The 57671-nt window shown below is 65.6% G+C and carries 52 protein-coding genes and 1 pseudogene (2 of these 53 running past the window's edge); 30 read left to right on the forward strand and 23 right to left on the reverse strand.

The genetic code is table 11. The features are described 5' to 3' along the window. The 7 genes from IB257_RS21100 to IB257_RS21130 form a co-directional block, all read right to left on the reverse strand. A protein-coding gene (locus IB257_RS21100) for a molecular chaperone (protein ID WP_225589053.1) crosses the window boundary here: on the reverse strand, positions 1–93 show its 5' portion. 639 nt of this gene lie to the left of the window's left edge; the window shows 93 of its 732 coding nt (coding positions 1–93); it begins with the start codon at positions 91–93; the stop codon falls past the left edge of the window. Between the two features lie 13 nt (positions 94–106). Then, a complete protein-coding gene (locus IB257_RS21105) occupies positions 107–667 on the reverse strand; it encodes a fimbrial protein (RefSeq protein WP_192492755.1) in 561 nt (186 codons plus the stop codon). Between the two features lie 338 nt (positions 668–1005). After that, positions 1006–1806, reverse strand: a complete 801-nt coding sequence (locus tag IB257_RS21110) for a winged helix-turn-helix domain-containing protein (RefSeq protein WP_175160813.1) — start codon at positions 1804–1806, stop codon at positions 1006–1008. Positions 1807–1841: 35 nt separating this feature from the next. Continuing rightward, a complete protein-coding gene (locus IB257_RS21115) occupies positions 1842–2855 on the reverse strand; it encodes a fimbrial protein (RefSeq protein ID WP_181953350.1) in 1014 nt (337 codons plus the stop codon). A gap of 41 nt (positions 2856–2896) precedes the next feature. Continuing rightward, positions 2897–5401 carry a fimbria/pilus outer membrane usher protein gene (locus IB257_RS21120; RefSeq protein ID WP_192492756.1) on the reverse strand — a complete coding sequence of 835 codons (2505 nt, stop codon included), beginning with the start codon at positions 5399–5401 and terminating at the stop codon, positions 2897–2899. A 17-nt stretch (positions 5402–5418) separates the two neighbouring features. Then, positions 5419–6231, reverse strand: a complete 813-nt coding sequence (locus tag IB257_RS21125) for a molecular chaperone (RefSeq protein WP_175182038.1) — start codon at positions 6229–6231, stop codon at positions 5419–5421. 82 nt (positions 6232–6313) lie between these two features. Next, positions 6314–6844, reverse strand: a complete 531-nt coding sequence (locus IB257_RS21130) for a fimbrial protein (protein WP_054457685.1) — start codon at positions 6842–6844, stop codon at positions 6314–6316. Between the two features lie 305 nt (positions 6845–7149). On the opposite strand from IB257_RS21130, the gene IB257_RS21135 reads away from it, so the two are divergent. From IB257_RS21135 to IB257_RS21165, 7 genes are all read left to right on the forward strand, one after another. Continuing rightward, positions 7150–9231: an ATP-binding protein gene (locus tag IB257_RS21135; RefSeq protein WP_192492757.1), complete on the forward strand. Its 2082-nt coding sequence runs from the start codon at positions 7150–7152 to the stop codon at positions 9229–9231. 77 nt (positions 9232–9308) lie between these two features. Beyond that, positions 9309–10934: an ATP-binding protein gene (locus IB257_RS21140; RefSeq protein ID WP_225589072.1), complete on the forward strand. Its 1626-nt coding sequence runs from the start codon at positions 9309–9311 to the stop codon at positions 10932–10934. Positions 10935–10945: 11 nt separating this feature from the next. Next, entirely contained in the window at positions 10946–11575 is a 630-nt protein-coding gene (locus IB257_RS21145) for a response regulator transcription factor (protein ID WP_054457682.1), read from the forward strand. 48 nt (positions 11576–11623) lie between these two features. Then, entirely contained in the window at positions 11624–11998 is a 375-nt protein-coding gene (locus IB257_RS21150; RefSeq protein ID WP_175182035.1) for an Hpt domain-containing protein, read from the forward strand. A gap of 81 nt (positions 11999–12079) precedes the next feature. Continuing rightward, on the forward strand, positions 12080–12865 hold the full coding sequence (locus tag IB257_RS21155) for an EAL domain-containing protein (protein WP_054457680.1): 786 nt from the start codon (positions 12080–12082) through the stop codon (positions 12863–12865). 106 nt (positions 12866–12971) lie between these two features. Beyond that, positions 12972–13664, forward strand: coding sequence for a response regulator transcription factor (locus IB257_RS21160; protein ID WP_054457679.1), 693 nt, complete (start codon positions 12972–12974; stop codon positions 13662–13664). Then, positions 13661–15523 carry a 7TM diverse intracellular signaling domain-containing protein gene (locus tag IB257_RS21165; protein ID WP_192492759.1) on the forward strand — a complete coding sequence of 621 codons (1863 nt, stop codon included), beginning with the start codon at positions 13661–13663 and terminating at the stop codon, positions 15521–15523. The genes IB257_RS21160 and IB257_RS21165 overlap by 4 nt, the downstream gene beginning before the upstream one ends. 7 nt (positions 15524–15530) lie before the next feature. Here the strand turns inward: IB257_RS21165 and IB257_RS21170 are convergent, their stop codons facing one another. After that, a complete protein-coding gene (locus IB257_RS21170) occupies positions 15531–15920 on the reverse strand; it encodes a hypothetical protein (RefSeq protein WP_192492760.1) in 390 nt (129 codons plus the stop codon). A gap of 195 nt (positions 15921–16115) precedes the next feature. Between IB257_RS21170 and IB257_RS21175 the strand changes: the two genes are divergently transcribed. From IB257_RS21175 to IB257_RS21185, 3 genes are all read left to right on the forward strand, one after another. Further along, positions 16116–16598, forward strand: a complete 483-nt coding sequence (locus tag IB257_RS21175; RefSeq protein WP_054457676.1) for a hypothetical protein — start codon at positions 16116–16118, stop codon at positions 16596–16598. 49 nt (positions 16599–16647) lie between these two features. Further along, complete coding sequence (locus tag IB257_RS21180) at positions 16648–17094, forward strand: hypothetical protein (protein WP_192492761.1); 447 nt, start codon at positions 16648–16650, stop codon at positions 17092–17094. A gap of 412 nt (positions 17095–17506) precedes the next feature. After that, the gene (locus IB257_RS21185) at positions 17507–19675 is read left to right on the forward strand and encodes a TonB-dependent siderophore receptor (protein WP_225589054.1); all 2169 of its coding nucleotides are present in this window, start codon (positions 17507–17509) and stop codon (positions 19673–19675) included. Positions 19676–19726: 51 nt separating this feature from the next. On the opposite strand, the gene IB257_RS21190 is transcribed toward IB257_RS21185, so the two are convergent. From IB257_RS21190 to IB257_RS21210, 5 genes are read right to left on the reverse strand one after another with little or no spacing between them, the layout of a single operon-like run. Next, positions 19727–20755, reverse strand: a complete 1029-nt coding sequence (locus IB257_RS21190) for a tripartite tricarboxylate transporter substrate binding protein (RefSeq protein ID WP_125470501.1) — start codon at positions 20753–20755, stop codon at positions 19727–19729. 60 nt (positions 20756–20815) lie between these two features. Then, positions 20816–21589: an SDR family NAD(P)-dependent oxidoreductase gene (locus tag IB257_RS21195; protein WP_192492762.1), complete on the reverse strand. Its 774-nt coding sequence runs from the start codon at positions 21587–21589 to the stop codon at positions 20816–20818. Then, positions 21586–22305: an SDR family NAD(P)-dependent oxidoreductase gene (locus tag IB257_RS21200; protein ID WP_119450230.1), complete on the reverse strand. Its 720-nt coding sequence runs from the start codon at positions 22303–22305 to the stop codon at positions 21586–21588. Before IB257_RS21200 ends, IB257_RS21195 begins: the two co-directional genes overlap by 4 nt. A 10-nt stretch (positions 22306–22315) precedes the next feature. Beyond that, complete coding sequence (locus IB257_RS21205) at positions 22316–23212, reverse strand: oxaloacetate decarboxylase (protein ID WP_054457671.1); 897 nt, start codon at positions 23210–23212, stop codon at positions 22316–22318. 21 nt (positions 23213–23233) lie between these two features. Further along, complete coding sequence (locus tag IB257_RS21210; protein WP_054457670.1) at positions 23234–23956, reverse strand: GntR family transcriptional regulator; 723 nt, start codon at positions 23954–23956, stop codon at positions 23234–23236. A 298-nt stretch (positions 23957–24254) separates the two neighbouring features. Here IB257_RS21210 and acnA point away from each other — a divergent pair, with 298 nt between their 5' ends. Genes acnA through IB257_RS21230 form a run of 4 tightly spaced genes read left to right on the forward strand, consistent with a single transcriptional unit; the run spans position 24255 to position 30110 of the window. After that, entirely contained in the window at positions 24255–26954 is a 2700-nt protein-coding gene (gene acnA, locus IB257_RS21215; RefSeq protein ID WP_225589055.1) for an aconitate hydratase AcnA, read from the forward strand. Positions 26955–26983: 29 nt separating this feature from the next. Further along, the gene (locus tag IB257_RS21220; RefSeq protein ID WP_192492764.1) at positions 26984–28345 is read left to right on the forward strand and encodes a dihydroorotase family protein; all 1362 of its coding nucleotides are present in this window, start codon (positions 26984–26986) and stop codon (positions 28343–28345) included. A 33-nt stretch (positions 28346–28378) separates the two neighbouring features. Beyond that, entirely contained in the window at positions 28379–29107 is a 729-nt protein-coding gene (locus tag IB257_RS21225; protein WP_054457667.1) for an isochorismatase family protein, read from the forward strand. 7 nt (positions 29108–29114) lie between these two features. Next, positions 29115–30110 carry a GTP-binding protein gene (locus IB257_RS21230; RefSeq protein ID WP_192492765.1) on the forward strand — a complete coding sequence of 332 codons (996 nt, stop codon included), beginning with the start codon at positions 29115–29117 and terminating at the stop codon, positions 30108–30110. Between the two features lie 25 nt (positions 30111–30135). Here the strand turns inward: IB257_RS21230 and IB257_RS21235 are convergent, their stop codons facing one another. From IB257_RS21235 to IB257_RS21270, 8 genes are all read right to left on the reverse strand, one after another. Next, entirely contained in the window at positions 30136–30939 is an 804-nt protein-coding gene (locus IB257_RS21235) for an N-acyl homoserine lactonase family protein (RefSeq protein ID WP_192492766.1), read from the reverse strand. Further along, complete coding sequence (locus tag IB257_RS21240; RefSeq protein ID WP_192492767.1) at positions 30936–32168, reverse strand: alpha/beta fold hydrolase; 1233 nt, start codon at positions 32166–32168, stop codon at positions 30936–30938. The genes IB257_RS21235 and IB257_RS21240 overlap by 4 nt, the downstream gene beginning before the upstream one ends. Next, positions 32113–32856, reverse strand: a complete 744-nt coding sequence (locus IB257_RS21245) for a GntR family transcriptional regulator (RefSeq protein ID WP_119450237.1) — start codon at positions 32854–32856, stop codon at positions 32113–32115. The genes IB257_RS21240 and IB257_RS21245 overlap by 56 nt, the downstream gene beginning before the upstream one ends. A gap of 117 nt (positions 32857–32973) precedes the next feature. Beyond that, positions 32974–33687: an ABC transporter ATP-binding protein gene (locus tag IB257_RS21250; protein ID WP_119450238.1), complete on the reverse strand. Its 714-nt coding sequence runs from the start codon at positions 33685–33687 to the stop codon at positions 32974–32976. Continuing rightward, positions 33684–34424: an ABC transporter ATP-binding protein gene (locus IB257_RS21255; protein WP_119450239.1), complete on the reverse strand. Its 741-nt coding sequence runs from the start codon at positions 34422–34424 to the stop codon at positions 33684–33686. Before IB257_RS21255 ends, IB257_RS21250 begins: the two co-directional genes overlap by 4 nt. Further along, on the reverse strand, positions 34417–35391 hold the full coding sequence (locus IB257_RS21260) for a branched-chain amino acid ABC transporter permease (protein WP_119450240.1): 975 nt from the start codon (positions 35389–35391) through the stop codon (positions 34417–34419). Before IB257_RS21260 ends, IB257_RS21255 begins: the two co-directional genes overlap by 8 nt. Next, positions 35391–36251, reverse strand: coding sequence for a branched-chain amino acid ABC transporter permease (locus tag IB257_RS21265; protein WP_119450241.1), 861 nt, complete (start codon positions 36249–36251; stop codon positions 35391–35393). The genes IB257_RS21260 and IB257_RS21265 overlap by 1 nt, the downstream gene beginning before the upstream one ends. Before the next feature lie 19 nt (positions 36252–36270). Beyond that, positions 36271–37488 (reverse strand): ABC transporter substrate-binding protein, encoded by a 1218-nt coding sequence (locus IB257_RS21270; RefSeq protein WP_119450242.1) that lies wholly within the window; start codon positions 37486–37488, stop codon positions 36271–36273. A gap of 204 nt (positions 37489–37692) precedes the next feature. Here IB257_RS21270 and IB257_RS21275 point away from each other — a divergent pair, with 204 nt between their 5' ends. The 7 genes and pseudogenes from IB257_RS21275 to otnK all read left to right on the forward strand — a co-directional run bounded on the left by IB257_RS21275 (position 37693) and on the right by otnK (position 43830). Further along, positions 37693–38106, forward strand: coding sequence for a carboxymuconolactone decarboxylase family protein (locus IB257_RS21275; RefSeq protein WP_119450243.1), 414 nt, complete (start codon positions 37693–37695; stop codon positions 38104–38106). Further along, positions 38103–39020 (forward strand): NAD(P)-dependent oxidoreductase, encoded by a 918-nt coding sequence (locus IB257_RS21280; protein WP_054457662.1) that lies wholly within the window; start codon positions 38103–38105, stop codon positions 39018–39020. Before IB257_RS21275 ends, IB257_RS21280 begins: the two co-directional genes overlap by 4 nt. Positions 39021–39198: 178 nt before the next feature. Further along, positions 39199–39837, forward strand: coding sequence for an aldolase (locus tag IB257_RS21285; RefSeq protein WP_175160850.1), 639 nt, complete (start codon positions 39199–39201; stop codon positions 39835–39837). A 14-nt stretch (positions 39838–39851) separates the two neighbouring features. Then, entirely contained in the window at positions 39852–40652 is an 801-nt protein-coding gene (gene otnI, locus IB257_RS21290) for a 2-oxo-tetronate isomerase (RefSeq protein ID WP_192492768.1), read from the forward strand. Next, positions 40649–41623, forward strand: coding sequence for a D-erythronate dehydrogenase (gene denD / locus IB257_RS21295; RefSeq protein WP_054457659.1), 975 nt, complete (start codon positions 40649–40651; stop codon positions 41621–41623). The genes otnI and denD overlap by 4 nt, the downstream gene beginning before the upstream one ends. Before the next feature lie 36 nt (positions 41624–41659). After that, positions 41660–42577: pseudogene (gene ltnD / locus IB257_RS21300) on the forward strand (L-threonate dehydrogenase); the annotation flags it as partial. Further along, complete coding sequence (otnK, locus tag IB257_RS21305) at positions 42574–43830, forward strand: 3-oxo-tetronate kinase (protein WP_192492769.1); 1257 nt, start codon at positions 42574–42576, stop codon at positions 43828–43830. The pseudogene ltnD and the gene otnK, both read left to right, overlap by 4 nt. A 36-nt stretch (positions 43831–43866) precedes the next feature. Here the strand turns inward: otnK and IB257_RS21310 are convergent, their stop codons facing one another. Further along, positions 43867–44574 carry a FadR/GntR family transcriptional regulator gene (locus IB257_RS21310; RefSeq protein ID WP_054457656.1) on the reverse strand — a complete coding sequence of 236 codons (708 nt, stop codon included), beginning with the start codon at positions 44572–44574 and terminating at the stop codon, positions 43867–43869. 242 nt (positions 44575–44816) lie between these two features. Here IB257_RS21310 and IB257_RS21315 point away from each other — a divergent pair, with 242 nt between their 5' ends. The 7 genes from IB257_RS21315 (at position 44817) to IB257_RS21345 (ending at position 54014) form a co-directional block, all read left to right on the forward strand. After that, complete coding sequence (locus IB257_RS21315; protein ID WP_370126687.1) at positions 44817–46841, forward strand: TonB-dependent receptor domain-containing protein; 2025 nt, start codon at positions 44817–44819, stop codon at positions 46839–46841. Between the two features lie 171 nt (positions 46842–47012). Continuing rightward, the gene (locus IB257_RS21320) at positions 47013–47786 is read left to right on the forward strand and encodes an SDR family NAD(P)-dependent oxidoreductase (RefSeq protein ID WP_082401235.1); all 774 of its coding nucleotides are present in this window, start codon (positions 47013–47015) and stop codon (positions 47784–47786) included. Between the two features lie 39 nt (positions 47787–47825). Continuing rightward, positions 47826–50036 carry a thiamine pyrophosphate-dependent enzyme gene (locus IB257_RS21325; RefSeq protein ID WP_192492771.1) on the forward strand — a complete coding sequence of 737 codons (2211 nt, stop codon included), beginning with the start codon at positions 47826–47828 and terminating at the stop codon, positions 50034–50036. Then, a complete protein-coding gene (locus IB257_RS21330) occupies positions 50020–50742 on the forward strand; it encodes an SDR family NAD(P)-dependent oxidoreductase (protein ID WP_054457654.1) in 723 nt (240 codons plus the stop codon). The genes IB257_RS21325 and IB257_RS21330 overlap by 17 nt, the downstream gene beginning before the upstream one ends. 6 nt (positions 50743–50748) lie before the next feature. Continuing rightward, a complete protein-coding gene (locus tag IB257_RS21335; RefSeq protein WP_054457653.1) occupies positions 50749–51450 on the forward strand; it encodes a GntR family transcriptional regulator in 702 nt (233 codons plus the stop codon). A gap of 12 nt (positions 51451–51462) precedes the next feature. Continuing rightward, positions 51463–52695 carry a dihydrolipoamide acetyltransferase family protein gene (locus IB257_RS21340; RefSeq protein WP_175160864.1) on the forward strand — a complete coding sequence of 411 codons (1233 nt, stop codon included), beginning with the start codon at positions 51463–51465 and terminating at the stop codon, positions 52693–52695. A gap of 122 nt (positions 52696–52817) precedes the next feature. Next, positions 52818–54014 carry an ABC transporter substrate-binding protein gene (locus tag IB257_RS21345; RefSeq protein WP_054457651.1) on the forward strand — a complete coding sequence of 399 codons (1197 nt, stop codon included), beginning with the start codon at positions 52818–52820 and terminating at the stop codon, positions 54012–54014. Positions 54015–54040: 26 nt separating this feature from the next. Here IB257_RS21345 and IB257_RS21350 read toward each other — a convergent pair whose 3' ends face one another. After that, positions 54041–54931 carry a LysR substrate-binding domain-containing protein gene (locus IB257_RS21350; protein ID WP_054457650.1) on the reverse strand — a complete coding sequence of 297 codons (891 nt, stop codon included), beginning with the start codon at positions 54929–54931 and terminating at the stop codon, positions 54041–54043. Positions 54932–55123: 192 nt separating this feature from the next. Here IB257_RS21350 and IB257_RS21355 point away from each other — a divergent pair, with 192 nt between their 5' ends. Both IB257_RS21355 and IB257_RS21360 read left to right on the forward strand, forming a co-directional pair. Next, positions 55124–56593: an NAD-dependent succinate-semialdehyde dehydrogenase gene (locus IB257_RS21355; protein WP_175182025.1), complete on the forward strand. Its 1470-nt coding sequence runs from the start codon at positions 55124–55126 to the stop codon at positions 56591–56593. Positions 56594–56610: 17 nt separating this feature from the next. Next, positions 56611–57671: the 5' portion of a GMC family oxidoreductase gene (locus IB257_RS21360; RefSeq protein ID WP_192492772.1), read on the forward strand. Its footprint extends 571 nt past the window's final position; only the first 1061 of its 1632 coding nucleotides appear in the window; its start codon is at positions 56611–56613; the stop codon falls past the right edge of the window.

A 57671-nucleotide genomic window follows, 5' to 3' on the forward strand; every position in this document is an offset into this window, starting at 1 on the left:
CACCAGTCCGGCCCGGACCGGTGTAGCCCAGGAACACAGGGTCATGGCGCAGACGGCAGCCAGGGATGAAACGATGCGCGCTATCGACGCCATGACCGGCCCGCGCTTAGTTGTAGGACAGCAGATACTTGATGCTCGACGCGCCGGAGCCAGCGCCCGCCGCGCCGCCGACCTCGACATACTTGGCGGCGTACTTCAGTTCCGCCGTCCCCGGATTGCCCGTGATCGTGGCGACCTGCGGCGTGGCTTCCGAACCGCCAATGGGAATGATGCCGGTGTTGCCGGTCGCGTTGTTGCGGATCTGGATCTCGACGTTGGGCGCGCGGTCGGCATCCAGCAGCGCCAGGTTGCCCGCTGGCGTGGCGTTGGTCGGGTCGAACATGATGCGGACCTTCCGGCCGTCGGTGCAGCCTGCTCCGCCCGCGAGATTCAGCTGGAACTCGGCTTCGACGGCATTGCCCAGGCCGACTTCCTCCGGCGTGGGCGTGCCCAGCTGCACTGTCTGCGTGTTGCCCAGGCCCGGGGTGTTGCCGTTGATGTCGCAACCGGGAGCGCGGATAACGCCCATGAAGTTGATGACGCCGTCAACCGCGTGGGCGGGCACCGGCGCGAGCACGGAGACCAGGGCTCCGGAGGCCAGGAGAGAGGCGACGAGACTGCGTTTCATGTTGTATTTCCTTTGAAGCTAGGCTTGCCCGCGGCGATCGAGACCGTCCCGGGCGCGGGTCGGACCGGGACGGTCCTTGCGCATCCGGAAGGCAGCGATCTTTTTGGGGATTCATGTAAGGCCCGACGCCGCGAATGCGGCGATATCCAGGCGGCTCGTACCCGTCGGTTGTGCGCTCGAATCTGCGCGGGCCGGCGAGTACGGATACTTTATGGCGCGGGGGCGGGAAATTTAGTCGGAAGACATCGATTTCCGCATCTGAGAAATACGAATTTGCGCAGGGTCGCGTTGATCGGGAGCCAACCGCCGCCATTGCAGCGTCGCGATTGGCGTCGCCGCTAGTTGGCGTTGTTCAGCGGATGGACGAAGGTGTAGCCCTGTCCATAGCTCGTGCGCAGCGGCAGCTCGATTCCCGCCATGCGCGCCCGTCGGCGTAGCCGCCCGACCACGCTGGAGACGATGGCGCGTTGCAGGTGGATGGGGCGGCTTGCCGCATCCGGCCACACTTCGCGGTGCAGATCCGCAATGCTGCAGTACTGGAAGTCATGCCCGCGCAGGCACGACAGCAGCGCAAATTCCTTGTTGCTCAACGCGATCTTGCCGGCGCTGTCAGGCGCGCGCAGCGTTTTCTCCGCTTCGATCAGGGCCCATTCCCGGACCGGCGTGACGCGGACTGTCGCGACTGTGCCGGTCAAGGCGCGCCGCTGCCGCGCCAGGGCGTCGGCGGCGGGGGCGGCTTCGCGCTGCAGGCGAGTACGCAATGCCGAGGACAGGCGTTCCAGGCTGCTCAGCGCCGCCAGCAGTTCGTCGATGCCCGCGTTCGAGGCCAGGCAGGCGTCGGCGCCGGCGCATATCAGTTCGGCCCGCGCATTGGAGGAATCGTTGGCGGTGATCATGACCACCAGTCCGGTGACGTAGGGGCCGCGCCGCGCGCCCAGCATGGCGGCCAGCCATTCCACGCTGCCGTGCATGACGACGTAGTGCAATCCGGGTTCGGCCAGCTGTTCCTGCAAGCGGAGCGCGGATTGGGTCAGGCACACCATCTGGGCACGGTCGCCCAGCCCTTGGACTAGCGTCGCCGCTGGCTCTATGGCTTCGACGCAGACATGGACGGTGTGGTTGAATGCGGGCTTTTTCATGATCGATGGCCTGTGGTTCGTGGAAGCTGGGAAGATCATTTGTATTCAAGCGTGAAGGTGGCGGTGCCGTTCGCCGCGCCGGCCGTCACCTGGTTTGCGGTCTGGTAGTAGCGGACGTGGAACGGCACGTCATAGACGCCGTCCTTGGACATGCCGACCAAGGCGCTGTCGCCGTACTTGACCGGCTGACGGTCCTTGTCCAGGAGCTGGATGCCGACGCCGGTGGCGGAATTGGCGTCGGGGCTCAAGGCGATCACGCCGGGCGCGCCTGACGCGTGGGGTTTTGCGTCCATGCGCAGGTAGACAGCGTTCAGTTCGGGTTTGGCCTCGCGGCAGTTCAGCTTGATGTTGAAGCGTTGTTCGGCTGCTGTGCTGCCGACCGAGCTGAACAGGTTCTTCCAGACCTTTCCCAGCTGTACGGGCGGAGTGGGAGCGGCGGTGCACGACGGAGTGACAATGGCCGTGGTCCTGCCGGTGAGTATCACTTTCAGGGAGTCCCCTGGCGCGTCCTGCGCGTACAGCGTGGCGTAAGTCCCTTCCTCCAGGGCTCCGTTGCCGGTGTCGGAGCTGATCTTGAAGAGCTGAACGTGAATCCAGCCCTTGTTGCCGATAGTCGTCTCCGTGCCTGTGCCGGAGAGGGACCAGGTCGTCGGGAAATAGAAGGTTCCGACGTGATCGCCCGGTCGCATTCCGATGCGTATGCCGATACCGGGAATGTTGGTGCGATAGATGTGGGTATCGTCTACGACCGTACCTTTGTGCAGGGACGCTAGCGCCTTTCCCCCTCCATCCTTGCAGACGAGAAGCGCGTTGCCTTTGTGGCTGATGGGAAATCGTCTATCCGCGATCGGCACTACCCTGCTCGGTCCCTTTTCCGGCGGGACGACGATATTGCCCAAGGAGATGTTGATCACATTCCGGGCGATGCCTTCTCCCAGGGCGCACGCTGCCAGGCTTTGCGGCGCATATGCACCCAGCATCAACGCCATGCACGACAGTGCCAGCATGCCGGCAGCGCATCTTTTTTTCTTGATCCGAGAGTCTTTCATTTGTTTTTCATTCCTCAAGCTTGCAATCGCCAAGCCAGGCATCACAGGCACATGTAGGCGACTTCGCGTATGGGAGCGGGGCGGTCCTCTTGCGGCAGGGTGTAGGACACACCACAGCTGTCGGCTGCGCCGCGGCCCCAGACGATGCGCATCGTTCCGGACTGCTGCGCGCCGGTCACGAAGGCTTGGCCGTCCGGCCCGACGATGCCGATTTCCTGGCCCGCCTCGTTGTCGATGCGCGCGCCGAACGGCACCACGCTGTTGTCCTTGCGGGTCAGCGTCAGCATCAGGCGATAGCCAACCACCGTCTCAAACCCGGCACGTATCACCGCGCCGCGAGTGGGGACCAGATTCACCGCCGCGTTCTTGACTTCGACGGTGTCGCCCAGGTCTGCGGTGAGCATGGCCAGACGGTTGGAACGGTACGGGCTCAGACTCGGCACGATGGCGTAGCCGCTGGCATCGGTGCTGACGCCCGGATGCGATTCGAAGCGCACGTTCTCTGCCGACGGAGCGTGCACCAGCGCCACGGTTTCACCCAGAGGCTGGCCGAACGTCACGCCGCCGGCATGGACGACGATGCCGCCTGACAGGCCCGCGTTGATCTGGTTGTAGTTGCGTCCCTGCGACGCGCCCAGGTCGAGGCGGCCGATCCTGGACAAGTAGTAGGCGTTGCCGGAGCTGTTGACGCCGTTCTGGTTGGAGGTCGCCGCAGTCAGGTTGTAGCTGAGCCGGTTGTCTTCGAACGCGGAGCCGGAAACGGTGGCCGCGTGGCTGGTCTCGCCATTGTTGCCGGTGGTCAGGGAGTAGTGGGCGCTGCTGCCCGAGGCACCCAGCGGAATCGACATCGACAGCATGACCCGGCGGTCATTCGAACCGCTGCGGCCGGTGTTCATGTCGACGAAGACGTTGTAGCTGACCTGTCTGTAGGAACCGGAGTATCCGACCTGGATCAGCCGCTCTTTTTGATTCGTCTGCCAGTACGACTGTTGGCGCGCCGAGGCGTAGACCGAACCCCAAGAGCCCAGCGACTGGCTTACCTCGAATCGCAGTTCGTTGCGGCGGCTGGGCATCTTGTAGCCCGGCTCGAAATCGTCGACGCCGGTCGCTTCCCGGAAGGTCCGGTAGCCGCTGGTGGAATAGCGATAGCCGGCGACGCGGAAGTTGGTGCCGATTTCGTCGAGGGATTTGGCATACAGGAAGCGCACGGACTGGCCCTGCGTTTTCAATCGCTCGGTGGAGGTGCGCGCGTGCGACAGGTCCAACGAAATCGCGCCGAAACTGCGCAGATTCTTGCCTACGCCCACGAGGGCGGATTGATAGATGCTGGCCGCGGTGATGCCGCCATACAACGAGAATTCCTGGCCCAGGCCGCGCGCGATCGTGCCTTGCACAAAGGTGGGTTCACGCTCGTCGGAGCCGGAGGCGCTGCGATAGCGTCCGGCGGTGGCGCTGTAGCGCCAGGTGCCTTCGCGCAACAGCGTTGGCACGGAAGCATAGGCCTGCACGTAACGGGTCTGGCGCCCGTCCGACTCCGTAATGGTGACTTCCAGGTCGCCGCCGGAGGACGACGGGTACAGGTCGTCCAGCACGAACGCGCCGGGCGCGACATAGGCGTTGTAGACGATGTAGCCGTTCTGCCTGACAGTGACGAGCGCATTGGTCTGGGCGATGCCGCGTATGGTCGGCGCGTAGCCCTGCATGCTGTCCGGCAGCATGGAGTCGTCCGAAGAGACCTGCACGCCGCGGAACGGCACGCTATCGAAAAAGTTGCCCGGCGTGTTGCCGTCGCCAAGCAGCAATTGGCCGTTGATCGAGCGCAGGTCGCGCTGCAGATTGGTTTCCAGCGACTGCCATTCACCGCGACCGTTGGTGCCGCGGTTGTAGTTGGAGGCGTGGCGCAGGCGCCAGTCGCCGAAGTTCAAGCCGCCGCGCAATCCGGCGTAGGCCGCGTAGGGCGATTCGGCGCCGCGGTTGGAGGAGTTGCCTCCGCCCTGGCGCGACATATTGAGCTGATAGTCCAGCAGGGCCGAGGTGATGCCCTTGTCCCAGCGCGACGGGTCGACTGAATCTCGCGCCGCGCGCTTGAGCGCGGCCTGCGGAATGCTCAGATACAGCCGTTGCTTGCCGCCATCGAAATTCACGGCGGCGTCTTGCACCAGCGCGGGCAGGTCCACGCAGGCGCCGTCCGCGCCCGCGGATTCGGGCAGCGCGGCCATGTTGACGCCCCAGTTCTCCAATTGGCCGCGGGTCAGGCAGACCGAGGGCTGCTTGAGGCCCTCCTGGACTTCGACGATGATTCGGCTCGCGCCCATGGACTGATCGTTGACGAACACGTCGGCCAGGTACTCGCCCGGCAGCACGCTATTGCCGAAACTGAAGATGGACAAGTCTGCCTGCGGCTGGTCTCCGCCCGTACCCAGGAATTCCTGATTGAAGACCGTGCCCGCCGGCTCGGCGGCCTGAGCGGAAAAGGAAGCCAGGCCCAGCAACAGCGATGCCAATGCCGCGAAAGGGGGCATGCGACCCTGCGATACGCCATTCATTGCATGAGCTCCGGGCATTAACGGCTTGCGGCAGGCGCGACGGGCTCGGCCTTGACGTGGACCGGAACTTGGGCGCTGGGTACGCGGACTCTTTCCTCGGGGGTCTCGGCGCCGTAGTCGTTGATGGTCGTGAACACGACGTCCACGTCCCTGGGCGCGGACATCCCGGACAAGGGGTACTCCAGGGTGCCGCCGGGCGACACCATGCCGCCGTTGATCTCCTGCTGGCCGCCATTGACGTTCAGCGTGGCGAAGGTGACGTGATAGGCGGACGGATTTGCGATCTTGAGCACAGCGCCTCTGCCGCCGGCGGCGACCGCCCACTGCAACTGTTGACGCTGTTCGCCGGGTTTGCCCGCCAGGCCCGACGGCCGATAGAACAGTTTGATGCGGGTGCGCACCGCGATCTGCAGTACGTTTTCGTCCTGGCTCTTTTCCGGAATTTCCTTGACGTTGAGCCAGAACACCGATTCGCGGTCGAGAGGCAGATTGCCGGCCAGGCGCAGTATGCGCAACACGTTTTCCTGGCCTGGGTCCAGCCGCGACAGCGGCGGGCTTGCCACGAACGGCGCCTTGGCAGCGCCTTCGCCTGCATCGATCCAGGCCTGCACGACGTAAGGGGACACGCCAGTGTTCTTGACGGGAATGGAGGACTCGCGGTCCTTCTCGTTGAAAATGACGCGGGTGCCGCCGACCAGCACGCCGGCTGCCGCATTGGCGTGGGCCAGCGTGGCCGCCAGGGCGAAAATCATGAAGGGCCGCGCCTTGTGCACGAACCGTTGCGCGATGTCTTTCAGCATGGGGATCTCGATGTTGTGCTCGCAAGCCATCGGGTTCTCGTGGAACCGCCTGCTGCGAGTAGGCTTGCGGCCAGCCCCGCTTTTGAGGGGCTGGCGGTCCGGCAAAGCGGCGTTACTTGTAGTTCACCGTGAACTGCGCGGTGGCGTTGGCGGGGCCGACGGTGACGGTGTTGGCGGTCGACACATAAACGGCGCCGAACTTCAGATTGTTGGTGCCGGCGCGCAGCGTGTATTCGGGGGACTCCGCTCCCAGCTTGATTTTTTTCTGGGTGGAATCGCGCAGCTCGACGGCCACGCCGGTGGCGCTGCCCAGTTCGCCGATACCGATCGCCAGCGTGTCCGTGTTGATCGTGTCTGCGGTGCCGGTGAACGTCACGCTGGCGCCCTTGGCCGTGGCGCTGCAATTGGCCAGCTGGAGTTCGAATTGCGCGGGCGTCGAGTACTTGCCCACGGCGCCGTCCAGGGTGGTCCGGGACACTTTCCCAAGCGGGACGACCAGATTGGTTGCCTGGGGCGAGACATCGCACGGGGCATCGACGATTTCGCCAATGAAGTTAATGCGGCCGTCCTCAGCCAGGGCGGTTTGGGAAACTGCGGCTGCCGTGGCGAGCAGGGCAAACTTGATAATGATGTTCTTGTTCATGGAAGTGAATATCCTGAGTCGATTAATAATCAAAAGCGCCGCCTGGGGATTACTGAAAGCAGAGGGCGACCGACTTGCGAAATGCTTTATTTCGGTTTTCAGGAATCAACTTCCGTGCGATTCAGTTGTTATCAAAATTCAATTCGAACAATTGATAAAAGGACGCAGCCGGATAATTCATTCGCCTGCTCCTCCGAATCCCGTATTCCACATTTCGTCGGCAACTGAAAATTAATAGAATCGGAATTCTGAATTTGTAGGAATTCTCCCTTCTTGTTGTATGAAATTTCATATGAAAACGACAATTGGCGATTCTTTCCAATAATTGCCAACCTTGGCGAAATGAGGCGGTTTTATTGGTCCTATTTGGTATTTTTTGGGCCGTGATTTGGAAGCAACGTTACGCGGAATTTATGGGGCCGGCGACGCGTGCGGAGGGGTGGCGCGATGCCTTCTGCGATAAAATCGCCGTTGCGCAGCGCATATCAAATTCAGCCATAGGCACGACCATCGACAATCTCCAGATGAAGCCTGAAGTTTTTGCTAGCGCTATACGACGCGGCAATGCCGTTCGAATCAGGATGGCAATTGGGGCGGCCGCGATTCTTGTTGTCGTGCTATGTGCGCTGAGCGCGCCGACCATCGCCGCCTCGCTGCAGCAACAGCTTGCATCTGCTGCGATCCTCTCCTGGGCCTTGAACGGCGTCTTGTTTCTGGCCGTGCTATGGGTCCTGCTGGCACTGAAAGGCACGGCGAATAAAAGCCACGATCTGCTGGCGCATTTGAGGCAAGCCGCGCGCTTGATCGCCGCGGCGCCTGTGGACATGGTTATTCGGGAAAAATCGCTGCGTCTGGTCGGGCTCAGCGATGGCATGCGGCGCTTTTCGGACATCGTCATCAGGAACGGATGGGCCAGGCCCGAGCACATCGATCTGGGATTCCTCTCCGGCGCAGAGAAGGATCAGATTCAGGTGCCGCCCGAAGTTGCCGTCATCGTGCGCGAGTTCCAGGCTGCGGTGGCTACCGGCGAACCGCGCTCTTATGACTACAGCCAGGAGCTGCCAGGAGCCGCCGGAATCCGGGCGGCAATCCAGGCCCAGATTTTTCCTCTGTTTGGCGCTGAAGATCAGGTCATAGGCGTTTTCGCCAAGGGCATGTACTTCCTGGGCCATAGCCAGTCGTTGGAGGATTCGGCAAGCGCACGTGGCCGGGCAGAACGCATCAATGACATGAAAACGCGGTTCCTGGCGGCGGTCAGCCGCGATGTGCGCAATCCCTTGAACGCCATGGCGGGCCTGTTGGAAATGGCGTCGCTTGACGCGGCGATGCCGCGGCAGTCGAAAGAAATGTTGGCGACCGTTCGCTTGTCTACGCGGTCCCTGCTCCAGTTGATTCCGTCCATCGTCGATACGCGCAGAATGGAGACCGGCGATCTGGCATGCGCGCGCGTATCCCATTCGCTGCGCAGGGTGGTAGCCGACGTGGTTGCGCTGTTCGCTCCCAGCGCCTACGAAAAGGGCATAAGCCTGACGCTGGAGGTGGCTCCCGGGGTCGCCGCCAGCCACATGGCGGACGCTCAGGGGTTGAATCAGTTGCTCAACAATTTCCTGTCCAACGCCATCCGATTCACGGAACGGGGCGGCGTCCGGATACATCTGGACGCCACCCCGGTGGAAGATGGCCGGCAATGGGTCTCGCTGTCGGTCATCGATACCGGCAGCGGCATTGATCCGCACATACAGCAGAAGCTGTCGGCCTCCCGCTACGAAGCCGGGCTGAGCGCCTCGCCCGATGGCGCCGGGCTGGGCTTGCACTACTGTCGGCAGATCGTGCATCGCGTTGGCGGAACCATCCGCATCTCCAGCGTCGTGGGCGAGGGTACGCACGTCCATGTCCGCGTGCCGCTGATGCTCGGATCCGGCGAGCGGCGCGACCCGTCGCAAGAGACCGTGCTCGGAATGGCTCAGCGACCCGCCACCGGGTTGCGGACGCTTGTGGTTGAAAGCCAGGCCGCCAACCGCCTGCTGTTGAAAGGCCAATTGGAATTCCTCGGCCATGCCGTCCAGACGGCGGAGGATGGCGCGCAGGGCTTGGCGCTTGCCAGAGCAGGCAGGTTCGACCTGGTGGTCTGCGATGGCATGATGCCGGACATGGACGGGGCAGAGTTCACCCGGGCGCTGCGTGCCGGCGCGGGCGAGTGCGCCACCATTCCCGTGCTCGGATACACGGCCGACGCGCGCCGGGAAGACCATGAGGCGGGTTTGCAGGCTGGCATGAACGCGGTGCTGGTCAAGCCTGCGGATCTGCGCGCGCTGGAAGCCGCGGTCGCTTCCTGCCTGCCGGCGGCCTGCGTCGCGAACGGACGTGCACGGGATGGAGCGCCATAGTGGTCCATCGCGAGGCAGACTCCATACTCACGCTTTCCGTATTCCTGAATCTGGCGCTGGCTGCGGCGCTGGTCTTGATGCTGGTCTGGCTCGCGGTGCGCATGCGCAGCGCCAGGTCACCGCGCGGCGAACTGGCCCGGCTGGCGCGCCTGGCGGATACGCTACCCGCCGGGATTTTCATCCGCGATCGGGATTTGAATCTGGTGACGCGCAATGACGCGCTCAGGGAGTACGCCGCTACATGCCGCAGCGAGGGCTGGAGCCGCCCTCTGCATGTTCCGCTGGAGTCCCTGTCCGCGCCGGACTCGGGCAGCGAACCGCCGCCCAACCTGAACGAGATAATCGACGATTATCGTCAAGTGCTGGCCGGCGGTGAAACCCTGGTCCGCGAACATCCGTTCGAGCATGATCCTACGTGTGGGGTAGCCGCTTGGGCCGCGCCGTTGCGCGGAGAGGACGGCGCCATCATCGGGTTGATCGGGGGCAGCGCACGCTTTCGTGGCTTTCCCGACATGCTGCGGGACGTGTCGACAACTCGGCTCAATATGGAAAGGGCCAACCTGATGAAATCAACGTATCTTGCGTTCATCAGCCATGAACTCCGCACCCCCCTGAACGCGATTATCGGCATGCTTGAACTGATGCTGGCGCGCGGGGGACTCGTCAGCGAGACGTATGAAAGACTTGCCGTGTCGCGCCAGTCGGCTCAATCGCTGTTGTCCCTGATCAGCGGCCTGATCGACATATCCAAGCTGGAAACCGGTCACTTTCAACTGCGACGGCAGAACGTCGATCTGCGCGCGCTGGCGGCCGACACGCTGGCATCATTTCGGGGCGCTGCCCAAGAAAAAGGCCTGCAGTTGACCCTGGACATCGGCCGCGACATTGCCGAGCGTCATTTCTCGGATCCCGTTCGCCTGAAGCAACTGCTGGATAAGCTGTTGTCCAATGCGGTCCGCTTCACGGGGCATGGCCGTATCGATGTCGCGCTGACCGCCGGGGCCGCCACGGAAGAGGTGCAGTGGATCACGCTGTGCGTCGCGGACACCGGCCCCGGGATTGCCGAGGATATCCAGGCCAGACTGGCTGCCCCGCACTTTGAACACGTGGTCGGGGAGCAAGGCGTCACCATCGGACTGGGGCTGTCCATCTGCAACGAACTGACGCGCTTGATGGGGGGCTCCATGGAAATTTTCAGTACGGCCGGGCAGGGCGCCAGAATATCGGTGCGCTTGCCTTTGGCGCTGCCGCCTTCGGAAAATGCCGCCGTGGCAGCGGCTCCTGCGCCAACGGTGGCCGACGCCGGCGGCCTGCGCATACTCGTCATCGACGACCATGAGGCCAACCGGCTGCTGCTCAAGCATCAGTTGCGGATGTTGAAGCATTCCGCGCAATTCGCGCAGAACGGCGCGGCGGGTCTGGCCTTGGCCGAACGGATGGAGTTTGATCTGATCATCTGCGATTGCGTCATGCCCGTCATGGACGGCAATGCATTTACTGCTGCCTTGAGAGCCGGCGGCGGCGTGAATGCGGCCACGCCCGTGCTGGGCTATACCGCAAGCGAACTTGAACTCGATCTGGCGTCCGGCGCGCGAGCCAGCATGAACGCCGTGCTGATCAAGCCGGTAGACCTGCAGACGCTGCAGTCGTTCATCCTCGCGCATGCCAGGCGGCCGCTGGCCAGCGTGCCCAAGATCCACTGAAGGGAGGCCGCATGTCGACTGTCTTGATTGTTGATGACCATCCCGCGTTTCGGTTGGTTCTGAGAACGCAGATTGCGCTTTTGCCCAGCGCCAGCCGGATACTGGAGGCGGACAACGGGGTCGATACGCTGGCGCTGGCCCGCAGCGAGCGCCCTGATCTCATCGTGCTGGACCTGGACATGCCGAAAATGGGCGGCCTGGAAGCCATATCCAGAATCCTTGCCATCAATCCGGACTTGCGGATACTGGTGGTGTCGGCGCATGATCCGTCGGTCTTCGCGTCGCGCGTGGCCGAACTCGGCGCCTGCGGCTACGCCAGCAAGCGGCTGGAGATCAAGGAACTGATCCGTTGCATCGAGTCCGTGCTGGCTGGCTACCGCGTGTTTCCGAATTCGGCCAAGACGGCAGGCCAGGTGGATGTGGCGGACGCCTACCAGAAGAAACTTGAACTGCTGTCCAACAAGGAAATGGTCGTCACGCAGATGCTGGCCCAAGGATTGAGCAACAAGGAAATCGGTGACGCGCTATTCATCAGCAATAAGACGGTCAGCACGCACAAGACCAGGATAATGACCAAATTGCAGATCGGTTCCCTGGTTGAATTAGTCGATTTCGCCAGAAAATCGAAAATATCGATGTGAATTTCTCATAGGGCATATTTCCGCGTGCAGAACCCAGCGGCTTCGGCCATGCATCCCGAGCAGGAAAACTCGCAGATCCAGGCGGTGGCGGTGCTGCGCGATGAACTGCTTTCCAAGGTAGGCAACGACCTGGACATTGCCGCCGAGCTGGCGCATAGCCTGCACGTCAACCACAGGAAGGACGTCGATGCCTTGCTGCTGGCGATCGAACAGGAGCAGTGGGCGGAGGTCAAGCGGTATGCGCACCGGATTCTGAACACCGCGCAATTGCTGGGCTGCAGCGCCTTGGTTGAACTTTGCCTGCGCGTTGAGGCGATGCTCGGCAGGAAGGATGGCCAGGCGCGTGGGGAACTGTTGGCCGACTATGTCCCGGTCGTCAAAAATTTGAGTGCAGTCCTGGAGCGAGTGAACCGCACATTCTGAATCCTCCTACATTTTTCGCTCTCGAAGCGCCGTAGAGTGGCTGTATGTGAATTTCCTTCCCCAGTCCACCAGGAATGATGTATGAAACGCGCTGCAGCGCAATGCCAGCAACTTGGCGACCACGAAGTCATGTCGATGGCATGGCGAGGCGATGGCTTGAGCGTCGCCCTACAGCCGCAATTCAACCTGATGAACGGCGAAATGGTCGCAGCGGAATGTCTGGCTCGTTGGAAGCATCCGACCATGGGCGATATCGGACCCGCCGATTTCGTTCCCGCCGTCCATCGACTGGGCCTGGACCTGCTTTTTTTTGAGCAGATCTGCCGCCTGGCGGTCGCCGCAGCGCAGGCGCTGCAGGAAGAGGGAATCGACGTGCCGTTGGCGATCAACGCCTCGGCCTCAACCTTGTCGAGCCATGATGCGGTCGACGTCCTGGCGCGTCACGCCGCCGCGGCGAACATTCCGTTGACGCGCTTCCGGATCGAGCTGACAGAAGACCAGCCCATCACTCGCCTCGAGATGCTGCGGAAGTCCTTGAAGAAATTTGCGAAGGCCGGTTGCCAGGTCAGCATGGACGATTTTGGAACGGGCTATGCCTCGCTGCAGCTCTTGAACGCGCTGCCCATCGCCGAACTGAAGATAGACGGACGCTTCGTGCGCCGCATCCGCCGCGACCGGAAAGCGCGGGAAATCACGCGCCTGTCGGTGTTGCTGGGGGAGCGGCTCGGCCTGCGCGTGATCGCCGAAGGCATCGAAAGCGCGCCGGACATCGCTCTGCTCCAGTCCATGGGATGCAGCCACGGGCAGGGCTATGTGCTGTCGCCGCCCGTCGTGTTGTCCGAGTTCATCGAGAGCCGGAAGCGGTAGCCTCACCTGATGCGAAATTCCTGTGAAAATACCAACTTCCAGGGATATGCGGTTTCGCGCGGCTGAGACATAGTTCAGGCTGGGCAATTCCGCCCGCTCTCATCCGATGACCGCCCACATGCTTGCTTCCGAGTCGACCCTGCCTGCCCCGGTGCTGCTGGTGGAGGACGAACCCCTGATCTGCCGCCGGCTGGAAGGCCTGCTGCTGCAGCTTGGCTATGCGCCGGAGGCGCTGGTGTTTGCCGCCACGCTGGCGCAGGCGCGCGAGCAACTCGCCAGCCAGCCGTTTGCGCTGGCTCTGGTCGATCTGGGCCTGCCCGACGGCAACGGCACCGATTTGATCGCCGAGATGCACGCGGAGGATTCCAGCCTGGCGATCCTGGTGATTTCGGCATGGAGCACGGAAGACGCGATTCTTGCCGCGCTGCGCGCGGGCGCCACGGGCTATGTGCTCAAGGAACGAGACGACCTGGAGGTGTCCCTGTCCATCCGCAGCGTGCTGCGGGGCGGGGCGCCTATCGATCCCTTCGTGGCCCGACGCATCATCGAAGAACTGCGCCCCAGGCGGGCCGAACGCGCCGACGAGGCTGCGGGCGATTCCGTCGAAACCCTGAGTCCGCGCGAAAGCCAGATCCTGCGGTTGGTGTCCGAGGGACTGGGCAACCGCGAGATCGCCGAGGAACTGCATCTGTCGCGCTACACCGTCGAATGCCACGTCAAGCACATCTACCGCAAGCTCGCGGTCTCCTCGCGCACGCGTGCCATACACGCGGCGCGCACGCGCGGCTTGCTCGATTGAAGTGGCTGGCCGTCCTGTGGTTGGCGCTATGGCTGGCGCCGGCGTGGGCCCAGGAGCCCGCTGACGCCTGTACGGCGCAGGTGCAGTCGGTACAGGTTGCCAAGGGCGGCGACGATGGCAGGCGTCCGGAGCCGGCGCAATGGCAGGCGGTCGAACTGCCCGACGACTGGAGCGCGCGTTGGCCGGGCTACAGCGGTACCGCCTGGTACCGGATCGGCTGGACGCGCAATTGCGCCGGCACGGCGTCCGGGCAGGTGGCCTTGGCGCTGGAATCCATCGTCATGGCGGGTGAGGTCTATATCAATGACGAACGGATCTGGAGCGATCCGCACCTGACAGAGCCGCTGTCGCGCAGCTGGAATGTGCCGCGTTACTGGGTGATTCCCGACGCCCTGCTGCATCCAGGCGAGAACACCTTGTGGATCCGCGTGGTCGGCGTGGCGGGGCAGACGCCCGGCCTGGGGCCGGTGCGTCTGGGCGGACAGTGGACGGTGTTGCAGCAGTACGAAGACCTGTGGTGGCGCAACCGCACGTTGTTCACGCTCAACCTGATCGTCTCGGGCGTCCTGGGCGGCCTGTGCTTCTTCATCTGGCTCATGCGGCGCGAACAGCGCGCCTTTGGCTGGTACGCGCTGATGGCCCTGTTCTGGGTGCTGTTCATTGCCAACGTGCTGGTGACCAGTCCCTGGCCGTTCCCCGACAGCCTGACGGCGGCTCGGGCCAACATCATGGTGCTGGTGCTGTACGTGGCCTGCTTCTGCGTCTTTACATGGCGCTTTGGCGACCAGTCCTTGCCGCGCATCGAGAAGGCGCTATGGCTGCTGGCGGCCGTGCTGCTGGCGGCGATGGCCTTCGTGCCGCAGGGGCATCTGCCGCAAGTGCAGCTGAGCGTGGTGCTGATCGTGTCGGCGATCTTCTTCGCCAATTGCCTGCAATTTCCGTTTCACGCGCTGCGCACCCGCCGGCCAGAGCACGCCATGCTGGCGACATGCCTGCTGGCCTTCTTCGCTGCCTGCGCGCACGATCTGCTGCTGATGCTGAGGCTTATCGACGGCGAGGCCACCTACACGCCTTTCACCAGCGTGGTGGTCACGCTATGCATGTCCGCAGTGCTGGGGCTGCGCCATGCACGCAGCGTGCGCCGCATCGAGCGCTTCAACCAGGAGCTGGCCAGCGGCATCGAGCAGGCGCGCACCGAACTCGCCACCACGCTGGAGCGCGAGCATGCGCTGGCGCTGACGAATGCCCGGCTACAGGACCGGCTGCAGATCGCGCACGATCTGCACGACGGGCTGGGAGGCTCCCTGGTCCGCATGATGGCCGTGGTGGAGCAGGCCAGCGCGCCGCTGCACAGCCAGCAGTTTCTTTCCATGCTCAAGCTGTTGCGCGATGATCTGCGGCAGACCATAGACAGCGGTTCCAGCGCGGGCGTCACGGTGCCGGCCACGCCGCGGGAATGGATAGCGCCGTTGCGCCACCGTTTCATGCAGCTGTTCGACGAACTGGACATCAGCGCCACCTGGCGGGTGCCCGAGCTATGGCGCACGCCGCCCAGCGCCCTGCAGTGCATGGCGCTGACGCGGCTGGTTGAGGAATCGCTGGTGAACGTGCTCAAGCACAGCCGCGCCCGCCGCGTGGAACTGGAGCTGCGGCAGTCCGAATCCGACCGTCTGGAGCTGCGCATCGAGGATGACGGCGTCGGTTTCGACGTGGCCGCGGTGCTGCGCGCGGGCATCAGCGTGGGCATGCGCAGCATGCACGCCCGCATAGCCCGGGTAGGGGGCGAGCTGGACGTTGCGTCGCAGCCGGGGCGCACTGCGCTGACCGCCACGCTGGGGCTGCGCACGCCTCAGGCTTGAAGGCCTGCTATTTGGCGGTGTTCTCGTCGTCCACCGTCAGTCCGCCGCTTTTCATGATGTTCTGGGCGATCTCCTCGGCGGACTTTCCGGCAAAACCGTGTTCCCCCGCGGTAATGCGGAAGCTGTCGCCTTCCAGCGGGCTTTGCAGCGTGGCGGAAGACAATAGCACGCCGCCCGACCGCAGCTGGATGCGTTTGCCCACGCGGTCGCGGGTGAAGTCGGCAAGGGCCTGGCGGCTTTCGGGCTTGAGTTCGACGTCTACCGTCCTGGCGGAGGTTTGCGGGTCGGCGCCGGCGGTGGCGCGCGCCACCTGCAGCACGACGGTTTCCGCGTAGGCCGCGCCGGGCAGCAACAGTGCAAGCGCGGCCGCGCGGGCGAGTTGTCTCATTGATGGCATGGCAAGCTCCTTCTGATGGACATCCTGGCCTGGTCCCTTCGCAGGGCCTGGGCGGGTTCCTACATCCTAGCGCATGTCTCGCTGGCGATCGTCTGCGCAAATCGGACAAGCACGAGCGCGCAATGGGCGCTATGCTTCGCGGCGCGAAGTTCAGCGCGGCAACCGCCGTGCGATCCATACGAAGAGAGTCGAAACATGTCCAACGTTACCGCCGGCGCCACGCCGCTTGCCGAGCTCTACCAACATGTGATCCAGGAAGAGCTGGGTCTGGTCGCCCGGATCGACGAAGAGGGCGATGTCCTGTTCCGCCATCCCGAACTGGGCACCCTGTATTTCAGCCTGAGCGCCGACGATCCCGAATTCCTGCGCCTGGTCTATCCGTCCTTCGCCGATGCGACCGATCTGGGCATGGGGCGCGCCGAGCTGCTGGAGATCATCAATACGGTCAACAACCGTTGCAAGGCGGTGAAGCTGTACATCACGCAGAGCAGCGGCGATGTGGTCACGAACCGCGTTTCGGCGGCGATCGAGAGCTTTGTGGCTGCACCCGACGCGCTGCCCTCGGAGGCCTTGCTGCGCGGCATAGTCGCGCGTTGCCTGTCGGCGATCCGCCACAGCGCCGCCGAGACGCTGCGGGAAGCCGGCGTGCTGAAGCCGGCAGACGAAAGCGCGCATTGATACGGCGGCCCGATCCCGGCCTGGGCCGGGTCTAACGAAGGAGAGTCTCATGGCAGTGCGTGGAGTCTGGCTTGCGGCCGGTTTGTTGTTGAGCGGTATCGCTCACGCGGGATCGGCGCCCGCAGAATTGAGCTGCGTATCCGAAAGCGGCAAGGTCGCGCTGGAAGGCGCGATCCCCTCGTCCTCATCGGACGAAATGAAGCTGAAGCTGAGCTATGCGGACGGCAGCCTGGCGTTCGACTCGGACGCGAACCAGAGCTATGTCGTGGCGGACTTTCCGCAGGCCGTGTTCACGCTGGTGGTGGCGGCCCAAGGGCAGCCGCTCACGCTGTACGCGATACCGTCCAGCATGGCGGTCAAGCGGGAAAGCAATGGCGACGCCGCTGGCAAATTCCAGGCCAAGCTGACGGCTGCACGGCCCCGCAGCGTGTCGGGGGTGCAGGCCGATACTCCGCTGAAAGCTACCCTCAACTGCGACTACCGGTACTCGCTGTAAGGTTGGACGGTAGCTGACCGGCGGCTTGCCCAGCCCCTTTCTCCAGATGACTGGACATCTGGAGAAAGGGGCTTTTTCATGTCTGAAGCCTGAGGATAGGCGCCGATATGCACCTGCTGTGAGCAGATCGATACGCATGGATTGTTGTTATTGCGCTGCATTCTGGCCTTGTGAACCGGTCAAATTTCACAAAATTGACATTTGTCTGAATAAATTCTGACTATTTGTTGAACGTAAAAATAAGAATGAATATCATTGGCGCTCTTAAAAAACCAAGATCGCGCTGATAGCGCAGCCGCCGCGGGGCGGCTTCTGACAGAGTCCAATGAACAAAGCAGATACATCGACGGCCCATGCCAAGGCCGGTGGGAATACTTCGGCCTCCATTTATGCAGCGATGTGCGGCGCGCTGATGTCGCCGGGCCTAGCCCTGGCGCAGGGCAGCGTGGCGCCAGGCGCCGTACACGAACTGTCGCCGGTGCACGTGCAGGGGCAGGCGGTCAGCGATGGCTACGAAGCCAACATCGCGTCCTCTCCGAAGATGACGGCGCCTCTGCTGGACACGCCGCGTTCGGTCACCGTGATCACTGAACAGCTGATGCGCGACCGCGCGGCGACCTCGCTCATGGATGTGTTGCGCACCGCCCCGGGCATCACCTTTGGCGCGGGCGAGGGCGGCACGCCCACCGGCGACCGCCCATTCGTGCGCGGCTACGAGGCCAGCACCGACATGATGGTTGACGGCATGCGCGACCTGGGCCGTTTCTCGCACGAGACCTTCAACCTGGAGTCGGTCGAGATCCTGAAGGGCCCCAGCTCCGCCTATTCCGGCCGCGGTTCGACCGGCGGCAGCATCAACCTGGTCAGCAAGAGCCCCAAGCTGGAGAATTTCGCCGAAGGCACGGTCGGCGTGGGCACCGACGACAACTGGCGCCTGACCGGCGACGGCAACTGGGCGCTGGGCGAGAGCTCGGCATTCCGCCTGAATTTCATGAAGCAGGGTGGGGACATCCCGGGCCGCGACCATGTCGAAACCGATCGCTGGGGCGTGGCGCCCTCATTCTCCTGGGGCCTGGGCACGCCGACGCAGGTCACGCTCAGCTACTACCATCTGCAGAACGACGACACGCCCGACCTGGGCATTCCGTTCAAGAACGAGTCGCGCCCGGATCGCGTCACGCCGCCCAAGGTGGACCGCAACAACTACTACGGCCTGATCGGCCGCGACTATCGCAAGAACCAGGCCGACATGACCACCCTGATGGTCGAGCACAAGTTCAGCGACAAGCTGAAGCTGCGCAACGGTACGCGCTATAGCGAGTCCACCAACGAATACGTGATGACCCGCCCGTCCTTCGACAATTGCGCGGCGCGTGTGGGCGGCAGGCCCAACCCCGCCTATGGCGTGGCGCCCTGCTCGAACGAAGCGGACGGCGTGAAGATGAGCAAGGCCCTGCGCAGCCTGAACCAGACCAACCGCTCCTTCATCAACCAGACCGACATGTTCGGTGAATTCACCGCCGGCGGCCTGCGTCACAGCTATGTGGCCGGCCTGGAGTTCAGCACCGAGACGATCAGCAAGCGCGACGGCGTGCCCTCGGGCGGCTTCGACAAGACCCTGCAGGACGACCTGTACAACCCCAATCCCCGCCAGCCTTATACCGGCAGCCTGAGCTGGGGGCCGCGCTACGACGCCGCCAAGACCATCACGCGCGCGGCCTACGTGTTCGACACGGTCAAGTTCAGCGAGCAATGGGAAGCCAACGCCGGCCTGCGCTACGACAATTACCGCGTGACCAGCGGCAACGTCGAGCGTACCGACAATATGTGGAACTACCAGCTGGGCCTGGTCTACAAGCCCGCGCCCAATGGCAGCATCTACGTGTCCTACGGCACCTCGTCCAACCCGTCCGGCGAAACGGCAGGCCAGTCAGGCGGCGCCGACGGCGCGGCAGGCGGCCGCCTGACCGCGGGCACCGCGGCGCTGGCGCCTGAAAAGAGCCGCAGCATCGAACTGGGCACCAAGTGGGACGTGTTCGACGAGCGCCTGTCGCTGACGGCAGCGGTGTTCGAAACCCGCAAGACCGATGCCCGCAGCTCCGATCCCATCACCGGCGACGTGACGCTGTCCGGCAGCAACCGCGTGCGCGGCATCGAGCTGGGCGTGGCGGGATCCATCACGCCCAAGTGGCAGGTCTGGGGCGGCTACAGCTACATGGACCCCAAGGTCACCAGCTACCAGAGCGGCGGCACCGACTACAGCGGCAATCAGATGAAATTCATCGCCCGCCAGAGCGCCAGCCTGTGGACGACCTACAAGTTCCTGCCGGAGCTGACGGTGGGCGCGGGCGCCACCTACACCGGCAAGCGTTACGTGGACGACGCCAACGTCTATCAGTTGCCGTCCTACTGGCGCTACGACGCGATGGCGGCTTATCAGTTCAACAAGAACTTCGGCCTGCAGCTGAACCTGAACAACCTGACCGACGAGACCATCTACGAGGCTTCGCACGTGGGGCTGTTCAGCTATGTGGCGCCGGGCCGCTCGGCGATGCTGACCGCCACGTTCCGCTATAACTGACGCGCAATACGCCAGCGCCGCAGCCGCGGCGCTGGCGTCGCGTATTCCGGCTTAGTCGATGCGCGCGCCGGAGATCTTGACGGCCTCGGCCCACTTGGCGATTTCCTGCCGCACGAAAGCCTGGAACTGCTCGGGCGTGGAAGGCGTGAATTCGCTGCCGGAGGCGGCGAGCTTTTCCTTGGTCTTGGGATCGGCCATGACTTCGCGCATGTCCGCCGATATCTTCTCCACCAGCGGCTTGGGCGTGCCCTTGGGGGCGAAAAAGCCCGACCAGGGCGGAGCGGCGTAGCCGGGGAAGCCCTGTTCGGCCACCGTGGGGTAGTCGGGCGCGCTGGCGAAGCGCCCCGCCGTGGTCAGCGCCACGATCTTCAGCTTGCCGCTCTTGGCATAGGCTTGCACGGCGGGCAGGCCGGTGACGCCCACCTGGATCTGGCCGCCCAGCAGGTCGGTCACCATCGGCGCGCTGCCGCGGTAGGGAATGTGGGCAATCTCGAACTTGCCCTGGTTCTTGATCAGTTCCATGCCCAGGTGCGATGCCGTGCCGTTGCCGTCCGATCCGTACGAGTAGTGCGCGTCGGGCTTCTTCAGCAGGGCGATGAGTTCCTGCAGGTTGTTGGCCGGCACATCGTTGTTGACGATGATGGCATTGGGATACAGCGTGGCCTGCGTGATGGCCTCGAAGTCCTTGACCGGGTCATAGCGCATGTTCTTGTAGAGCGAGGTATTGATGCCGTGCGAACCCGTCACGCCCAGCACCAGGGTGTAGCCGTCGGGCGCCGCGCGCGCTACATATTCCGAGCCGACGTTGCCGCCTGCGCCGGGCTTGTTTTCCACGACCACCGGTTGTCCCCATTTCTTGGACAGGCCTTCGGCCACCAGGCGCGCGGTGATGTCAGTGGCGCCGCCGGCCGGGAAGGGTACGACGATGGTGACCGCGCGGTTGGGGAAGTTGTCCGTACCCTGCGCGAAGACTGGGGCGGCAGCCAGGCCAATGGCGCCGGCAAGCAGCGCCAGCATGCTGCGGCGGAGGGCAGGGCGCGCCGGGCGTCCGTGCGTTGCGGAGGTGTTGGTGTGCTTCATGGTTCTAGCCCCTTGCTGTGTGATGTAAGTCTTGTGTGAAGTCGATGGTGGCGGCTGGAGCTATAGCGCGGTGTAGCCGCCGTCCGCGCGTATGTCCGTACCCGTGATGAATGAGGCGGCCTCGCTGATCAGGAAAACTGCTGTCTGTGCGATCTCCTCGGCTGTGCCGAGGCGTCCGGCTGGATATTTGGCCGCCAACGCGGCGCCGGCGGCCTGCGCGCTGCCATAGCGCGCGACCAGCCTGCTGGTCAGGACCGCGCCCGGCGACAGGCTCAAGGCGCGGATGCCGTCGGCCGCGTGATCCACGGCAATGGCGCGCGCCAGCGCGATCAGACCGGCCTTGCTGGCGCCATACGCACCACGGCCCGGCGCGGCCACGCTGCCCAGCTGCGAGGCGATGTTCAACACCACGCCGCTGCCGGCCCGCGCCATGTGGGGGATGGCGCATCTGCTCATCAGCCACGCGCCCGTCAGGTTCACGTCCAGCGCCTGACGCCATTGCTCCAGCGTAAGGTCCGCGATCTTGTTGCCCGGCGTGACGGTGGCCGCGTTGTTCACCAGGACGTGGATCGCACCCCAGTGCGCAGCCGTTCTTTCCACGGCTTCGCGCGTACTTTGCGCGTCGCTCACGTCGCAGGCGATCGCCAGCATCTGGGTATCAGGTCCAGCGAGGGCCTGGCGGGTTTGCGCGAGCAGTTCCGCATCGCGGTCCAGCAAGGCCACGCGGGCGCCGGCAAGCAGGCATTGCGCCGCGATCGCCTGGCCCAATCCGCCGGCTGCGCCGGTCAGGATCACGACCTTGCCATGCAGCGCGGGTGCGTTCGTCTGTGTCATAGCGGCATCGCTCCCAGCGAGGCGCCGCCGCAGACGTAGAGCGTCTGTCCGGTGATGGCGCCTGCCTGCGCGCCCAGGAAGAAGGCAATGGCCGCGGCGACTTCGCCCGCGTCGATCAGGCGGCCCAGCGGCAGTTCAACCTGCGGCGGAGCGCCGCGCCTGGGATCGCGCAGCATGGGCGTGTCGACCGCGCCGGGCGCGACGACGTTGACGGTGATGCCGCGCGCGATGAGTTCGGCGGCCAGACTGCGCGCCAGGCCAATCTGGGCGGATTTGGTCGCCGCATAGGCCAGGCGTTGCGCGCGGCCCAGCACGGCGCGGCTGGACACCAGCACGATGCGGCCGCGGCCGTCAGGCAGTTGCGGCGCCAGCGCGCGGACCAGCGCCATCGGCGCGGCTCCGTGCAATTGCCAAAGCCAGTCCGCGTCTTCCGGGCGCGTGTCCAGCGCGCCGCCGGTGCGCACTGCGCCCGCGCAATGCGCCAGCGCTGTCGGGGCGCAGCCGTCCAGCAGCGCGCATAGACCGCGCAAGGCGGCGGCGTCGGTCAGGTCGCACACCAGATGGCGATACTGTCCATGGCCTTTGATGGCCGCCGGCGCGATGTCCACGCCGGTCACCTGCCAGCCGGACGCCAGCAGCAGTTCGGCCAGCGCCAGGCCGATGCCCGACGACGCGCCCGTCAGGACGCAATGCGCCTGCGCATTCCGCTCAGTCATGGCGAAGCGCTCAGTCGGCCAGCGTCGTCAGGCGCTTTTCCATGGCGCGCATCTGCTCGTAGCCCATCAATTGCATGATGTCTTCGATGCCCACCAGCAGGTCGGGACGGTCGGCGGGCTCGCCGCTGGCGATCACGCCCTGCATGACTTGCAACGCCTGGCGCATGCCGTAAATCGCAGCGGCAGGCAGCATGCGCGGCAGGCTGATGCGCTTGACGCCGATTTCCTTCAGGCGCGGCAGCGGAATCAGCGGCGTGGTGGGACGGTTGCGGATGCCGAATCCCATGTTGATGCTGACCGGAATGCCGGCGGCGTCCACCAGGCGCTTGATGTCGTCCTCGGTGCGCACGGCGTCGGGGAACAGCATATCGGCGCCCGCCTTGGCGTAGGCGCGGGCGCGCTTGACCGCGCCTTCGATGCCTTCGATCGCGAGGGAGTCGGTGCGGGCGATGATGACGAAGTCATCGTCGCGTCGCGCCAGGCAGGCGGCTTCGATCTTCTTGACCATTTCCGCTTCGCTCACCACGTCCTTGCCGGGCATGTGGCCGCAGCGCTTGGGGCTGACCTGGTCTTCGAGGTTGATGCCGGCGACGCCGGCTTCCTCGAACATCTGTACCGTGTGGTAGACGTTCACCGGGTTGCCGTAGCCGGTGTCGGCGTCAGCCGTGAGGGGAATGGAGACGGACCGCGCCAGATGACGGCAGTGGGTGACGTTTTCCGACAGGCCCATCACGCCGATGTCCGCGATGCCCAGCAGGGCGTTCGACACTGCCGCACCGCTGGTGCAGGCGGTCTTGAAGCCCGCGGCCTCGACCAGGCGGATGCTGTATCCATCGTACACGCCAGGGGAGACGATGAAAGGTTCGTTCTTCAGCAATTGCCGGAACTGGTGGCGCGGGTTGTTCATGTCGTACTGCTCCAGAGAGTGTCAGGCAGCGGAGACGGGGTGCCCGGCGATGCCGGACGCCCCTTCCGCCAGATGTTCAAAAAGGTGTTGCGCCGCGCGTTCGATGTGCGAGCGCATGAGCGATTCCGCCAGCTCGGCGTCGCGCGCGCGGATCGCGCGCAGGATCTGCCAGTGTTCGGCGTAGGCGTCGTCCTTGCGCTCCAGCACGGTGCCGGAGTGCCGGCGGTAGACGCGCAGCAGGTGATAGAGGTCGCCGCAAAGGGCGTTGATGATGCGGTTGTTGCCGCTGGCCCGCACGATGCGCTCATGGAAGTCGAAGACCCGCGGCGCGGGGGCGCCGCCATTGGCCGCTTCCAGGCGCCGCTGGCGGTCCTGTTCAAGCTCGGCCAGTAGCTGCGTGATTTCCTCGTCGCTCATGCGGCGAGTGGCCAGATTGCAGGCCACGCCTTCCAGTGCCATGCGCATCTGGAACAGCTCCAGCGCGGATTCCGCCGACAACGTCACCACGCGCGCCTTGATGTAGGGCTCGCGCGTGATCAGCTGGATCCCTTGCAGGCGGCGCACGGCCTCACGCACCGGACCGCGGCTGACGCCGAATTCCTGCGCCAGCGCGACTTCATTGATGACGCTGCCCGGGGCCAACCGGCCTTGGTAGATCGCGTCCAGCACCTGGTCGAACACCACGTCGGCCAGCGGGCCGGAGGCGTCTTCCTTGATGGCGATGGAGGTCGTGGCGGTGTTCATAGTGTTGACAGCCTATCAAAGGAATTTAAAAAGTGTCAACTCTTTTGGAGTTGACAGGATCGTGGCGGCGATACCGGATTACAGGCGTCGCCATTGATGTTTCGCCCATTTTACAGAGACTTTTTGGGGTTATCCCTAGCTCTATGTGGGTGGTTCTTGTATCTACACTTTCGATGAGGCTATGCCAAACTGTATTTGACGCACCCATTATCGATTCAGAGACGGCCTATAGTGTTGACACTATTATTTCGTAAGCCGTAAGATGGGCTCAGTTGAGATTTTCCCGATTACCGCTGCCATGATCCAGTCTTTCCCCTGTTGCGGCAGGACGCTGCGCTACGCGCACCTGTCCGCCGCCGCCCGAGCCGCGGGGCGCGACATCCACGCATATCCCTATGTCATCCGCGTGCTGCTTGAGAACCTGCTGCGCCATCGCGCATGGGGCGCAGCCGTGTCCGAGGACGAGATCGGCAGGCTCTGGGATTGGCGCGCGCATGCCGGCGCCGACTTGCCGCTGCATGTCGCGCGGGTGATCCTTCCGGACTCCAGCGGCCTGCCGGTATTGCAGGACCTGGCGGCGCTGCGCGACGCGGTGGCCCAGGCGGGCGGGGACGCGGCGCGGGTGGACACCCGGATTCCGGTGGACCTGATCGTGGACCATTCCCTGCAGGTCGACCATTGGGGCGACGAAGGCGCGGTGCAGCGCAACCTGCGCCGCGAGTTCGAGCGCAACGACGAACGCTACCGGTTCCTGAAATGGGCGCAGCAGGCTTATAAGGGTCTGCGGGTCATCACGCCGGGCATCGGCATCATCCATCAGGTCAACCTGGAGTACCTGGCGCCGGTGGTCATACGCCAGTCACGGCCGGACGGCGACTGGGCCTATCCCGATTTCGTCATCGGCGGCGACTCGCACACGCCGATGGTCAACGCCCTGGGCGTGCTGGGCTGGGGCGTGGGCGGCATCGACGCCGAGGCGGCCCTGCTGGGCCATGCCTACACGTTCCCGATCCCGGAGGTCGTGGGGGTGCGGCTGCGCGGCGCCATCGAGGCGCCCGCGCTCACCACCGACGCCGCCCTGCTGATCACGCAGCAATTGCGCGCGGCGGGCGTGGTGGGCTGCATGGTCGAATTCTCCGGCCCTGCGGCGCAGGCGCTAGGCGTGCCGGAACGCGCCACCATCGCCAACATGGCGCCCGAGTACGGCGCCACTTGCGGCTTTTTCCCGATAGACACCCGCACGCTGGACTATGCCCGCATGACGGGGCGCAGCGACGAGCAACTGGCGCTGATCGAAGCCTATGCCCGCGCCAACAGCCTGTGGCGCGATGCCGGCGACGCGGCGCCCGCATATAGCCGGGTGATAGAGATCGACCTGTCGGCGGCGCGTCCCAGCGTGGCGGGTCCGCGACGGCCGCAAGACCGCATGGACGTGGGCGAGGTCGGGGCGGATTTCCGCCGCCGCCTGGGTCAGTCCCTGACGGAAGGCGGGTTCGGCGTGGACGCCGCCGCGCTGGCCGCGCATCCGCCCAGCCGCGCTTCCTTGGGCCATGGCTCCGTGGCGCTGGCGGCCATCACCTCTTGCACCAATACGTCCAATCCTGGCGTGATGCTGGCCGCGGGCCTGGTCGCGAAAAAGGCGCTGGCGTTGGGGCTGACGCCGCCCGCCTGGGTCAAGCGTTCGCTGGCGCCGGGATCGCGCGCCGTCACGCGCTATTTGGAATCCGCCGGCCTCCTGCAGGCCTTGCAGGCGCAGGGATTTCACGTGATCGGCTATGGCTGCACGACTTGCGGCGGCAAGTCCGGCCCCCTGGACGCCGCGGCGGCAGACGCCATCGCCGAGGGCGGCCTGGTGGCCGCGGCGGTGCTGTCCGGCAACCGCAATTTCGAAGGCCGCATTCACAAGCTGCTGCGCGCCAACTATATCGGCTCTCCGGCCATGGTGGTGCTGTATGCGCTGGCCGGCAGGATAGACCTGGACTTCGAACGCGAACCGCTGGGGCCGGGCTCCGATGGCGCGCCGATCTATCTGCGCGACGTCTGGCCCAGCCAGGAAGAGATAGCGGCCCTGTTGCCGCTGGCCGCGGATCCTGCCTTGTTCGCCGAGGTCTATGACCCGGCGAGCCTGGACAGCGCGATCTGGCGCGACCTGCAGGCGCCCTCGGGGCTGCGCTTTCCCTGGGACCCGGAATCGCAATACCTGGTCGAGCCGCCATTCTTCAAGACCGAGCCCGGCCGCGATGCCCTGGCAGACCTGGAAGCCAGCCTGAAGCACGGCCGCGTGCTGGCGGCGTTCGGCGATTCGCTGACGACCGACCACATCTCGCCCAGCGGCGAGATCCCGGCGGATACGCCGGCTGGCGCGTACCTGATCGGCAAGGGCGTGGCGCCGCGCGACTTCAATACCTATGTGGCGCGCCGCTGCAATCACCATGTGATGACCCGCGCCACCTTTGCCAACATCCGCATCAAGAATGCGCTGGTGCCGGATGTGGAGGGCGGGGTGACCCGCCATTTTCCCAGCGGGCAGCGCATGGCGGTGGTCGACGCGGCCGAAGCCTACCGCGCCGAGGGTGTGGCCAGCGTGGTCCTGGGCGGCAAGGACTACGGCATGGGCAGCAGCCGCGACTGGGCCGCCAAGGGTTCGGCGCTGCTGGGCGTGCGCGCCGTGATCGCGGAATCGTTTGAACGCATCCACCGGGCGAATCTGGTGGGCATGGGCGTGTTGCCGCTGGCTTTCGCCCCGGGCGAGGGCTGGCGCCAGTTGGGCCTGACCGGGGCGGAAACCCTGCGTTTCGACAACGTGGCTGACGGTGTGCGCAAGGGCGAGCCCATCACCGTCGTCGCCGAAGACGGCGAGCGCCGCATCGTCTTCCAGGCCTACGCCCAGGTGCTCACTCGCGCCGAACGCAAACTCATGGCAGAGGGCGGCATTCCTGCCAGCGTCCTCAACGGCTTTTTGAACGACACGCAGGCCGCTGACGCGGCCCCTCGCTGAAAACACGCATCTACCGGGAAAACCACATCATGCTGGATCTGCTGCTTACCAATGCCAGACTGTACTTGCCCCAGCAGGGGCTGACCGAAGGCGTACTCGGCGTCATCGACGGTCGCATTGCCATCATCGCCGAGCCAGGCGCGCAGTTCGAGGCCCGCGAGACCATAGATTGCCAAGGGCTTTGGGTATTGCCGGGTCTGATCGATCCGCACGTGCATTTCGGATTCGGCTCGCCCGAGACCGACTTCGAAACCGAGTCGCGCTTCGCTGCCCTAGGCGGCACGACCTCCGTGCTGTCGTTTCATCGCTCGGCGGATATCCGCGAATCCTTCGACAAGGTGCGCGACCGCGCGCTGTCGCAGAGCTGCGTCGATTTCGGCTTCCATTTCGGCATCACCAGCAATCTGCACGTGGAGACGCTGGAGGAAATTTCGCGCCGCTTCAACGTGAATTCCTACAAGCTCTACATGATGTACAAGGGCGCAGCAGGGCTGTCCAAGGGCTTTACCGATATCGACGACGGCCTGCTGTATTCGGCGTTGCGCGCTACCGCCGCGATCCCGGGCGCGATCATGGGCGTGCATTGTGAAAACGTGGAAGTGATTCCCGTCCTGCGGGATCCGCTGCGCGCCGCTGGCCGCGACGACCTGAAGGCCTGGAATGAACAAAGCCCGGACTTCCTGGAAGCGGAGAACGTGCACCGCGTCTGCTACTTCGCATCCAAGACCGGCGCCGCGGTCAACATCGTGCACCTTAGCAGCCGCGAGGCGCTGGACGAGGCGCGGCGCCACCGGCGCACGCCGGACGCGCCGCCGATCTATGTCGAGACCTGCCCGCACTACCTGTTCCTGAACGACGAATCGCCCGCCGGGACTTATGCCAAGGTCAATCCGCCGGTGCGCGGCCAGGCCGACGTGGACGCCATGTGGGAGGGCGTGCTGGATGGTTCCATTACCACCATCGGCACCGACCACGTGCCGCGCAAGCGTGCCACCAAGGACACCGACATCTGGGCAGCCAGCAACGGCTTTCCCGGCACCGGCTTGATGTTGCCGATCCTGCTGCACGAAGGCTATCACCGCCGCGGCGTGCCGCTGGAAACGTTGATGAAAGTCGGCGCGGAGAACTCTGCCCGCATCTACCGCATGCCTGCCAAGGGCAGCATCGAGATCGGCAAGGATGCCGACCTGGTGCTGGTGGATCCGGATCTGGAGCGCACCGTCGATCCCTCCACGCTCGAATCCAATTCCGACTACTCCCCTTACGAGGGCATGACCCTGAAGGGTTGGCCCGTGCGCACCCTGGTGCGCGGGCGCACCGTGGCGCTGGACGGCCGCATTACCGATGCCGCGCGCAGCAATCCCGGCGGCCGCTATCTCAAGCGTCTTTGAACTGAACCTACTCCTCTTCTGGCAGGCACTACCATGAGCGAAACCAAGCGAATCTGGGACGACTTTCTGACTGAACGCGACAAGCAGGTGCTGGCGCAGGCCGGCTACGGCAAGCGTGGCGGCTTCGGCAAGCGTCCGGCCCTGTTCATCATCGACGTGCAGTACAACTTCTGCGGCGATACGCCCCAGGACATCCTGGAAGGCCTGAAGCAGTACCGCACCCATTGCGGCCGGGAGGCCTGGGACGCGGTGGCGCATATCGTGCCGCTGCTGGAGCTGGCGCGCGACAAGAACATACCGGTCTTCTATACCGAAAGCGGCCGCCGCGCCGACCTGCTGGACAGCGGCGTGCAAGTGGGCAAGAACCATCGCGGCGGCGAGAAGACCGTGCTGGCCAACACCCATGCCACGCAGACCGTGGAGCCGTTGGCCCCGCGGCCGCAGGACATCCGCATCACCAAGCAGAAGCCGTCCTGCTTCTTCGGCACCATCTTCATGAGCCACCTGAACTTCCTGGACGTGGACACGCTGATCCTGGTGGGTTGCACGTCTTCGGGATGCCTGCGCGCCACCACGGTGGACGCCTATTCGTACAACTTCAAGGTCATCATTCCCGAAGAGGCTGCGTTCGACCGCTTCCAGGCCAGCCATGCGATGAGCCTGTTCGACCTGAACTGCAAGTACGCCGATGTGATCCCGTCGCGCGAAGTGCAGGATTACCTGCGCAACCTGCCCGCGCCGGCCGCGGCGGAACAGGCCTGAGCCGCCCATGTCCGCGACCGCCGCCGGACCGTTGCCGGTCTACCTGCTGACGGGTTTCCTGGGCAGCGGCAAGACCACGCTGCTGTCGCGGCTGGTGCGCAGCCCGCGCTTTGCCGATACGGCGGTGGTGATCAACGAGTTCGGCGAGATCGGCCTGGACCACATGCTGGTGGGCAAGGCCGATGACACCGACGTGGTGCTGCTGGATTCCGGCTGCCTGTGCTGCGCAGCCACCAGTTCGCTGCAGGACACGCTGGAGTCGCTCTATTACCGGCGCCAGCGCGGCGAGATTCCCGCGTTCACGCGCGTGGTGGTGGAGACTTCGGGGCTGGCGGATCCTTGCCCGGTCATCAATACGCTGGCGGCGGATCCGCTCATCGCCCGCCACTACCGCTTCGGCGGCGTGGTGGCGACGGCGGACGCGCTGCATGGCCTGTCGACGCTGGACGCCTACCGCGAAGCCAGTACCCAGATCGCCATCGCCGACCGCATCGCGCTGACCAAGGCCGATCTGGCCGATGAGGCTGCGATAGACACGATGCGCGCTGCGCTGCGCGGCTACAACGCCAGTGCGCCCATCCTCGCGGTGTCGCCGGACACCGTGGACGAAGACGCGCCGGCCTTGTTCGACGGCCTGCGCGCCGAGCATCTGGACGTGGCGGCGCTGACGGCGGTGCCGGCCTCGGGGCCGCTGGCGCATGTGCTGCGCTACGGCATCGTGTCCCACTCCTTTACGCAGAGCCGGCCGGTGGGCTGGGAGGACTATGCGCGCTGGACCCGGCACATGCAGCGCCAGGTCGGAGACCGGCTGTTGCGCGCGAAAGGGCTCTTGCGCTGGACGGACGGGACGCTGCGCGCCGTCCATGGCGTGCGGCATGTCTTTTCTGTGCCCGAGCCTGTCGAGGGAGTGGAAGGCTCGCAGCGGGCGGGCGCCATGGTCCTCATCGTGCAGGACATGTCGGCGGAAGACGTGGACGAGGCGATTTGGCCGCTGGGATTGTGATGCCGCGCCGCTGGCGCGCTGGCGTTCAGGGGCGCGCGCCGTTGCCCAGGTGCAACGCCACCACTTCCGTATCCGCGCCGGCCAGTCCCGGGTACCGTGTCCTGACCAAAGGATCGTGCCCCGGCACGATGTGGTCGGGCGATTCCGCGAACTTCAGCAGGACCTCGTAGCCCGCCAGCATGTCAGCGACGTTGTCGACGATGGGAAACGGTGCGTCCAGGCCCATGTTGTCGTAGTAGTGGCTGGCGTCCGACGCCAACACCATCCAGCCGCGCGTGGTGTGCACGCGCACCGCCTGCAGTCCGCGGGTATGGCCGCCGATGTGCAGCAGTTGCAGGCCCGGTGCGATTTCGTCGTGGCCATGGTAGAACGCCACGCGTTTGTCGTACACGCCCCGTACCACGTCGACCACGTCTTCCACTGCATAGGCGTGGCGCAGCATGTCGAAGCGCATGTTGCAGCCGCAGGCATAGTGCAGCTCGCTTTCCTGCAGATGCAGGCGGGCTTGCGGCAGCTTGCGGATGTTGCCTGCGTGGTCGTAATGCAGATGTGTGACGATGACATCGCGGATGTCCGCGGGCGCGATACCCAGCTTTTCCAATGCTTCAATCGGGCAGCGCAAGAACTCGCGGCCGCGGACCCGGGCTGCGGCCTCGTTGAAGCCCGTATCCACCAGGTAGACGCGCTGGCCGTTGCGGATGACCCAGACGAAGTAATCCATCGGCATCGGGCCGTCGTGCGGATCCAGGGGCGTGATGAAGTTCTGGCTACGCTGCCGCGCTACCGTGGCGTAGCGCAGGGCGTAGACCTCGTAGTGGGGCAGTGTCATGCGATGGCTCCGGTTGCGCGCAGGCGGTCCAGTTCGGGGCGCAGATATTCCAGCAGGCGTTGCGGGTTCTCCACCATGGGGAAGTGGCCCAGTTCGGGCATGGCCTGAAACCGCGCGCCGGGAATCAGGGCCGCCACCCGCCTGGAATCCTCCGGGCTGGCCGAGTAGTCGTAGGCGCCGGTCAGCAACGATATGCCGAAGGCGTCGGCGTTCAGGCCCGTCAGATGGCGGGCCGCGTCGAAGTCCTCGCTGTAGAACCAGAGGTCATTGGCGTAGACATTGAAACCGCCTTGCGAATAGATCCAGGCTGCGTCGCGCCGGGCTTGCAGCGTGGCGGCGGGGCCCATCAATCCGCGCACGTAGGCGGGGTTGTGCGCGGCCTGGTTGACCTGAGGATGGCACAGCATCGGGGTGCGGCGTCCGGCCGCTTGGTACGGCGCCTCCAGCGCGACGACGCCTGCCACGTCGGCTGGGCTGTGCGCCGCCACCACCAGCGCCATTGCCGCGCCCATCGAGCAACCCAGCAGGGCCGCCGGTCCACCCGCGACCTGGCGAATCACCGCCAGGCAGGTCTGCAGATAGGCATCGCGCGAGAGGCCCGCGTCGATCCATGCCTGGCCGGGCAGCGGCATGCTGCGCCCGTGTCCGGGCATGTCGAAGGCGATCATGCGCCATTGCCGGCGCAGGCCGGGGTCCGCCATCAGCGCGTGGTACTGCCGGGAGTCCGCGCCCGCCGTGTGCAGCAGCAGCAGCGCCGGCCCGAGCGCCAGTCCGCTGGTTTCATAGTAGATGGAAGTCTGCGCCGCGCCGATATCAATGGTCGCATAGGAGCCGGCAATCGCGCTGCGGTCGAGCAGGTCCGGCGTGGCGTCAAGCTGGCCCCGGAGGATTTCGAAAAGCCGCTCCAGCGGGTGCAGGGCCTGGGCGATGGCCAGCGCATCGCCCGTGACTCGCAGGCCTTGGGCCTGGCGGCGGGCAGCGGTGAAAGAGTGGTAGCCCGGAGGCGGGGTGTCGCTGAGCAGCTTGCGCCAGGTTTCCGGCGGCGCGCTGATGGTGATGCATTGCGACGGTGCGGTGGGCTGGCCGGCCCAGGCGGTTACACGCTCTTGCGCCGCGGCGCCGGCCTGCAGCCAGAGGGCGCAGGGCAGGCCGCGCGCGGCCAGGATGAACTCGCTATCCTGCTGCGCCAGGGCCGCCGCGGCTCTTAGCTTCTGAACGATCGCGTTCACTGTCGGATGTCTCCTGTTGCTGGCGCCTGAGCACGTCGAGCGCGGTGCGTTCGGCGTTGACGATATGGCTTTGTGCGGCGTCTTGCGCGCCTTGCGGATCGCGGGCGTGGATGCGCTCGTAGATCAGGTCGATTTCGGCCATGCTTTCCGGCAGGCGTTCGGGGCGCGCGAACGAGGTGGCGCGCAGCAGATTGATGCGGGATAGCAGGCCGGGCAGCATGTCCTTGACCAGATCGTTGTCGCAGCCGCCCAGCAGCACGTCGTAGAAATCGCGCTTTGCCGCCAGCAGCGCCGACTTGTTGCTGCCCTTGGCCTGGCGGTGCAGGGCATCCACCGCCTTGCGCAGGCGCTCGACATCGGCGTCGCTCGCCAGGCGCGCGAATTCATGCGCGGCATAGCCTTCCAGCAGGGCGCGCAGGGCGTAGAGATCGCGGGCGGCCTTTTCGGTGATGCGCATCACGGTAGGACCGCGGTGCGGCTCGATCGTGATCAGGCGTTCGGCTTCCAGCGTGCGCAGCGCTTCGCGCAGGGTGCTGCGGCTGATCCCGAGTTGCTCGCACAGTTCCTGCTCGCGCAGGCGTTCCCCGCCCTTGATCCGTCCGTCCGTGATGGACGCGCGCAGGAATTCCTCCACGCGGGTGCGCAGGGTGCCGGGTTTTTCGAATACCGCGCCGGTCGGGCTGGCCATGGCTGTCTCTCGCTTATGCTGGCGGCGAATCCGTCCGTTGGCGCAGGCTCATGGCCGCGCCGCGGCGAACCGCCGTGTCTACGTAAAGACGCAATATATCCCGTCGGCGCGCCATGGCTACAGTCCGAGGTAGGCCGCCCGCACGCGGCTGTCCTGCAGCAGCGTGCCACTGGGGCCCGACAGCACCAGGGAGCCGGATTGCAGTACGTAGGCGTATTCCGCCACCGACAGCGCCAGACGTGTGTTCTGCTCCACCAGCAGGATGGTCAGGCCGCTGCGGTGGATGTCGATCATGGCCTGGTGCATCTCCTCGACGATCTTGGGCGCCAGGCCGTGGCTGGGTTCGTCCAGCAACAGCAGTCGCGGTTCCAGCATCAGCGCGCGGCCGAATGCCACCATCTGTTGTTCGCCGCCGGAAAGCGTACCGGCCTGCTGGCGGCGCCGTTCCAGCAAGCGGGGAAACAGCGCGTAGATGCGGTCGCAGCCGCGCTTGACCGCGGCCATGTCCCCGCGTCGGGTGTACGCGCCCAGGTAGAGGTTTTCCTCGACCGTCATTTCCGGGAAGACATGGCGGCCTTCCGGCACGTGGGCGATGCCCAGTTCAGGGATGCGGTGCGGGGGCAGGCGCAGGATCTCTTCCCCGTCGAACCGGATGCTGCCTCCAACCTTGTCCAGAAGGCCGGATATGCAGCGCAGCAGCGTGCTCTTGCCCGCTGTATTGGCGCCGACCACGGCAATGAAACCGCCTTCGGGCACATCCAGCGACACGTCGTGCAGCACCGGGCTGCGGTTGTATGCGGCGGTCAGTCCCTCGATATGCAGGAGGCTCATGCCAGTTCCTCCACCTGTTCCAGCGACTTGCCGAGATAGACCTCGATTACCGTGGGATCGGCCGCGATCTCCGCCGGGCTGCCTTCTGCGATCTTCTGGCCGAACGACAGCACCAGGATGCGATTGCACAGGCGCATGATGGCGCGCATGTGGTGTTCCACCACGATGAAGGTGATGCCCGAGTCGTCGCGCAGGGCACGGATCAGATCCAGCAGCGCGTCCATTTCGGATTCGTTCAGCGCCGCCATCACCTCATCCAGCAGCAAGACCTTGGGATCGGTGCACAGCGCGCGGGCCAGCTCCACCCGCGCCTGTTCGGGAAACGAGAGCTCGCCGGCCGGCTTGCGCGCGATGCCGGCCAGGCCGACGCGCTCGAGGTTGCCCAGCGCCAGCTGGCGCGCGCGGCTTACGTCATGGCGCAGCAGTCCGCCGACCAGCACATTGTCCAGCACCGTCATTTCAGGAAACAGCGCCACGTTCTGGAAGGTCTTGGTCATGCCGAGCGCGGCGATCTGGTGGGGCCGCAGGCCGCTGATGTCGCGGCCCTCCAGTTCGATGCGTCCGCCGTTGCCGCGGTACAACCCGACCAGCAGGTTGAATAGAGTGGTCTTGCCCGCGCCATTGGGGCCGATGAGGCCCAGGATATCGCCGCGCGCCACGTTGAACGACACGTCGTCCACGGCTTTCAGGCCGCCAAAGCGGCGCTGGATGCGGGAAACGTTCAGGATGTCAGGCATGCTGGCCTCGTGTCAGGTTGCGCAGCCGGGTCCACAACGCCGACAGGCCACGCGGCTCGATCAGGATGATGGCGATGAGGATCAGCCCGAAAGCCAGCTGCGACGCGCCCGCCGTATGGCCGGACAGCCAGTCGTTGAACAGTTCCTCCAGCGGGATGATGACTAGCGCGCCGATCAGCGGCCCGGCCACGGTGCCCACGCCGCCGATGATGCAGATCAGCGCCACGCGCACCGAAACGCCGACCAGCGAGAAGACGGTGTCCGGGTCGAAGAAGTAGATGAACTGCGCGTACAGCGTGCCGCAGGCGCCCATCAATGCGGCCGAGATGACGGCGGCGAGAATGCGGGTGCGGGCGGTGTTCACGCCGATCACCTCGGCGGCCTGGGGATTGGCCTTGACCGCGCGCAGCCGGTAGCCCAGGCGCGAACGGCTGATCAGCGCGAACACCGCCGAGGTGATCACCGCGGCCCCCAGCATCAGGTAGTAGTAGGGGATGCTGGACTTGAACTGCATCTGCGCCAAGCCTTCCGAGAACGGGATCGACACGCCCACCGGTCCGCCGGTCACAGAGGCCCAGGTGTTGGCGATGGCGCGCAGCACTTCGCCAAAGGCCAGCGTGGCCAGTGCGAAGTAGTGTCCGCGCAGGCGCATGGTAGGCAGACTGAGCAGGGCGCCCGCAGCCGCGGCCACCGCCATGGCTGCGACAATACCCAGCCAGGGCGAAATGCCGTAGCGCATGAGCAGCAGGGTCGAGGTGTAGGCACCCAGCCCGAAGAACGCCGCGTGTCCGAGGGAGATCTGGTTCGCCAGCCCTCCCACGATGTTCCAGGACTGGCCCATGGCGGCAAACAGCAGCACCAGCGTCATGACGCGGATGCCGTAGCCCTGATCCTGCATCAGCCATGGCGCGATCAGGGCCGCCGCCAGCGGCAGCGCCCACAGCAGGAGTTGTCGGTTGCTAGTCATCAGCCCGCCCTTTTCAAAAGACCTTCCGGGCGCACGGCCAGCACCAGGATGAAGATGGCGAACAGCGCCAGGTTCTGCAACTGCATGGGCAGCACGAGCGAAGACAGCGACTGGATCACCCCGACCGCCACGCCGCCCACCACCGCGCCTATCACGCTGCCCAGTCCGCCCAGTACCACCGCGGTAAACATCAGCACGCTGAACTGCGCGCCGACCGTGGTCGAGGCCGTGAGGTAGGGCAGGATGATGCCGCCGCCCAGCGCCGTCATGCCCACGCCCAGGCCGAACGCCAGCTGGTGCACCCGGTGGGTCGAAATGCCGGACAGCCTGGCGGCCATGGGGTCCTGAGCGGTAGCGCGCACCGCCATGCCCCACCAGGTTTTCTTGAGCACCCACCACAGCGCCAGGCCGGCCACCGAGGCCACCACGAATGCCAGCAGGTAGGGCGCGCTGAGGAGGATGGGCCCCACGGCCAGCGCAGTCATCTGGTAGGGCGTCTGCACCGAGCGGAACTCGGAGCCGAACAGGATCAGCGCCAGGTTCTCCATGACGATGAGCAGGCCCACCGTCAGGAAGATCTGCGCCACGGCTGGCGCCTTCAGCACCCGGTCGATCAGGTACTTCTGCGTCAGCACGCCGAGCACGAATGCCACCGCGAACGACAGCAGCGACCCCAGCAACGGATCCAGTCCGAGCAGCTTCCAGGCGAAGTACGCCACGAACATGCCCACCATCAGGAATTCGGCCTGGGCGAAGTTGACGATGGAGACGACTCCGAAGACGAGCGTGAGCCCGATGGAGATCACCGCGTAGACCCCGCCCAGCAGAATGCCGTCCACCAGCGCCTGGAGGAATTGCATGACTGTTCTCCGCGCGGACTCAGGCAGCCGCGATGACGCGGCCCTTGGCCAATGCCTGCGGCCAGACCGAGACCAGTTCGCCCTTTTGCCACTGGACCATGATGGGCTGCGCCATGGTGTTCAGGCCATTGGCGTCGAAATGCACGCCGCCGCCGGACATCACGCCTGCCCAACCCTGGTCGTACTTTTTCGCGCGCAGGGCCTGGCTTACGGCTTCCGGCTTGTCGGACGCGGCGACTTCCAGCGCTTGCGCCAGCACGCCCGCGCAGACGGCATGTTCCAGCGCCTCGTGCGGCATGAAGGTGCCGAAGCGCTTGCGGTAGCGTTCGGTGTATTCGGGCGCCTGGTCGTAGTTGGCCGGAGCGATCGAGAGCACCGCTTCGGAATACTGGCCCAATGCCTTGGCGAAGTCGGGGATCACGTAGCCTGCTGCGCCTCCCACGATGGGCACGGTCAGGCGTTGCTGCCGCATGACGCGGATGATCAGGAGGCTGTCGTTCAGGTAGGAGATAGGGAAAACGATCTGGGCATCGGACCCGCGCAACTTGCTGATTAGCGGCGTGACGTCGGTGATGCCCAGCGGATAGGCTTCGTCCAGCACGATCTGAGTGCCGGCGGCCTTGGCTGCATTGCGCACGCCGACCGCCTGCGAGGTGCCATAGGCCGTATCTTCGTAAAGCAACGCGATCTTCTTGATGTCCGAGGCGCCCGCCACGACCGATGCCGCGTAGTCGTATTGCGCGCGGCCCAGCACCGAGCCCTTGGAGACCACCTGGAAGATGTGCTTGAAGCCGCGCTCCGTGAGCACATCGGAGAACGACATCGTGAGCAGGGGGATGCCGCGGCGCTCGGTCACTTCCGACACGGCCAGCGTCAGCGACGAGGCGTAGGCGCCGATGATGGCCACGCAGCGGTTCTGCGTGATCAGGCGCTGCGCCACGGTGGCTGCGGTGGTGGGCTGGGAAGTGGCGTCGGCGACGATGAGTTTGAGCTTGGCGCCGCCCATGGCCTTGATGCCGCCGGCCGCGTTGATTTCATCGGCGGCCAGTTCCAGCCCTTGCCGCGAGTTGATGCCGAACTGCGCGTTGGCGCCTGACAGCGGCAGGATCACGCCTACGTTGACTTCCGACGGCGCTGCCAGCGCACGGCCGGGCAGGCTGGCGGCCAGTGCGGCGGCGCCCAGTCCAGCGACGAATTCCCTGCGCCCGCGGCGCATGGCCTGTTGGGGTCTTGTCATGTCTGTCTCCTGGCTTTTTTGGGTGTGGCGCAAGGCTGCCGGCCCGGCGCTCTGCGGCACATTATTGTGCTCAAATTTTAAGCAGTCAAGAAGATTGTCAGACAATCAGACTATTGACGATCGCGGGAAAATTGCCGGACAATCAGACAAAACAGTGGGCGTAAATCCCCTGCAAAGCCGTCACCCCATCACAAAGAGGAACTCATGGCAGACATCAAATCCGAAACCCAGGCCCTGTTCGACCAAGGCCTGAACCTGCGCCGCGAAGTGCTGGGCACGGAATACGTGGACGGCTCCATCGGCCGCGCCAACGAATTCATGATGGCCTTCCAGCACATCACCACCGAATGGTGCTGGGGCTATACCTGGGGCCGTCCCGGTCTGGAAAAGAAGACCCGCAGCATGCTCAACCTGGCCATGCTGACCGCGCTGAACCGCCCGGCCGAGATCAAGCTGCACGTCAAGGGCGCGCTGAACAACGGCGTGACGGTCGAGGAGATCAAGGAAATCCTGCTGCAGGCCACGGTCTACTGCGGCATCCCGGCGGGGCTGGACGCGTTCAAGGTCGCCAACCAGGTGCTGGAAGAAGAGGGCGCTTTCAAGGAGTCCAAGGCATGAACGCCCCGCAAGAGCGGGTGGGCCTGATCGGCATCGGCAGCATGGGTTGGCCCATGGCGGCCCGCCTGGTGCAGGCCGGCTTTGCGGTCACGGTGTTCGACGCCGTGCCCGGCCAGGCCGCCAAGTTCGCCCAGGAAGTAGGCGGCCAGGCCGCAGCCACCTGCGCCGAATTGGCCGCGCAGTCCGACATCATCTTCACCATGCTGCCCACCAGCGCGATCGTCGAGCAGGTGCTGAACGGCGAACAGGGCGTGCTGGCGGGTTTGCACCAGGGTAGCGTGGTCGTGGACATGAGTTCCGGCGTGCCGGCGCATACCCAGCGCCTGGCGCAGGCCGTGGCCGCCGCTGGCGGCGTCATGGTCGACGCGCCGGTTTCCGGCGGCGTGCCGCGCGCCCGCACGGGCGAACTGGCCATCATGTACGGCGGACCCGCGGCGACGCTGGAGCGGGTGCGTCCGGCCCTGTCCAGCATGGGCACGACGATCACGCCCGTGGGTGAGGTGGGCAGCGCCCATGCCATGAAGGCGTTGAACAACCTGGTGTCGGCAGGCGGCTTCCTGATCGGCGTCGAGGCCATGCTGATCGGCCAGCAGTTCGGCCTGGATCCGAACGTTATCGTCGACGTACTCAACGCGTCGACCGGCATGAACAATTCCACCCAGAAGAAGTTCAAGCAGTTCGTGCTGTCGCGCCAGTTCAATTCGGGCTTCGGCCTGGACCTGATGGTCAAGGACCTGGGCATTGCGCTGGGCATCGCGACCGACACCGGCACGCCCACGCCGTTTGCCTCGCTGTGCCGCGAACTTTGGGCCTCGGCCGGCAAGACGCTGGGCAAGGGCCAGGACCACACCGCCGTCGCCCGCCTGTCCGAGCAACTGGCCGGCGTGGAGCTGGGCGCCAGGCAGCAAGACTGAAACCGTTGCGGCCGGGTTGGCGTCCGGCCGCGTCCTATCGCTCAGTGTTTACCCTGGCACTGTGCTTTACGGCAAATTTGTATGATGACATTATGACTTCACTCTTGGAAGGCAACGTCGTCATGCCCTTGGCATCCACATTACGCATGCTCGCCCCTTGTCTGGCCGGCGGGCGTCCATGACCGAAGAATCCCGCATCCGCGAAGAGATCTGCGCCGTCGGCGCCAGCCTCTACAACCGTGGCTATACCGTGGGCGCCGCCGGCAACATCAGCGCGCGCCTGGACGATGGCTGGCTGATCACGCCGACCGATGCCTGCCTGGGCAGGCTGGATCCCGTCCAACTGTCCAAGGTCGATGCGGCGGGCAGGCACGTTTCGGGCGGCAAGCCGTCCAAGACGCTGGAGCTGCATCGCGGCATCTACCAGGCCAGTCCCGGCGCTCGCGGCATCGTGCATACGCATTCCACGCATCTGGTGGCGCTGACGCTCGCGGGCGTATGGCGGCCCGATGAAGTGCTGCCGCCGATCACGCCCTATCAGGTCATGAAGGTCGGCAGGATTCCGCTGATCCCCTATCGCCGTCCCGGCGACCCCCAGGCCGCAGCCGAGGTCGCGGCCGTGGCCGGCGAGGTGCGCGGGGCGCTATTCGAGCGCCTGGGGCCGGTGGTGTGGGAGCGTTCCGTGGCGCATGCGGCTTACGCGCTGGAAGAACTGGAAGAAACCGCCCGCCTGTGGCTGATGAGCGATCCCCGGCCGGCGCCATTGAGCGCGGCGGCGATCGACGAACTGCGCGACGTGTTCGGCGCGCGCTATTGAATCAAGGAATCGCGATGCCGCGCCTGGCCGCCAATCTCAGCATGATGTACACCGAGCATCCTTTCCTGGACCGGTTTGCCGCGGCCGCGGGGGACGGATTCGCGGGAGTGGAGTTCCTGTTTCCCTACGAGTACCCGGCAGCCGAACTCAAGGCGCGGCTGCAAGCGCAAGGGTTGACCCAGGCGCTGTTCAACGCGCCGCCCGGCGCTTGGGCCGCGGGCGAGCGCGGCACAGCCTCGCTGCCAGGCCGTGAAAGCGAGTTTCGGCGCGGAGTCGACCAAGCCTTGGAATATGCCGCTGCGCTGGGCAACCGCAAGCTGCATCTGATGGCTGGGCTGATACAGCCCGGACAGGACCGCGCGGCGCATCGCGCGGTCTATCTGGAGAACCTTGCGTGGGCCGCGAGCGCTGCGGCATCCGCCGACGTGACGGTGGTGATCGAGCCGATCAACACGCGCGACATTCCGGGATTCTTTCTCAACCGCCAGGACGAGGCCCAAGCCGTCTGTGCCGAAGTCGGCGCAGACAATCTGAAAGTCCAGTTCGACATCTACCACTGCCAGATCGTGGAAGGCGATATCGCGGTCAAGCTCAAGCGCGACATGGCGGGCATCGGCCACATCCAGATCGCGGGGGTGCCCGACCGCCACGAGCCGGACCTGGGAGAGCTGAACTATCCATATCTGTTCGAACAGATCGATGCGTTGGGTTATGCCGGCTGGATCGGTTGCGAATACCGGCCCCGGGCCGGCACCTCCGCCGGGCTGGGCTGGGCCCGGCCCTATCTGACACACACGGGGCATACCGCGATATGAAGATACTCATCACCGGCGGCGCCGGATTCCTGGGGCAGCGCCTGGCCCGCAAGCTGCTGGAGCGCGGCACGCTGGCATTGGATGGCGGCAAGCCCGAAGCCATCACGCGGATCGACCTGCTGGATGTGGTGCAGGCGCAGGGGCCGGACGATCCGCGCATCCATGCGCAGCTTGGCGATATCGCCGACCCCGCGATGCTGCGGCAGGCCATTGACACGCAAACCCGCGCCATCTTCCATCTGGCCGCCATCGTCAGCGGGCAGGCTGAGGCGGACTTCGACCTGGGGATGCGCATCAACCTGGACGCGTCGCGCGCGCTGCTCGAAACCTGCCGCGCGCTGGGCCACAAGCCGCGGGTAATCTTCACCAGTTCGGTCGCGGTGTACGGCGGCGCGCTGCCCGACACCGTGCGCGACGATACCGCGCTCAATCCCCAATCGTCCTACGGCACGCAGAAGGCCATTGCCGAACTGCTGCTGGCGGACTACACGCGGCGCGGCTACGTGGACGGGCGCGTGCTGCGCCTGCCCACCATCAGCGTGCGTCCGGGGCGGCCCAATGCGGCGGCGTCGTCGTTTGCCAGCGGCATCATCCGCGAACCTTTGAACGGCTTGGAGGCCGCCTGCCCGGTCAGCGCCGACACACGCCTGTGGCTGCTGTCGCCGCGCGGCGCGATACAGGCCCTGATCGCCGGCTGCGAGCTCGAGACGGCCGCCGTCGCGGACCGTGCTCCCATCAATTTGCCTGGCGTGTCGGTCACGGCAAGCGAAATGGTGCAAGCGCTGCGAGAGGTCGCGGGCGAGGAGGTCGCCGGCCGTGTCGGCTGGAAGCCTGACGAGCGCGTCGAGCGCATCGTGGGCAGCTGGCCTGGACGCTGGGACACCGCTCGGGCCGAGCGCCTGGGCCTGCGCGGCGACGCTGACTTCGCGGACATCATCCGCGCCTACATGGCCGACGACCTGCCGCGCTGAGCGCCGGCAGCTCTCCATTCCCACCGTAGCCGGGCCGCCAACGATATGAGCAATCCTCAAACCCCATCCCGCCGCGTCGGCGTCATCGGCCTGGGCGCCATGGGCGCGGGCATCGCGCAAAGCCTGCGCCGGGCGGGCCACGACGTGCACGTGTACGACATCCGCAAGGAAGCTTGCGCGGCATTCGCGGCGCAGGGCGGCGTGGCCTGCGCCACCCTGGCCGACATGGCGGCCGCCTGCGACATCGTCATCAGCGTGGTCGTCAACGCCCAGCAGACCGAGGAGGTGCTGTACGGGGAAGGCGGCCTTGCCGCCGCGCTGCGCCCGGGGGCGGTGTTCGTGATGTGTTCCACCGTGGATCCCAATTGGTCCATCGCGCTGGAGGCGCGGCTCGAAGCGCAGGGCATCCTGTACCTGGACGCGCCCATCTCGGGCGGCGCTGCGCGCGCGGCTTCGGGCGAGATGACGATGATGACCGCCGGGCGCGCGGCGGCCTATGACGCCTGCGGCGCGGTGCTGGAATCCATGGCCGGCAAGGTCTACCGCCTGGGCGACCGCGCCGGCGCGGGCAGCAAGGTCAAGATCATCAACCAGCTGCTGGCGGGCGTGCACATCGCAGCGGCGGCCGAGGCCATGGCGCTGGGACTGCGCGAAGGCGTGGACGCGGACGCCCTGTATGAAGTGATCACGCATAGCGCGGGCAATAGCTGGATGTTCGAGAACCGCATGGCCCATGTGCTGGCCGGCGACTACACGCCGCTCTCCGCGGTCGACATCTTCGTCAAGGACCTGGGGCTGGTGCTGGACACCGCCCGGCATACTCGCTTTCCCTTGCCGCTGGCCTCCACCGCGCATCAGATGTTCATGCAGGCCTCCAGCGCCGGCCACGGCCGCGAGGACGACAGCGCGGTGATCAAGATATTCCCGGGCATCGCCCTGCCGGAGGCCAAATGAGCATCAAACTGGGCTGCATCGCCGATGACTTCACCGGCGCCACCGATCTGGCCAACAACCTTGTGCGCGCCGGCATGCGCACCGTGCAGACCATAGGCATACCGGGCGAACCCCTGCGCGGCGCGGCGGATGCGGTGGTGGTGGCGCTCAAGACCCGCACGCTGCCCGCGGCCGAGGCGGTGGCGCAGTCGTTGGCGGCGCTGGAGTGGCTGCTGGCGCAGGGCTCGGAACAGATCTACTTCAAGTATTGCTCCACTTTCGACAGCACGCCCGAGGGCAACATCGGGCCGGTCGCCGATGCGCTGATGACGCGGCTGGACACGGATTTCACCATCGCCACGCCGGCCTTTCCGGACAACAAGCGCACGGTGTTCAAAGGCTATCTGTTCGCAGGGGATGTGCTGCTGAACGAATCGGGCATGCAGCACCATCCGCTGACGCCCATGACCGACCCGAATCTGGTGCGCGTTCTGTCCGCGCAGACTTCCCGCCGAGTCGGGTTGATCGACTACAGCGTCGTGGCGCGCGGTAGCGAGGCCATCCGCGCCCGCATTCAAGAGTTGCAGGCGCAGGGTGTGGGGATCGCCATCGTGGACGCCGTGTCCAATGACGACCTGCTGGCCTTGGGCCCCGCGCTTGCCGGCATGCCGCTGGTGACGGCGGGGTCGGGCGTGGCGATCGGACTGCCCGGCAACTGGGGGCTGGCGGCGGCGTCCGCGGACGCCCGGCAACCGCGCCAGCGCGGCTTGCAGGCGGTGGTGGCGGGCAGTTGCTCGGCGGCAACCAATGGCCAGGTGGCTGCATTCATTGAAAGCGGTCGGCCGGCGTTGGCGCTGGATCCGCGGCGGCTGGCTGCGGGTCACGACGTCGTGGGCGAGGCGCTGGCTTGGGCCGATGCGCGCATGCACGATGGCCCCGTGCTGATCTACTCCACCGCGCAGCCCGCGCAGGTGAGGCAGGCGCAGAGCGAACTTGGCGCTGCGCGCGCGGGCGCCATGATCGAGGACGCCATCGCGCGCATCGCGGCGGGTCTGGTCGAACGCGGCGTGCGGCAACTGATCGTGGCGGGCGGCGAGACCTCGGGGGCGGTGGTGCAGGCGTTGGGACTGCAGCAGATCGCCATCGGTGAGCAGATCGATCCCGGCGTTCCCTGGTGCTCCGGTCATGCGCCCGCGGCACAAGGCGACATCAGCATCGCGCTGAAATCAGGCAACTTCGGCACGCGGGATTTCTTCATCAAGGCATTCGGCTAGGCGCCGGCCGCAGCGCATGCGCCGCGGCGCTCCCGTCTAGCGGTGCGCCTGGCTCAACCGCTTGGCCGCATTCACCATATGGATGCGCGCGGCCTCGCGCGCGCCGTCCACGTCCCTGCCGCGTATGGCTTCGACGATGGCGATGTGTTCCTGCAGTACGTCGCGCATCAGGCTGGCGTGGCGCGCCTCGTTGGCGCGCGTGACGCGCGTGGCCGCTTCCAGGAACTGGCTGACGAAGGCCAGGGTTGTCAGGAAATAGGGGTTGCCGGTGGCGCGGGCGATGCTGCGATGGAAGGCGACGTCTTCCTGCACGCCGTCGCCGCCGTTTTCCACAGCCTGCGAAATGGCGGCCAGCGCGGCGTCGATCTCCGCCATGTCCTGCTTTTTCCGCACTGCCGCGGCTTGCGCGGCGATCTCGGTTTCCAGCGCGCGGCGCAGATCCACGATATGCAGCACGGCGTCCAGCGAGGACAGATCGGCGGCGTCGATGCGCAGAGCGCGGTTGCCGGCGTGGCCGGTGACGTACACGCCGCTGCCTTGCCGCGCTTCGACGATGCCGTCCTGCCGCAGCCGCGAAACCGCTTCGCGGATGACCGTGCGGCTGACGCCGAACTGCTCCGCCAGCGCGCTTTCCGTAGGCAATTTTTCCCCGGGCGGCACGCGACCTCCGTCGATCTCGGCGAGCAGGCGCTTGGCGACGGTGTCGGTCAGCGTGGGAGGAGTCGGAAGTCGGGGGAACACCATCGCCCTATGATACGCGCGCCCGTGCCGGCCCGGCCATGAGCGGCAGCGGCACATTCACTGTGTCTGCAAGCTTGCGTCATTTTCGAAATGTTATATCATTCGTCAATTATTTGGTACGTTATAACATTTGAAAGAGGGCGATGATGAATGGCAAGAAACTGGGGTGGCAGAGGGAACGCGACGGCAGGGTTGCCCTGCGGGCGGGCCGCGGGGGCGCGCTGAAACCCCTGGTCTGCGCGCTGATGCTGGCCGCGCCCGCCGCGCAGGCCGACGAAGCCGCGGAAGCCGCGGCGGAACGCTCGGCCGCCAGGACGCTGGCGCCGATCACGGTTTCCGCCAACCCGCTGGGGCTGGACCTGAACAGCACCACCTTGCCGGCCTCGGTGCTGGAAGGCGACGCGCTGATCGAGCAGCGCAACGGCACCCTGGGCGACACGCTGAAGAACCTGCCCGGCGTAAACAGCGACACCTTCGGCGGCGGCGCCAGCCGCCCCGTGATCCGCGGCCAGACCGCGCCGCGGGTAAAGGTGCTGTCCGACGGCTCCGAGGTGATGGACGCGTCCAGCATCTCTCCTGACCATGCGGTGACGGTGGAGCCGCTATTGGCTGAACGCATCGAAGTGCTGCGCGGTCCGGCAACGCTGCTGTATGGGGGCGGCGCGATCGGCGGCGTGGTCAATGTGGTGGACAAGAAGATCCCGACGGCGGTGCCGGAAAAAGGCATAGAAGCCGAGGCCGAGCTGCGCGGCGCCACGGGCACCAAGGAACGTGCGGGTGCGGTGGGTATCACCGCGGGCGAAGGACAGTTCGCGGTGCGCGTGGAAGGCCTGAAGCGCCGCACCAGCGACTATGACGTGCCGGATTGGCCGGGCGGCAAGCTGGAAGGTTCGTACAGCGAGTCGACGCAGGGTACGGTGGGCATGTCTTGGATCACGCCGCGCGGCTACGTCGGCCTGGCGTTCACGCATCTGGAAAGCAAGTACGGCCTGCCCGGACATAACCACGAATACGAAGGCTGCCACCCGCACGGTACTCATCTGCATTGCGGCGGGCATGATCATGACCACGACGAAGACGGCCACGATCACGACCATGAGCACGAACACGGCGGCGTGCCTTACGTGAAGCTGCGCAGCAACCGCCTCGATCTGCGCGCCGAGTACCAGGATCCGTTTGCGGGCTTCGAGAAAATCCGCGTGCGCGGCGGCCTGACCGACTACCAGCACGACGAAATCGAAGGCGGCGAGGTGGGCACTCGCTTCAAGAACAAGGGCTACGACCTGCGCGTGGAAATGCAGCACAAGCCCATCGCAGGCTGGCGCGGCGTGGTGGGCGTGCAGAATGCCTACAGCGATTTCCGCGCCGATGGCGAAGAGGCGTTCCTGCCGCGCAGCAAGACGCGCTCTTATGGCCTGTTCGTGCTGGAGGAGTATCAGCTGAACGACTGGCGCTTCGAACTGGGCGCGCGGCAGGACTGGCAGCGCATCTCGCCCACGGGCGGCGCGCAGCGCAGCAGCCTGTCCGGCACGTCCTTGTCGGCCGCGGCCATCTGGGACTTCGCGCCGCAGTATTCGGTGGCCCTGTCCCTGTCGCGCTCGCAGCGCCTGCCCACCGCGCAAGAACTGTATGCGGACGGCGTGCACCTGGCCACCAACACCTACGAACTGGGCAATCCGGACCTGGGCCGCGAGACCTCGCACAACATCGACCTGACCTTGCGCAAGCACTCGGGCGATACGACGTTCTCGGCCAGCGTGTTCCACAACCGCGTGAAGAACTACATCTATGCCAACACGCTGGACCGCTACGAAGACTTTCGTCTGATCGAGTACACCCAGCGCGACGCAGAGTTCACGGGCGTGGAAGGCGAACTGCGCCACCAGTTCACCCCGGTGTTTTCGGCTGCGGTATTCGGCGACTACGTGCGCGGCAAGCTGACGGGCGGCGATGGCAACCTGCCGCGCATCCCGGCAGCGCGCGCCGGCGTGCGCGCGGACATGAAGTGGCAGCAGTGGTCGGGCGGCGTCGAGTACGCGCGCGTGTTTGCGCAGAAAGACATCGCTGCCTACGAGGAGACCACGCCTGGCTACAACATGGTCAATGCGGTGGTGGCCTACCGCGGCCAATATGGCGCCACGGGCTATGAGGTCTACCTGCGCGGCACGAATCTGCTGAACAAGCTGGCGTACAACCACGCGTCCTTCATTTCGACGGTGGCGCCGCTGCCCGGGCGCAGCGTGCTGCTGGGCGTGCGCATGACGTATTGATTTTTCCAGCCATTGGCGGATGCCTCCAAGGCGGAATGGGCATGGCCCCGTTCCGCCATTTTTTTCGTTCTACGGGTAGACCCCGATGGCAGGCATGTTGACGGCCTTCGAAGCCGTTCCTAGAATTTGATTTGTGATCACATATCAAAAATAGCAAACAAGGGACGCAGCATGGCCCAGCACGAACTGTTCGATCTCGAAGGCAGGATTGTCTTGATCACCGGCGCGGCAGGCGGTATCGGCGCCGCGCTCAGCCGGGCGTATGCCCAGGCGGGCGCGACGCTGGTGCTGACCGACCTGGCGGGGGAAAAGCTCGACGCGCTGGCGTCCGAGTTGCGCGGATCCGGCGCCAAGACCGGAAGCTACGCGCTGCAGGTGGAAGATCGCGCCGCGTGCGCCGCGGTGGTGGACGAGGCGGTGGCCGCCTTCGGCGGGGTGGACGTGCTGGTGAACTGCGCCGGCGTCAATACCCGCATGCGTCCGGAGCAGTACGCCGAAGACGTCTGGGACCGCATCATCGACATCAATCTGAAGGGCAGCTTCAACATGTGCCAGGCCGTGCACGCATCCATGCAGGCGCGCCGCAAGGGCAAGATCATCAACATCGGCTCCATCCTGGCACTGGCGTCCAATGCCATGACCGCGGCCTATTCGGCCAGCAAGGGAGGGGTGCTGCAGCTGACCCGTTCGCTGGCCTGCGCCTGGGCGGCCGATGGCATCACCGTCAACGTGATCCAGCCCGGCTGGATCGACACGGCGCTGTCGCGCCAGGCGCGGGTAGACATTCCTGGCCACGCGGAACGCGTCGTGGCGACCACGCCCATGGGCCGCTGGGGCGAACCGGAAGACATGGTCGGACCCGCCCTGTTCCTGGCCAGCGCCGCGTCCGACTTCATGACGGGCGCCAGCGTGGTGGTGGACGGCGGCGTGACCGCGCATATCTGAACGCCGCGCGGCGGCCGCAAAGCACAACGAGGGGACGGCATGCAACTCGAAGAAATCCGGCAGAAGACGCCGGTGCACGAACTGGTGGTGGAAGAGAGCGACTGGGCGCAGCTGACACGCGCCGAGGCCCTGCGCCTGACGACGCTGTTCCTGGCCGCGCGCCGCTTCGAGGAAAAAATCCTGCAGCTGGACAAGCTGAACCTGGTGCACGGGCCGGCGCATTCCAGCATCGGCCAGGAAGGCGCCGCGGCCGGTTGTATCGCCGCATTGCCCGTCGACACGCTGATGAATGGCACGCACCGCGCGCATCACCAGTGCATTGCCAAGGCCATCAACGCGCTCTACGACGGCGGCCTGGACCCCTCAGCGGCCGGCCTGACGCTGCGCATGCGCCAGGAAATCCAGGGAATGATGCACGAGATCCTGGGTTTGAAGGACGGCTGGACCGGCGGCCGTGGCGGTTCCATGCACCTGCGCCGCGCGGAGCTCGGCATCATGGGCACGAATGCCATCGTCGCGGGCGGCATTCCCATCGCTTGCGGCCACGCCTACGCGGAAAAGCAGCGTGGCTCGGGCAAGACCATGGTCACGTTTTTCGGCGACGGCGCGGTGCACCAGGGCGCCACCCACGAAGCCATGAACCTGGCGGCGCTGTACGGCCTGCCCATGATCTTCTTCCTGGAGAACAACAAGTACGCCGTCTCCATGAGCGTGGAGCAATCCACTTTCGAGACGGAATTGCTGACCCGGCCGCAGGGCCACGGCATCGCCGGAGTCAAGGTGGACGGCATGAACCCGTTCGCCACCTGGCTGGCCACGCGCTGGGCGCAAGACCATATCGTCCGCACCGGGCGCCCGGCCTTCGTCCTGGCAGAGGTGTACCGTTACTACCACCAGAGTTCGTCGATTCCGGGCAGCGCTTTCGGCTACCGCACGCGCGAAGAGGAAAACGCGTGGAAGGCACGCGATCCCTGGCTGTTCCTGCAACAGGAACTGAAGGCGCGCGGCATTCTGCGCGAGGAAGAGTTGGCGGCCGTCGACGCCGCGGTGACTGACGCGGTGGAAGCGGCCGCCGCCTCCTGCATCGAAGGCGCAGGCTCGTCGGCCCGCATACGCGCCGGCCTTTGGCCGGCGGCGGCCAGCGTGGACGAACACCTCAATAGCGACATGTCGGAGTTCGATGGCGTGCGCTACGCCGAGGCGGAGGACTATGCCGCCGAAGAGATGGAACCCCTGTCCTACATCGAGGCGATCTCGCGGGCCATGGGCGCGCGCATGGCCGAAGACGAAACAATCCACGTGTTCGGCGAGGACGTGGCCAACATGGGCGGGGGCACCGTGGGCGCCACCCGCGGACTGACGGAGACATACGCCGGCCGGCTGGTGAATACTCCGATCACTGAGAACGGATTCTGCGGCCTGGCCACCGGCGCAGCGCTGTCGGGCCTGAAGCCCGTGGTCGAGCTGATGTATAGCGACTTCTTCCTGGTGGCGGGCGACCAGCTGCTGAACCAGGCTGGCAAGATCCGTCATTTGTTCAATGGCACGGCCGAAGTGCCGTTGGTGCTGCGCGCGCGCATCCCCGGGCCGGAAGGCTATGGCTCGCAGCATTCCATGGACCCGGCAGGCGTGTTCGCGCTGTTTCCCGGGTGGCGCATCGTGGCGCCGTCCAATGCTTTCGAATACGTGGGCCTGATGAACTCGGCGCTGCGCTGCAAAGATCCGGTGCTGGTCATCGAGCCGCAGCAGCTGCACAAGCGCAAGACGTTGGTGCCCAAGGACCTGGACTACTACATCCCCATCGGCCGCGCCAAGCGCGTACGCGAGGGGGACCAGATCACACTGCTGACGACCCTGACCATGGTGGATGAATGCTGCCGCATGGTGGAAGAGGCGGGCATACGCGCCGACGTCATCGACCTGCGCACCTTGTCGCAGCGGGACATTGATTACGAAACCATCGGCCGGTCCGTCATGAAGACGGGCCGCGTCGCCATCGTCGAACAGACCACGCGCGGCGCCAGCCTGGGTGCGCTGATCGCCGACGAGATCCAGCGGCGCTACTTCGACCACCTGGACCAGCCGGTCAAGCGCGTCACCGGCCGCTGGGCGCCTCCCGTGGTGTCGCAGGCGCTGGAGCGCGCGGCGCTGGCGGGAGAGGATGACATCCGTGCCCTGATTCGTGAAATGCAGGCCGACAGTGCGCTCTCGGTCGGCCAACAGGAGCAAGCTCATGCCGCGCGCGCTTGAGGGCAAGACCGTGTTGATCACCGGCGCGGCCGGCGGCATCGGCCGCGCGACCGCCGAAGTCTGCGGCGAGCAGGGCGCATCGCTGGTGCTGGCCGATCGCGAACCACCGCAGGAACTGGTTGCGCAGTTGCAAGCCAAGGGCGTGCCGGCGCGCGCCATCGCCTTCGACGTGACGGATCGGGCCGCCGCCGAGGCGGCCGTGGCCGACATCGGGCGCCTGGACGCGCTGGTGGCCAATGCGGGCTATTGTCCCTGGGACGACTGGCACGAGGCGGGCTGGGACGAGGTCTTCCACCATGTCATCGACGTCAATCTGCTGGGGCTGATGCACCTGACGCGCGCCGTGCTGGCGAAGATGAGCGCGCAGGGCGCCGGCCGCATGGTGCTGGTGTCTTCCGTCGCCGCGCGCATGGGAGGGCTGGCCGCCAGTCCACACTACGTTGCGGCCAAGGGCGGCACGCAGGCTTTCGTCAAATGGCTGGCCCGCAAGGCGGCCGATTCCGGCGTCACCGTCAATAGCGTCGCGCCAGGCGCGACCGAGACGGGAATGACCCGTGGGCAGGCCTTCGATGCGAATAGAATTCCGCTGCGGCGCATAGCCCGGCCTCGCGAAATCGCCTTGCCCATCGCCTTTCTCTGTTCCGATGGCGCGAGCTACATCTGCGGCGCCACCCTGGACGTGAACGGTGGCGTCTACATGAATTGAGACGACATGGACAACAGCACACTGGAAGGCCTGCTCGAAAAGCAGGAACGCGTCACCGTCGCGGATCAGATCTATCAACGGACCCGTGAACTCCTGATGAGCGGCGCCGTGCCGCCGGGAGAGAAAGTCACCTTGCGCGGGCTGGCCTCGGTGCTTAACACCAGTCCCATGCCGGTACGCGAAGCGGTCAACAAACTTGTCGCCGAAGGGGCGTTGGAAATGTTGCCCAGCCGTGGCCTGCGCGTGCCCAAGCCCGGCCTGACCAAGTTCCGCGAGATCGTGCGCATCCGCTGCTGCATGGAAGGCTTCGCGGCGGCCGAGGCGGCCCAGATCATGACGGATGCGACCGTGGCGCGCATACAGCGCTACGCCGACGAGTTCGACAAACTTGGGCATCAACGCAAGATCGATACCTTGAAGACCATCGAGGCCAACCGCAATCTGCATTTCACGCTGTATGAGGCGGCCGGAATGCCTCTGTTGGTCACGATGATAGAGAACATCTGGCTGCAGATCGCGCCGCTGTTTTCACTCAGCATGGGCAGCAAGGACCGCAAGTCCGAAAGCTGGGAATCCTTCAGCCACCACGCCGCCTTGTTGGACGCCTTGAAGCGCCGCGACGGCGAAGCTGCGCGCGCGGCCATCGTGGCGGACATATCGGACGCAGCCCTGTACATCGAGAAGACAGGCAATCTGGCCAACACATAGAGCGAGTAAGACATGGATATCGAGGTCGTGATGCCCGCCATAGGCGCGGGCACGACGCAGGGCAAGATACTGCAGTGGCTGAAGCAGTCCGGCGACACGGTCAAGGTGGGCGATATCCTGGCCGAGATCGAGACCGACAAGGCCGTCATAGAACTGGAAGCCCTGGACGATGGGGTGCTGGACCGCATCCATGTGCCCGCGGGCGATGCCGAGGTACCGGTAGGCGGCGTCATCGCGACGCTGCTGCGCCGGGGCGGTGCGATGCAGCCGGCCGCCAGTCCGCCACCGGCAATCGCGAACCCGCCAGCAGCGGCTCCCCAGGCCGTCACGCGTCCTGCCCTTGCGGCCGACCTGCCATCCGGGGATCGTTCGGGCCTGGCGGAGCAGCGCCTGTTCGCCAGCCCATCCGCGCGACGCCTGGCGCGCGCGCTGGGCGTGGACCTGCACACGCTTTCCGGCAGCGGCCCGAACGGCCGCATCGTGCGGATCGACATCGAGAATGCCGCCGCGGCATCCGCACAATCCGGGGCTACCCCCGCCGCGCCGGTCTCCAGCGCCGGCTTGCAGCCGCACAGTTCCATGCGCGCCACCATCGCGCGCCGCCTGGTGCAGTCCAAGCAGCAGGTGCCGCACTTTTACCTGACGGTGGATTGCCGCATGGACGCGCTGCTGGCCGCCCGTGCCGCATTGAATGCGCGCAGCGAGTCTGCGCGTGAGCCCATGCGCCATTCCCTTAACGATCTGCTGTCGATGGCGGTGGCACGGGCGGCCGGCCAAGTCCCGGGCATCAATGCGCAATGGACGGACGAAGGCATCGTGCAGCTGGGCCAGGTGGACCTGAGCATCGCCGTGGCGCTGGAGTCCGGACTTATCACGCCCATCGTGCGCAACGCGAACCGGAAATCCCTGCGCGAGCTCTCCACCGAGATCGCGCAGTTGGCGGAACAGGCGCGCCGTGGCCGTTTGCGACCCGAACAATACGAAGGCGGCAGCCTCACGCTGTCGAATCTGGGCATGCATGGCGTGCGCGAGTTTGCCGCCATCATCAACCCTCCCCAAAGCGTCATCCTGGCCGCGGGCGCCGTGGTCAGGCAGCCGGTGGTCGACGGCGACGACATCCGCGTGGGCCACGTCATGAGCCTTACGTTGTCGGCGGATCACCGCGTGGTGGACGGCGCGCTGGGCGCGCGCTTCCTGGGGGCGGTAAAGCAATTGCTGGAGAATCCGATCGAATTGATTCTCTAGCGTCCTGGGCGAGACCTGGACGATTTCCACGGCATCAGCGCGCAGGGTGGACCGCGAACGGCGCACAGACCGATGGCGGAAGCAAGTCGAAGCAGCATTACATCTAGTCAGGAGACAAAGTAATGAGTAAGCAGAAGCAGCTAATCCGCATTGCCTGCGCGGCGGCCTTCGTGGCCCTGGCGCCGGGCGCCTGGGCGCAGGCCGACATCAAGATTGGCTACAACAGCGATATGTCCGCCAGCGGCTCCGCCGACTTCGGCGTGTCGGCCCTCTCCGGGGCGCGGCAGGCCGCCGAGGAGATCAATGCGGCGGGCGGGGTGCTGGGCCGCAAGCTGGTCATCGTGCCGCGCGACGACGTGGGTTCGCCGCCCAAGTCGATCCAGAACACCAACGAACTCGTGGACAACGAGAAGGTCGTGGCAATGCTGGGTGGAGTGAACTCCGGCAATATGCTGGCCTGGCTGCACATCGTGCAGCAGAAGAAGGTGCCGACGATTTCGCCGTCGGCCACGGCCACGGAGATCACCAACCGCTATGGCAAGGAGCCGGCCAACTACGTCTTCCGCGTGTCCATGCGCGACCTGGACCAGATCACGCTCCTGGCGGCCTACGCCGCCAAGGCCACCAAGAACAAGAAGATCGCCATCATCGCCGACACCACCGGGTACGGGCAGCAGGGCGCCAAGGATGCGGCGCATGTGCTGAGCCTGTACGGCATCACGCCCGTGGCCAACGAGAAGTTCGGTCCCAAGGACACGGACATGTCGTCGCAGCTGAACAAGATCAAGGCCGCGGGCGCGGATACAGTCATCGTGTATGCGCTGGCTGACGCCAACGGCCACCTGATGCGCAGCCAGGAAAAGATCAATTACTTCCCGGTCACGCTCGGCTCCTGGGCCAACCTCAGTCCGCCGTTCTTGCGTATCGCGGGGCCGGAGCTGGCCAAGAAGATGATCTTCACCGCCTCCATCACCGAGGATTCCACGCCGCAATCGCGCGCGCTCTACGACGCCATCATCAAGAAGGACGGCAAGCTGCCGACATATGTGTTCGCGGCGCACGCTTATGACTCGGTCAAGATCCTGGCGGCGGCGATGACGCAGGCCAATTCCACCGACGGCGAGAAGGTGCAGCAGGCGCTGGACAAGCTGGGTAAGGTAGACGGCGTGATCAAGACCTACGCGCCGGCCTTCACCAAGGAAAACCACGAAGCGCTGTCGTACCGCGATTTTCGTCTGGTGCGCTGGATCGATGGCAAGGTGGTCACGGTCGACGACGAAGTCAGCCGCAGCATCAAGCCGGACGAACTCAAGCAGTAGGGTGGCAGGCAGGCGCCGGCCCGGGTTCAGGGCTGGCGCTTGCTCAGGTGGTTCACGAAGAGCTTGGCAGCCGTGGGCAGGGCGTCGAAGGAGCGCACGCAGATCTGGATCTGGCGCCGCGCCCAGGGTTCGGTCAGGGGAATGATGCGGATGTCGAACATGGCCGAGTAGCGGCGCGCGATGTCCAGCGGCAGCACGCCTATGCCCAGCCCCGAATTCACCATGAAGCACAGCGCGTCGAAGCCGGTGACCTGCACCTTGAGCTGGATGTTGCGCTTTTCATCGCTGGCGGCGTTGGACAGGATGCGGTTGATGGCGCTGCCGCGGTGCAAGCCGACGAAATCGTGTTCCAGCGCGTCGGCGAAGCGAAAGCCCGGCCTGTCCCGCAGGGGATGGTCGGCGGGCACCACCAGCGCCAGCGTGTCCTCGCGGTAGGGGTGGATTTCCACGTCGTGGTCTGGCGCGGTGCCGGAAAAGATGCCTACGTCGGCTGCGTTTTCGGCGACCGACTTGATGATGGTCGAGGTGATTTTCTCTTCCAGGTCGACCTGCACGTTGGGGTAGTCGTTCAGGAAGAGCTTGATGTCCTGGGGCAGGAACTGGGTGATCGCGGAAATATTGGCGTGCACCCGGATGAAGCCCCGCAGGCCGCGCGAGTAGTCGCGCATGTGGACCGAGATTTCATCCAGTTCGTGCAGGGCGCGCCGCGCCATGGTGGACAGCGCGACGCCGGCCGGCGTGGGACGGATGCCCTTGTTGGTGCGGATGAGCAGCCGGATCTTGAGGTTCTCTTCCAGCTCGCTGATCCGCTTGCTGATGGCGGCCGCGGCGATGTGCTCGTGTTCGGCCGCTGCGGCGATGGTGCCTTGCTCGACCACGCTGATGAAGAGCTTGAGGGAGGTGGGATCGAGACGCATGACGGGACGGGCGGGAAAGCGGACGAGAAGTTCCATTGTAGCCATGGGCAGGCTTGTCATCGCGGATGGTGATGGCGGCATCGCTAATGACTGCTGTTGCGCAGGCGGGCGCCAGGGCTATCCTCCCCAAAAAATTTCGCCCGGCCCCCCAGCGCGGACCGTGCGGAGCATGATGGATGGAGCGCGAGACAAATGAATCTGCAGAATAGCCAGCTGCTGCGGCAGCAGGCCTACATCGGCGGCGCCTGGTGCGACGCCGACAATGGCGCCACCATTACGGTGCGCAATCCCTTTGACGCCAGCGTGCTGGGTACGGTGCCTAATCTGGGCCAGGCCGAGACGGCCCGCGCCATCGCGGCCGCCGATGACGCCCTGCCGGCCTGGCGGGCCAGGACGGGCAAGGAGCGCGGCGCCATCCTGCGGAAATGGCATGCCCTGATCGAGGCGCACGCCGACGACCTGGCGCTGCTGCTGACGCTGGAGCAGGGCAAGCCGCTGGCCGAAGCCCGCGGCGAGCTGAATTACGCCTTGTCCTTCGTCGAATGGTTCGCGGAAGAAGCCAAGCGCGTGTATGGCGACGTGCTGCCCCATACCCGCGGCGACCAGCGCATGCTGGCCATCCGGCAACCCGTGGGCGTGTGCGCGGCGATCATCGCCTGGAACTTTCCCTCGGCCCTGGTCACGCGCAAGGTCAGTCCGGCGCTGGCCGCCGGTTGCACGGTGGTGCTCAAGCCGTCTGAGCTGACGCCGTTCACTGCGCTGGCGCTGGCCTGGCTGGGCGAGCAGGCCGGCATCCCGCCCGGCGTGCTCAACGTGGTCATCGGCGACCCCGCGCCCATCGGCACGGAGCTGACGCAGAACCCCACGGTGCGCAAGCTGACCTTCACGGGCTCCACCCAGACGGGCCGGCTGCTGATGCAGCAAAGCGCTTCCAACATCAAGAAGCTGTCGCTGGAACTGGGCGGCAACGCGCCCTTCATCGTGTTCGAGGACGCCGATCTGGACGAGGCCGTGCAAGGCCTGGTGCAGTCCAAGTTCCGCAACGCCGGCCAGACCTGCGTATGCGCCAACCGCGTCTACGTCCATGCCAGCGTCGCAGACGCCTTCAACGACAAGCTGCTGGCGGAAATGCGCCGCATGAAGGTGGGCGGCGGGCTGGAAGAAGGCGTTACGCAAGGACCGCTGATCGACCAGCGCGCGGTGGACAAGGTGGCCCGCCTGGTGGACGACGCCACGGCGCGCGGCGCGCGCCTCCTGGCGGGCGGCAAGCTGCGCGAGCCGGGCACGCTGCTGTATGAGCCGACCCTGCTGGCCGGCATCACGGATGCCATGGAGCTGGCGCACGAAGAGATCTTCGGCCCGGTGGTGGGCATCAGTACCTTCGAATCCGAAGCCGCCGTGCTGGCGCGCGCCAACGATAGCGCCTCGGGCCTGGCCGCCTATTTCTACACCGCCAACCTGGAGCGGGTCTGGCGCATGATGGAAGGGCTGGAATACGGCATTGTCGGCGTGAACACCGGCGCCGTGTCCAATGAGGTCGGCCCCTTCGGCGGCATCAAGGAGTCGGGCGTGGGCCGCGAGGGTTCCAAGTACGGCATCGAAGAGTTCCTGGAAATCAAGTACGTCTGCCTTGCCGGCAAGTCGTTCAACGCGATTCCCTGACGCCCGCGGATCCAGACATGAGCCAAGCACAGCCTTCCCTCCGCGACGCGGATCAGTTCGACTATGTGATCGTGGGATCCGGCGCGGCCGGCTCCATCCTGGCCAACCGCCTGAGCGCGGACGGCTCGACGGTCTGCGTGCTGGAGGCCGGCCCGCCGGACCGCAGTCCCTACCTGCACATACCCGCCGGCTTCATCAAGGCGGTCTTCAACAAGAAGTACGCCTGGCAGTTCTCCAGCGAAGGCACGGCACAGACCAACGGACGGCGCGTGCCGATTCCGCAGGGCCGAACCTTGGGCGGGTCTACTTCCATCAACGGCCTGGTCTACAACCGCGGTCAGGCGGCCGACTTCGACCACTGGGCCGCGCTGGGCAATACCGGCTGGTCCTATGACGAGGTGCTGCCGTACTTCAAGTCCATGGAACGGCGCGTGGGCGGCGACGACCGCTACCGCGGCCGCAAGGGCGAACTGCCGGTCACGGACATAGACTGGATCCACCCGCTGTGCGAGGCCTTCATCGCCGGCGCGGTGGAACAGGGCATCCCGCGCAACCCCGACTACAACGGCGCGGATCAGGCCGGCGTGGGCTACTTCCAGCGCACCATCGACCGCGGCTGGCGCATGAGCACGGCCAAGTGCTTCCTCAAGCCCGCCATGGGCCGCAAGAACCTGGAAGTGCGTACCTACGCGCAGGCAACCCGCATCCTGTTCGATGGCGGCAAGGCTGCTGGCGTGGCCTATTGCCACCCGGCCCACCCTTCGCAGGTCCGCGCGGTGCGCGCGCGCCGCGAAGTGATCGTGTCCTGCGGCGCGATCAACACGCCCAAGCTGCTGCAGCTGTCGGGCCTGGGACCGGCGGACCTGCTGCGCCAGCACAACATCGACGTGGTGTGCGACCTGCCGGGCGTGGGGGAAAACCTGAGCGACCACTATTCGGTGCGGGTCGTGGCGCGCGTGAAGAACAGCCAGACCATGAACCAGCTGGTCAAGGGCCTGAGCCTGGCCGGCCAGATCAGCCGCTGGATGATGAAGCGTCCCAGCATCATGGCGCTGAGCCCGTCGCTGCTGCATTACTT

The organism is Achromobacter sp. ACM03 (assembly GCF_014851665.1).
Taxonomy (GTDB): domain Bacteria; phylum Pseudomonadota; class Gammaproteobacteria; order Burkholderiales; family Burkholderiaceae_B; genus Achromobacter; species Achromobacter aegrifaciens.

Coding starts and splice junctions, on each gene's coding strand:
- IB257_RS21185 (WP_225589054.1), top strand. CDS start 17,507: ATGTCGCCGGGCCTAGCCCTGGCGCAGGGCAGCGTGGCGCCAGGCGCC.
- denD (WP_054457659.1), top strand. CDS start 40,649: ATGAAGATACTCATCACCGGCGGCGCCGGATTCCTGGGGCAGCGCCTG.
- IB257_RS21285 (WP_175160850.1), top strand. CDS start 39,199: ATGACCGAAGAATCCCGCATCCGCGAAGAGATCTGCGCCGTCGGCGCC.
- IB257_RS21280 (WP_054457662.1), top strand. CDS start 38,103: ATGAACGCCCCGCAAGAGCGGGTGGGCCTGATCGGCATCGGCAGCATG.
- IB257_RS21330 (WP_054457654.1), top strand. CDS start 50,020: ATGCCGCGCGCGCTTGAGGGCAAGACCGTGTTGATCACCGGCGCGGCC.
- IB257_RS21220 (WP_192492764.1), top strand. CDS start 26,984: ATGCTGGATCTGCTGCTTACCAATGCCAGACTGTACTTGCCCCAGCAG.
- otnK (WP_192492769.1), top strand. CDS start 42,574: ATGAGCATCAAACTGGGCTGCATCGCCGATGACTTCACCGGCGCCACC.
- IB257_RS21210 (WP_054457670.1), bottom strand. CDS start 23,956: ATGAACACCGCCACGACCTCCATCGCCATCAAGGAAGACGCCTCCGGC.
- IB257_RS21320 (WP_082401235.1), top strand. CDS start 47,013: ATGGCCCAGCACGAACTGTTCGATCTCGAAGGCAGGATTGTCTTGATC.
- IB257_RS21150 (WP_175182035.1), top strand. CDS start 11,624: ATGCATCCCGAGCAGGAAAACTCGCAGATCCAGGCGGTGGCGGTGCTG.
- IB257_RS21205 (WP_054457671.1), bottom strand. CDS start 23,212: ATGAACAACCCGCGCCACCAGTTCCGGCAATTGCTGAAGAACGAACCT.
- IB257_RS21245 (WP_119450237.1), bottom strand. CDS start 32,856: ATGGCCAGCCCGACCGGCGCGGTATTCGAAAAACCCGGCACCCTGCGC.
- IB257_RS21155 (WP_054457680.1), top strand. CDS start 12,080: ATGAAACGCGCTGCAGCGCAATGCCAGCAACTTGGCGACCACGAAGTC.
- IB257_RS21120 (WP_192492756.1), bottom strand. CDS start 5,401: ATGAATGGCGTATCGCAGGGTCGCATGCCCCCTTTCGCGGCATTGGCA.
- IB257_RS21140 (WP_225589072.1), top strand. CDS start 9,309: ATGCTGGTCTGGCTCGCGGTGCGCATGCGCAGCGCCAGGTCACCGCGC.
- IB257_RS21265 (WP_119450241.1), bottom strand. CDS start 36,251: ATGCAATTCCTCCAGGCGCTGGTGGACGGCATTCTGCTGGGCGGGGTC.
- IB257_RS21255 (WP_119450239.1), bottom strand. CDS start 34,424: ATGCCTGACATCCTGAACGTTTCCCGCATCCAGCGCCGCTTTGGCGGC.
- IB257_RS21125 (WP_175182038.1), bottom strand. CDS start 6,231: ATGGCTTGCGAGCACAACATCGAGATCCCCATGCTGAAAGACATCGCG.
- IB257_RS21340 (WP_175160864.1), top strand. CDS start 51,463: ATGGATATCGAGGTCGTGATGCCCGCCATAGGCGCGGGCACGACGCAG.
- IB257_RS21180 (WP_192492761.1), top strand. CDS start 16,648: ATGGCAGTGCGTGGAGTCTGGCTTGCGGCCGGTTTGTTGTTGAGCGGT.
- IB257_RS21190 (WP_125470501.1), bottom strand. CDS start 20,755: ATGAAGCACACCAACACCTCCGCAACGCACGGACGCCCGGCGCGCCCT.
- IB257_RS21130 (WP_054457685.1), bottom strand. CDS start 6,844: ATGAACAAGAACATCATTATCAAGTTTGCCCTGCTCGCCACGGCAGCC.
- IB257_RS21275 (WP_119450243.1), top strand. CDS start 37,693: ATGGCAGACATCAAATCCGAAACCCAGGCCCTGTTCGACCAAGGCCTG.
- IB257_RS21325 (WP_192492771.1), top strand. CDS start 47,826: ATGCAACTCGAAGAAATCCGGCAGAAGACGCCGGTGCACGAACTGGTG.
- otnI (WP_192492768.1), top strand. CDS start 39,852: ATGCCGCGCCTGGCCGCCAATCTCAGCATGATGTACACCGAGCATCCT.
- IB257_RS21250 (WP_119450238.1), bottom strand. CDS start 33,687: ATGAGCCTCCTGCATATCGAGGGACTGACCGCCGCATACAACCGCAGC.
- IB257_RS21350 (WP_054457650.1), bottom strand. CDS start 54,931: ATGCGTCTCGATCCCACCTCCCTCAAGCTCTTCATCAGCGTGGTCGAG.
- IB257_RS21260 (WP_119450240.1), bottom strand. CDS start 35,391: ATGACTAGCAACCGACAACTCCTGCTGTGGGCGCTGCCGCTGGCGGCG.
- IB257_RS21160 (WP_054457679.1), top strand. CDS start 12,972: ATGACCGCCCACATGCTTGCTTCCGAGTCGACCCTGCCTGCCCCGGTG.
- acnA (WP_225589055.1), top strand. CDS start 24,255: ATGATCCAGTCTTTCCCCTGTTGCGGCAGGACGCTGCGCTACGCGCAC.
- IB257_RS21235 (WP_192492766.1), bottom strand. CDS start 30,939: ATGACACTGCCCCACTACGAGGTCTACGCCCTGCGCTACGCCACGGTA.
- IB257_RS21200 (WP_119450230.1), bottom strand. CDS start 22,305: ATGACTGAGCGGAATGCGCAGGCGCATTGCGTCCTGACGGGCGCGTCG.
- IB257_RS21110 (WP_175160813.1), bottom strand. CDS start 1,806: ATGAAAAAGCCCGCATTCAACCACACCGTCCATGTCTGCGTCGAAGCC.
- IB257_RS21195 (WP_192492762.1), bottom strand. CDS start 21,589: ATGACACAGACGAACGCACCCGCGCTGCATGGCAAGGTCGTGATCCTG.
- IB257_RS21225 (WP_054457667.1), top strand. CDS start 28,379: ATGAGCGAAACCAAGCGAATCTGGGACGACTTTCTGACTGAACGCGAC.
- IB257_RS21335 (WP_054457653.1), top strand. CDS start 50,749: ATGGACAACAGCACACTGGAAGGCCTGCTCGAAAAGCAGGAACGCGTC.
- IB257_RS21315 (WP_370126687.1), top strand. CDS start 44,817: ATGCTGGCCGCGCCCGCCGCGCAGGCCGACGAAGCCGCGGAAGCCGCG.
- IB257_RS21115 (WP_181953350.1), bottom strand. CDS start 2,855: ATGAAAGACTCTCGGATCAAGAAAAAAAGATGCGCTGCCGGCATGCTG.
- IB257_RS21175 (WP_054457676.1), top strand. CDS start 16,116: ATGTCCAACGTTACCGCCGGCGCCACGCCGCTTGCCGAGCTCTACCAA.
- IB257_RS21145 (WP_054457682.1), top strand. CDS start 10,946: ATGTCGACTGTCTTGATTGTTGATGACCATCCCGCGTTTCGGTTGGTT.
- IB257_RS21230 (WP_192492765.1), top strand. CDS start 29,115: ATGTCCGCGACCGCCGCCGGACCGTTGCCGGTCTACCTGCTGACGGGT.
- IB257_RS21310 (WP_054457656.1), bottom strand. CDS start 44,574: ATGGTGTTCCCCCGACTTCCGACTCCTCCCACGCTGACCGACACCGTC.
- IB257_RS21105 (WP_192492755.1), bottom strand. CDS start 667: ATGAAACGCAGTCTCGTCGCCTCTCTCCTGGCCTCCGGAGCCCTGGTC.
- IB257_RS21345 (WP_054457651.1), top strand. CDS start 52,818: ATGAGTAAGCAGAAGCAGCTAATCCGCATTGCCTGCGCGGCGGCCTTC.
- IB257_RS21170 (WP_192492760.1), bottom strand. CDS start 15,920: ATGCCATCAATGAGACAACTCGCCCGCGCGGCCGCGCTTGCACTGTTG.
- IB257_RS21355 (WP_175182025.1), top strand. CDS start 55,124: ATGAATCTGCAGAATAGCCAGCTGCTGCGGCAGCAGGCCTACATCGGC.
- IB257_RS21270 (WP_119450242.1), bottom strand. CDS start 37,488: ATGACAAGACCCCAACAGGCCATGCGCCGCGGGCGCAGGGAATTCGTC.